Genomic DNA, 57540 nt, shown 5'->3' on the forward strand with positions numbered 1-57540 from the left:
ATCAACCGCGCTAACTTGGGTATGGAAGTAATGCACGAGCGCAACGCTCACAACTTCCCGCTTGACTTGGCTGCTGGCGAAGTCACTCCAGTAGCAATGGTTGCTCCTTCTATCAATGGCTAAATTTTAGTCCTCGATTGACAAAAAGCGCTCCTAGAAATAGGGGCGCTTTTTGTTTGGGGAAAATATTTTTCAGACAGTCATGGACGCATGGATCCGCCGGCGAAGACACCGCAACTACAAAAATAAACAGTTCGCGATCGCACTCCTATCAAAGAAACCGGCTTTTTTACCGAATCTACGGGCTGCAACCCATCTTTTCATAAAAAACCCGGTTTCTGACCACCCGTGCCTCCTGGACTAATATTGATAGGTGCGATCGCCCTTTAATCCAACATAAATAATCCCCATGATATTTGAAACAGAGAGATTAGTTTTGAAACCGATTGGGGAGAGCGACCTCAACACACTTCATAGAATTTTTATCGATGCCTATGTGAGGAGATATCTGTGCGACGGCGAAATCTGGTCGCTACAAAAGGTTGAAGAAATGCTTGCCGAAAACAAAAAGCTGTTTGCCCAAAAGCAATTCGGTATGTGGTTTATCGAAACTAAGAGCGATCGAGAAACTATTGGATTTGTTGGTTTGTGGTATTTTTTTGAAGAAGCACAGCCCCAGTTAGTTTACGCACTGCTGCCCAAAGCACTTAAAAAAGGTTACGCTACTGAAGCATCAACCAAAATATTGGATTATGGTTTTGATGAACTTGGCTTTAATTATCTTGTCGCAAGTTGCGATCGCCCAAACATTGAGTCGCAAAAAGTCGCAGAAAGACTCGGAATGAAACAAGTAGAAGAAAGAATTATGAATGGAAATCCGATATTATTCTTTAGAATTGATAAGTAGTAATTAGCAGTAAGGGCGCAATGCACAAATGGCTTTCGGTGGTGGGGATTGGCGAAGATGGACTTTCGGGGCTCGGCCCGATCGCCTCTACCCTCCTCTCTCGATCTCAAATCGTTGTTGGTGGCGCCCGTCACCTAGCAATGCTACCAACCGACGACACCCGCGAAAAATGGGTTTGGGCATCGCCTTTGCAAGCAACAGTTGACGACATCCTCCGTCGCCGGGGACAGTCTGTGTGCGTGCTAGCAAGCGGTGATCCGATGTGTCACGGCATCGGCGTCACGCTGTCGCGCCAAATTCCCATTTCGGAAATGACTGTGATTCCGGCTGTATCGGCTTTTAGTCTTGCTTGCGCCCGTTTGGGTTGGCCGCTGGCCCAAGTTGAGACTTTCAGTTTGACAAATCGCCCGATCGCATCGATCGCCCTTGCTTTGTCCCCCGGCGCGCGCCTGCTGGTGTTGAGTGCTGACAGGCACACCCCTGGTCTTGTGGCGACAATGTTAACACAGCGGGGGTTTGGCAGCAGTTTGATGACCGTGTTCGAGCGGATGGGATCGGAATCGGAACGGCGGATCGAGCGGGTAGCAGCAGCCTGGAATGAATCGGATTTGGCGGATTTGAACACGATCGCAATCGCAGTTGCAGCCGATCGCGAAGCTGTGATTTTCCCTCGTACCTCGGGTTTGCCGGATGCTGCTTATCGCCACGACGGACAACTTACCAAGCGGGAGGTTCGAGCCGTTACTCTGTCTACGTTAGCTCCGATTCCCGGAGAGTTGCTTTGGGATGTGGGTGCGGGCTGCGGATCGATCGCGATCGAATGGATGCGGAGTCATCCTCGGTGCAGGGCGATCGCGATCGAACGCGATCCGACTCGATTGCAATACATCGCTGAAAATGCCTCGACTTTCGGCGTTCCCGAACTCGAAATCGTTCCGGGAGAAGCGCCGGAAGCCCTGACAAATTTGCGTCAACCGAATGCTATTTTCATCGGCGGCGGTGTCACCACAGAAGCTGTGCTGGAAACTTGCTGGAATGCTTTAGGTGAAGGCGGCCGATTAGTTGTTAATGCGGTGACAGTTGAGAGCGAGTTTAAAGTTTTGCAATGGCACGATCGTTATGGCGGGGAACTAATTAGAATTGGGATTCAGCGAGTAGGGGCGATCGGTTCTTTTCAGGGTTGGAAACCGCTGGCACCAATTATGCAGTGGGCGGCAGTTAAAAGGTAAAAACGGTGAGAAAAATAGTATAATATCAAACATAAAGATATTATCCAGTAATTGCAAAGTAATCGTGACTGAAGAGAACCTATACCTCAAAAGATTCCTAGACCCCGTAAAACTTTGCAGACGGTACAAGCCCAAATTCGGGCTAGGCAATAGAGAGGAAGGATTGGATCTGCCACGGTTCTTATCAATCTACGGAGCCGATCCTTTTTACTCATGGATTGGTCTTGACTCAGATTTGATGTACGCTGCTCACAAAGCCGCTGGTGGCATGACTTCGGTTTATCGACAAATTGGGAAAGGTTGTGAGAATTTATTCAGACAAATAATAATCGATAGAGCAGGATACGAAGATCCCAAATATGCCCTGTGGTCTTACGTTGCGAAGACCAAAAACGACAAGGACAAAACTTTGTCGTTGGATGCTCGGCTAGAACTGAGCGAAATTCAAAATCTTGAGGTTAGAGGAAGAGTTATTCAGTGGATAGCGGACTACAGCAGTTCTCTTAATGTTCCTGCCCCAGCGAAGGGAGCCGTATTTGAAGTTCGGCAGGGATACAAAAGTAAAGACAGCAAGAGACAAAATGCTGACATAGATAATATTGCTGTTGCTTGGGCAAACGGCTACCTGCCAGTCTTTGCAATTTTTTCTTCTCAGATTGATGTCGATTTAGTACTACGCTATCGAAACAGCCGTGGAGGAATCCTGATTGGCACAACATCGGGCAGCAATCAAATTTCGCTGTTTGTTTTTTCCCAGGAAATTTTAGGCTATGATTTGGCAGATTTTTTTCGCCGAAACTCTGAGGTAATCAAAAGCGAAATTTACACCACATTGGCAGTTTTACTAAGTGCAGACTGATGTCATCTACTATTCACCAAAGATCTGACTATACTTTCAAAGCTAATCGCAATCTTGGGCGGCATGGGTGGCTTCGACTTACTCCGGCCTATGGCGTGAAACTTGTGGAAAAGCTTTTGGCTTTTGTTGAGAGAGAGTCAATTATTCTTGACCCTTTCTCTGGTACAGCTACCACAGGACTTGTTGCTGCTCAACAAGGAAACCAAGCATTCGCGTTTGATATCAACCCGTTTCTTATTTGGCTTGGGAACGCTAAATACAGAAACTATGATGAAGACTGCTTAATAGATGTTTTAAAAAAGGTACAACTAGCTTTAGAGGAATATAGAAGTTTAATATCTCAAGACAATTGGACACCACAAATATTTAACATTGAACGTTGGTGGTCTAGTTACACGCTAAAACTTCTTGCCTCATTGCGAATCGCTTTAGTAAACCAATTCGGAGAACCTGAAGATAATGAGGGTTATGATATCGTTTGGATTGCGTTCTGTCGTTTAATAATTGAAACTTCATCAGCAGCTTTTAATCATATTTCCATGTCATTTAATGACACAGTTATTTATCATAAAATTGAAGCCATAGAAGAGCTTTTTTGGGAGATTATAAAATTTATATCGAACTCTGCTGAAAATACTATTATGGGTACTGCTAAGGTGTTGAAAGTAGATGCTCGTAACATAGCTGGTTTAAGTAATATCAAAGTCGATAAAGTGATAACTTCCCCACCTTACCCAAATCGGATCAGCTATATTCGTGAACTTCGTCCATATATGTACTGGACAAAGTTTTTAAACGAAGCAAAAGAAGCAGGTGAGATGGATTGGTTAGCCATTGGTGGAACATGGGGCATTGCAACTAGCCGTCTCAACTCCTGGCAAATACAGGAAAAAAGCCTACCGAAGCAAATATTCTCAACTGTAGAAAACATAAGAATGTCTGGTGGGAAAAATGCACCTCTTTTGGCAACTTACGTCCTAAAATACTTTCATGATATGCACTTACATTTGAGTTCTCTTAGATCTATTTTGGCAGACCATGCGGAACTACACTACATTGTTGGCAATTCAACCTTTTTTGGCAATATGGTTGCTACAGAGGCGTTACTTTCTGAATCTATGCGCCTTCTGGGATACTCAAATATTCACTCTGAAATTATTAGGAAACGGAACTCTAACAAAGCATTGTATGAATATTGTATTTCCGCAACTTGGTCAGTACGTTAATGTAAGCTGATAAATTTGTCTATCGTTTGTTCAATGCAAAAAAAAAACTAAAAAATAGTATTAATTTAAACAAAAATAGGTTGGGTGTCCTAAAAGTTCAACCCAACCTATTAATTAAATGAGACTTAAGAGTTTAGCCTTGATTCACCACAGTCGGTTTTAAACTTTCCTGTGACTTCGATCGATCTAAACCATTTTGAACTTCCACAGATTCCTTAATCGGTTTCCGGGCCTCAATTAAAGTCAAAGCTTTGTTGACACTTTCAGGTAAAATCACTACCAAACTGCCGGCCGGCGCCTCATCTAAAGCCTTGTTAACGGCCGTTGTTTCGTCAAGAATCAACTCGTATTCAACTTGAGATTTCTTTGCGGTTCCTGCAGAAATCGCCTCTGCAATTCCCTGGCAAATTAACTGTGCCACAGCACCGGGTTCTCGCCCACGCCTGTCAATATCTTCTTTGACAATAATGCGATCGAACATCTCGGCCGAAAGTTTGCCCAGGGTGACAAAATCTTCATCTCGCCGGTCTCCGGGGGCGCCGACTACCCCGATCCGCAGTCCCGGCCAATTCAGCACGAAACTGCCCAAAGCTTTGTAGCTGTGGGGGTTGTGGGCGTAGTCCAGCAAAGCGTGATAGTTGCCCAATTTAAACAAATTCATCCTTCCGGGAGTTTGACCGACCGATGCTTGGAAGCTTGACAAAGCCGATCGAATATCTTCTATTTTCAATCCTTGGGCAAAAGCCGCCAAACAAGCTGCTAAAGCATTAGCAATCATAAACGGCGCCCGCCCGCCCATCGTCAGCGGCACGTTCACAGCCTGCTCAATTCTCAGCGTCCAATCGCCTTTCAAAATCGACAAATACCCATTTTCGTAAATCGCTGCCAGCCCGCCCGCAGCGGTATGTTTGGCAACCAGTTCGTTGTCCGGGTTCATCGAAAAATAGGCAATTTGAGCCTTGACACGCTGCGCCATTTTTGATACCAGCGGGTCGTCTGCATTTAAAACTGCATAGCCTTTGGGCATTACCGCCTCGACGAGGACGCTCTTGAGTTTGGCGAGCTGTTCCACGGTGTCGATGTCGCCAATTCCCAAGTGATCTGCCGCGACGTTCAAGACGACGCCCACATCGCACTGATCGAAGCCGAGGCCCGATCGCAAAATTCCGCCTCTAGCCGTTTCCAGCACCGCTACTTCCACCGTTGGGTCAGACAAAATCAATTGAGCACTCTGCGGCCCGGTATTGTCTCCGGTTTCTACCAAATAATCGCCGATGTAAGTGCCGTCGGTAGTCGTGTAGCCGGTAATCTGACCGGTCTGCTTGACAATGTGGGCAAGCAGGCGAGTGGTTGTAGTTTTGCCGTTGGTTCCCGTTACCGCTAAAATCGGCACCCGGCTGGTTGGAGGCGAGGGGAAAAGCATATCGAAGACGGCGCCGGCGACGTTGCGGGGTAAACCCTGACTCGGGGCGACGTGCATTCTGAAACCCGGTGCTGCGTTGACTTCGACGATGACGCCGTTGACATCGCGCAGTGGTTGGGAGATGTCGGGAGTTACTACGTCAATGCCGGCGATGTCCAAACCGATAATTTTGGCGACTCTGGAAAACAGCCAGACGTTTTCTGGGTGGATTTCGTCGGTGCGATCGACTGCAATTCCACCGGTACTCAAGTTTGCTGTCGCCCGCAAAAATACTCTTTCGCCGGCCGGCACTACGGAGTCCATCGCGTATCCTTGTTTTTGCAGCAAATCCAGGCACAATTTGTCGATCGTGATCCGGGTGAGCACGTTGTCGTGTCCGTCTCCTCGCTGCGGGTCGCGGTTTACTTCTTCAATAAGCTGTTCTACTGTAAACTTGCCGTTACCCACGACGTTAGCGGGGACTCGTTCTGCGACTGCTACGACTTGCCCGTTGACTACCAATACTCTGTGGTCGCGGCCGACGTAATAGCGCTCGACTATCACGCTTTTTGTTTTTGATGCCGCGCTGGCTAAGTCGTAAGCTTCTTCTGCTGCTTCCCAGGAATTGATGTCGATCGTAATGCCGCGGCCGTGGTTGCCGTCTAGGGGTTTGAGGACGATCGGATAACCGCCGACATCTTCGATCGCCGCTTGCAGTTCGTCCAAATAATGAATCACCGTTCCTCTGGGAACCGGCACGCCAGCGCTGGCGAGGATATTTTTGGTACCTTCCTTGTCGCAGGCAAGTTCTACCCCCAAAACTCCCGTGCGGTTGCTCAGAGTTGCCTGAATCCGCTTTTGGTGAACCCCATAGCCGAGTTGAATCATAAACCGGGCGTTCAAAGGCATCCAAGGAATGCCGCGAGCTTCTGCTTCCTTGATCAGTGTTTCCGTACTCGGCCCCAGGGCCGCCGACGCAGCAAATTCTCTAAGGTCTCTCAAATCTTGGATTAATTCTGCTGCTGGATAAGAACCAGTAGTGGCAATGCTCTGGCACATCCGCACGCCCGCCCGGGCGGCATAGCGACCTGCTTGTTCGTTTTGATACTCAATTACTACTTGGTAAATGCCTGGGGTCGCAGTCTCGCGGGTACGACCGAACCCGACCGGCATTCCTGCCATTTCCTGAAGTTCTAGGGCGACGTGTTCGATTACGTGTCCCAACATTGTGCCTTCTCTGACCCGTTGCAGGAATCCTCCCTGATGGCCTGGAGAACAGTGATGGTCGTTCAAACTCGGAAGTGCGGCGATCAACCCTTCGTAGAAGCCAGGAATTTCAGATGTGGTTTTATCTGCCCACTCCTCTAAATCCAAACGCATCAGGACGAGTTTGTGGCGTCGGATGCTCCAGTAGTTGGGGCCGCGTAAGGTCTGGATTTTAAGTATTTTCATGGTAGTTAGAGGGGTATGGGGCGCGAAATCTTATAGATAATTGGAGCATTTATTCAATTTCGATCTAGATTGCTCGCTCGACTGTTCGCAGCGAACAGTTTGGGAGTGAATTTCCAGTTATGGGCTACCCAATTGAAAATTCATGCCCCTGCGAGCAGCTAAAAACAAGTACAGATCCATGGCTAGCAAAAACTCAAAGCCCGAAGTTAGAATTTTCTGTGATTCTGCCTCCTGGCGTCAGCCCGTGGCTGCTTCGGAATCTATTCTATTGTTGTATCCATGATTCGGCCGGAATGCCGCCTAATTTCTGCCGAATCAATGACAAGAGATGTTCTGCGTTAGTTGGCTGTGCGGCATTCGGGGGGCCAGCCAGACTCGGAACAGGCTCCCGATGGCATTGGTTTGCCTAGGGGCATATTGTAGCAATCTCCGTGACACAGAACGTGCAAGCGCATATTGAACAGACTTAAGGGTTCTGTCGCTCCTACCAGAGACTCATTGGTATAAAAATTTTCCCTAGAATCAACAATAGTCACAGTGCCTTTACCGAGAACTTTCATAGTATCGTCTCCCTCAAACAAGGCGCAGGTGTCTTCGTCAATACCAATAGCGATGCGATCGGGATGGCAAGCCACAGCCGACAGCAAGCGAGCCATCCGGTTGCGGTTGTGAAAATGCTGGTCTACGATGAGCTCAGGAATAATGTTAAGTCCGTTTGCCATGTCTACTAAAGATCGGTTCGGTGACGCCCCACTCCCGCCGCCTGCAATCATGTGATATCCCATCACCGCAGCACCCGCGCTCGTACCGGCGAGGGTAATTTTGCCTTCGAGAGTTTCTTTGCGAATTTTCTCCATCAGCGGGGTGTCCGCCAGCAGCCCGCAGAGCCTCAGTTGGTCGCCGCCTGTGATGAATACGCCCGTACAATCTTCTAAGTAATCTTTCCAGACGGGGTTTTCGGCTTGTTCGCGTTCGCGGATGTCCACTACTTTGACGGCACTAACGCCCATTTCGTCAAATATGGTGCGGTAACGGTTGCTAATTCCTTCGGGATCTCGCGAAGCACACGGAATGATCGCCAGCCGAGCATTTGCACCCCCAGCACGGCAAAAAAAGGTGTTCAGAATCTCTCGCCCGTGAACTTTGTCTTCGGCTCCCCCGATGACCATAATCGAGGTTTTTGTGCGCTGGGGAATATTGTGTTCGAGGGCTTGAGATGTCAACTGCTGCATGGTGTGTCTTCCTCTGTTGGATGTGAAATTCAATTTTGCCGTTGCTGTGCGTACAATAGGGCTTTTTAAGAATAAATTTTTGTTTGTGCGAGTGACGTGCGATCGCCGATCGCGCTATCCCGCAATTGTTTGGCGGCGAGTTTGCTTGCAGTCGCTGTCATGAAAAACTGATTTATTGTTGTACAAAACGGGCCCGCCGACAAAGGAAGAGAATTCAACTTGCAAAAATTTTCAGAAATTATAAGAAATTATAAAGAATAAAGCAATTACTGAAAACTGAACTCCCCCTAAGGGTCAAACTAGAGATGATGTATCAATAAAATTCCAATAATTGTGCGCTTTGACGTAGTTACCTTATTTCCAGAATTTTTCCGGGCTCCCCTAGAGTCGGGACTGATGGGCAAAGCCTTAGCTAAAAAGATTGCTGAGGTGAATTTTGTCAATCCCCGCGATTTTACCACAGACAAGCACCAGCGAGTTGATGATGAGCCTTACGGAGGCGGAGTGGGGATGCTGATGAAACCGGAACCGATTTTTGCTGCGGTGGAGTCGCTGCCGGTTTTGCCGCGGCGGGAGGTGATTTTGCTGACTCCCCAGGGGGAACCGATGCAGCAGGGGATGTTTCGGGAGTTGGCGGCCGATCGCGATCAGTTGGTGTTGATTTGCGGTCATTATGAGGGTGTGGACGATCGAGTCTTGCATTTGGTAACTCGCGAGGTGTCTTTGGGGGATTTTGTACTCACGGGGGGCGAAATTCCGGCTTTGGCTTTGATTAATGGGGTTTTGCGATTGCTCCGGGGAACGGTGGCGAAGGAAGATTCCCTAAAGTTTGAGAGTTTTGAAGACGGACTTTTGGATTATCCGCAGTACACTCGACCGGCGGATTTTCGGGGATTGAAGGTGCCCGACGTGTTGCTGTCTGGTAATCACGCAGAAATTGCTCGCTGGCGCAAGCAACAGCAAATTGAAAGAACTCGATCGCGCCGGCTGGATTTGTACGATCGGTGGTTGGAGGACAGGGGAGAATAGGAGAAGGGAGAAAGGAGAAGTTATCCCATATGATTTATCGGGCAAACTCATAGCCCAATTTTAGCGGCAACGGCGATTGTTGTAACACTTCTGCTGATTGAAGCTTTCAAACCTTCAGCAGCTAAAAGCTGTTTTAGTCGAGCAGTCTCAGATTTAGTTCGGATAAAAACAGAACCAGGTCTCTTCTTTTTTAGCTTTATAGCTTCAGGTAAGGACAACGACATAGCCTCACGCAGAATTGTTGTTACAACTGTTGCACGTTGTTCTTTTTCCAATACAATCAAGTTCCAAGTCCCTTCTTTTGCTAGAATCTCTTCTCTTATTTCGTCAGGTATAGTATGAGTATCATCTAACTCGATTGCCTCCCCACAATGAGAGCAGCTATAAGATAGATGCCAAACAAGTTTTTTGCAAAGAGAGACTGACCAACCAACATCTGTATGTCTTGGTCACAATTCCCACACAGTCCGTAAATCATGACCATACTTTTTCACCTATCTCCCCGCAAATATGAAATAATTGTTTTTTGCTATACTTCCAAAACCTCAATTTTACATGAACATCCGCATCGGCAACGGCTACGACATTCACTGCTTAGTTCCAGAACGCCCCCTCATCCTCGGCGGCGTGCACATTCCCCACGAATTAGGCTTATTAGGACACAGCGACGCCGACGTACTTACCCACGCTATCATGGATGCCATGCTCGGAGCTCTCAGCTTAGGAGATATCGGGCTGTATTTCCCGCCAACTGACCCGAAATGGAAAGGTGCTGATAGTCTCGTACTGCTGGCACAAGTGAATCAGTTAATATTAGATAAAGGCTGGGAAATCGGCAATATTGATTCGGTGGTGGTGGCAGAACGTCCAAAGCTGAAACCGCATATTGAGCAAATGCGCGATCGGCTTTCTGCTGTCCTACAATTAAAACCCGACCAAATCGGCATCAAAGCTACTACAAACGAAAAATTAGGGCCTGTGGGGAGAGAAGAAGGAATTGCAGCCTATGCTGTAGTTTTGTTAGGGCTAAAATAGTTGTCAGATTCTAAGGATTTTCAACCCATTTAGGAGTCAAATCTATGCTCGCCGAAAACTTGGAAATCACCACACCGATTGAGGTTGATATCATTGCTCTAGATAAGGACGATCGGGTTGTCGTGCTAATCGAAGTCAAAATTATTCAAGCTCAAGAAACAGCACCAAAGCAGAGGATTGCTGATTACAGGATATCTTGGATGAAAGCTGTGTTAGCAAAGATATCCAAGCAACGCACCATAATTCCCTATGCTATGTTTGTTGACACCGAACAAATTCTGATTTTCAAATGGGACGGAGTAAAGTTATCTGGACCTGTTTGTTCTCTAAACACTGGTGAAATACTTTGCCATTATGAGCCTGAATTTGGCAACAAACGGATATTTAAGCGATACCTAACTAGACTGGTTGAAGCATGGCTGCGCGACTTAGCTTATAATTGGAAGTCTGAAATTCCAACCGCATCAGAACAGATAGCAAAAATCGGCTTGCTACCACTGCTAGCAGGTGGGACGACAAAATCTGGGGTAGAAATTGGTGGCAATTTTATATATCGAGACTAACTTTCTGATGAGCATTGCTACGGGACGCGACCCTGACGCTAACAACTTGTTGGTGAGTGTACCGACATCAGTCAGCATAGCCATACCAAGTATTTGCTGCATGGAATCACTTTCGGCTTTAGAAGACGAAATCAAGCGACGCAACCGTTTTTTAGGTGAAATGGAAAAACAAATTAGTCAGCTAAAGCGAGATAAAACTTCACCCTCTGCCCAGTCTCTTGTCTTCCACTTAGAGCAATCACTCAATGAAAATGAGGCTCTGATAAATGATATTAATGCGCGTCTTTTTGCAGCTCTTGATTTGTTAGCCACAAAGATAGAAATGATTCCCTTAACAGCAGGCACACTTCAAGCAAGTTTGAATTCAATTTTTATTGAAGAAGACCCGACAGACAATTTGATTCTACACTGCATTTTGAGTCACGCACACTTACATCCTAATGAAGTCAAGGTATTTTTGAGTAATAATACAAAAGAATTTGGTCTGGCCAAAGTTCGAGATGCTTTGCGGGAAGTAGGGATAACCAAGTATTTTTCGCGCACTGAAGACTTTATTGGTTGGTTACAATCTCAGTCATAGTTGCACGCAGGTGGTAAACTAAAAAATTATGAAAATTTCTATGATCATACATTCAAGACTGCGCTGGCTGGCGATTTTACTGGTGGCAATTGCCACTATAACTCTGTCTGCGTGCACTCCAGCCCGATCGAACTTAGTAAACAGGCTCATCGTTCCCACCCCCAGCGGCCCGGGCACCTTTAACTACCCGCTAAATCAATCTGCATACAGCGTCTTTGGCTATATGTACGAGGGATTGATTAACGAAAACGGCTTGACCTCGGAGTTAGAACCCGGTTTAGCCGAGTCCTGGGAAGTTTCTAAAGATGGCAAAAAGATTGTCTTCACCCTACGAGAGGGTTTGAAATGGTCGGACGGCGAACCGATGACTACTGATGACATTATCTTCAGCTATGAAAAGATTTATTTCAATGAGAAAATTCCTAGCGGCTTGAAAGATAATCTGAGGGTTGGCATGAGTCGCGAATACCCAAAAGTTAAAAAAATTGACAGCCGCCGCGTTGAATTTTCCGTTGCAGAACCCTTTGCTCCATTTGTTAGATATGCTGGGGGAATCCCGATTTTACCAGCTCATATTTTACAGGAAGCTGTCGAAAATACAGATGCAGACGGCAACCCTAAATTCCTGGCTACTTGGGGCACGGATACTGACCCTAAAAAAATTGTCGGAAATGGTCAGTACCGAATGCTGAGCTATACTCCAAATCAGCGCGTTGTTTTAGAACGAAATCCATATTTCTGGCGCAAAGATGCTGAGGAAAATGCCCAGCCTTACATCCAGCAAATTGTTTGGCAAATTATCGAAAATACTGACAATCAACTGCTGAATTTTCGCTCGGGCGATTTGGATACTCTGAACGTGGAGCCGGAAGTATTTCCACTGCTGAAACGGGAGGAAAAACGCGGCAAATATACGGTCTTCAACGGCGGCCCGGATACTGGCAGCGTCTTTATGTCTTTCAATCTGAATAAGGGGCGCAATGCTCAAAATCAGCCGTTTGTAGACCCAATTAAATCTCGGTGGTTCGCGAGTAAAGAATTTCGGCAGGCGATCGCCTACGGCATCAATCGATCCGCTATGACTAACAATATTTATCGCGGACTTGGCGCGCCGCTGCATTCCCCAATTCCGGCCCAAAGCCCGTTCTACCTGTCCCCAGAACAGGGATTGACAACTTACAGTTACGAGCCGCAAAAATCGAAAGAGTTACTGTTAAGTGCTGGTTTCAAGTATAATAGTAACGACGAATTGTTGGATGCTGAAGGCAACAAGGTGCGATTTACTTTATTGATGGCTGCGGGTAAAAAAGTTCGGGAACAAATGGCAACGCAAATTAAGCAAGACTTGGGCAAACTGGGAATGCAAATTGATACGCAGTTCCTGAGTTTTAACACTTATGTGGAAAAGCTGCGGTTGACGCGCAATTGGGATACTTACCTCGGCGGTTTTACGGGAGGTACTGAACCGCACAGCGGCTACAATATTTGGTCTGTTAACGGCACGCTGCACAGTTTCAACCAGGGCCCGCAAGCCGGAGAACCGCCGATTAAGGGCTGGAAAGTTGACGACTGGGAGCAGAAAATCGATGACCTTTACGTGAAAGCTTCCCAGGAGCTTGATGAGGCGAAGCGCAAGGAAATTTATGGCGAGACGCAGCGGATTATAGCCGAACAAGTGCCGTTTATCTATATGGTGAATCCGCTGACTTTTGAGGCGGTGCGCGATCGCGTTTCGGGAATTCGCTACAGTGCCCTCGGCGGTGCTTTCTGGAATTTGTACGAGTTGAAAATAACAGAATAGTCAGCAGTTATTAGTCATTAGTCAGTCATTAATTAATGGAACCTAAAATTTTACAGAACTTACTCGAATCTGTGGCTGCCGGCGATATTAGCCCGATCGCCGCTTTGAATAAATTAAAGCATTTTGACTTTGAACAAGTCGGCGATTTTGCCAAAATTGACCACCACCGTACTTTAAGAACGGGTTTTCCTGAAGTAATTTGGGGCCCGGGGAAAACGCCCGACCAAATTGTTGATATTATCGAGGCGATGCGCGGGCGAAATTCTGCGGTGATGGCGACACGAATCGAACCGGAAGTTTTCCAGCAATTGCAACAAAAAATACCCGATTTGTGCTACTACCAAAAAGCTCGAATTTGTGCAATTTCTCCTAATTCCCCAACTCCGCAGCATCCGGGTACTGTGACTATTATCAGTGCGGGAACGGCGGATTTGCCTGTAGCGGAAGAGGCGGCAATTACTGCGGAACTTTGCGGTTTTCAGGTGCGACGTTTGTGGGATGTCGGAGTTGCCGGCATTCACCGCTTGCTGAGCAACCGGCACGTTATTGCCGATGCTGATGTATTGATTGCGGTGGCGGGCATGGAAGGCGCTTTGGCGAGTGTGGTTGCGGGTTTGGCAGATTGTCCGGTGATTGCTGTGCCGACAAGTGTGGGTTACGGCGCGAGTTTTGGCGGGATTGCTCCTCTTTTAACTATGCTCAATTCTTGTGCGGCTGGTGTGGGTGTGGTGAATATTGATAATGGGTTTGGGGCGGCGATTTTGGCTTGTCAAATTCTGAGAACTGCTGGGAAAGTGGATAGAAGAAGAGAGGGGGAGAATGGGAGAGAGGGGGAATAGTTAGAAACCCCCTCGATCAGATAAGACTAAAGCCAACTGTCACACGACGATCGATTTTTAGGGTGCATCTTGCACCATTCTCAAGAACAGGCAAGATGCCTGTTCCACAAAGAGTGAGTTTTCTTGTGGGGTGGGCATCCTGCCCGCCCCTAAAAAACCTAATTGAAAATGGTGCAACATCTCAGGTGCGTCAGACTCCGTTATTGAAATATTATTGAAGATTTCCGGTAGTAGAGCACCTTACTATATATGCCAGTGGCCTCCAGGACAGCCAGACTCGGCGGTTGAAACCGCGTTTACACTTCCCTCTCGTCCCAGCAGAGGACGACTAAAAAATACAGGAGGTATTATTGAAGCCGGGTTTGATATTACTTGCTTGCCAGCCAAATCGGATAAGCAGAAGAATCCTCAGCTTTTAACTTTTGCGCCTGATAACTCTTGCTAGTCCAACTAGCTACTGTTTGCAGGCTTTCTGTCAAACAACTTTCGCTGCCAAACGCTTCAAATCCCAAAGTCCACCAGGCGCTGCCGTTAATATTCAACTGAGTAAGTTCCACGGTGCAACCTTGGGGAATTGGGGCTTCCACAGGCACAGACATCGGAACACCGGGGGCCGAAACTTGATAAAGACGCTGCGCTCGCTTTTTCTTGACTGCCACCCACTTTCCTGTCGCCAAAATATCCGCCGGTATCGGCGCCATCGTGTCCGCACAAACCCACTTCAGCCACTTTTCGGCTTTGCCTTCCCAGCGATTGGCGAACTGCATCGTCCCTAACTCTGCCTGACGCCACTTTACCTCCAAGGTTTTCCCACGCAGCTTCACTCCCAAGTAGTCGCAGTTAGGTACTAACAAATATATGTCTTCCCGCTCTTCGGGAGGCGAAAGATACGCGCCGAGACTCTCGCTTCCAAACCATTGATTGAGCGATTTTGGCAGTGCACCGCTATAAAACCACCGCATTTCCAGACTGGCCCGCATAAATTTTTCCTCCGTTCCACAATTTTCGTCAAACCCAGACTGGATTTGCCATACACCATCGACTTTTGTGCCTCTTCACTCTATCCTCCCCCCTCTGGGGCCCAGAGTCTACCCACAGTCATACCATTTTAGATTTTAGATTTTAGATTTTAGATTGGGGAAAGACTGATTTTATAAGGGTTTAGAGCTTGCCTACATTTGCATTTTTTTTTAAACTGGTGTCAGATCGAGGTATTTAAAAAAATTTCTCACAATCCTTTACATATCTTCACAAGTCTGTTACATTTATTTACAGTACACTAAAAACCATTTAGGAAAAAAAAGATGAGTAACAGAGGCTTAATGCTGGACGACCAAGGCAAAATGAACAATTTTGCGATCGAGCCGCAAGTATACGTCGATGACGAACCCCGCACCGGCTTCACTCCCTACGCCGAACGCTTAAACGGCCGCCTTGCCATGATTGGCTTTGTTTCTCTCTTGGCTTTAGAAGTTTCGACCAAGCACGGGCTGATTAGCTGGCTGACTCACCTGTAATGATTTTGTTAACAATTAAACTATATGGCTATGGATCGCTGGCGATACACAAACAGCGATCCATAGCTTAACTATTTTGAGGGGCAAGGTTTGGTGAGACAATTAAAATTAAATATTTTTGTTTTACCCTACTCGTAAAAAGAATGCTCAAACGAATTGCGGCAATACTTCTGGTGGTTCTAAGCCTCACTTTGACCGGTTGTGTGTCTAAAGTCACCGGACTCAAAAGCTACGTTGATACTGGCGACGGCTATCAATTTCTCTATCCTAACGGCTGGCTGCCGATCGCGGTTTCTAACGGGCCCGATGTGGTGTTGCGCGATTTGATTCAGCAAACCGAGAACGTCAGCGTGGTAATCAGCCCAGTTCCGAAGGACAAAACTCTGGCTGATTTGGGAACACCGACGGATGTGGGATACAAGCTCAGCAAAAGTGCGATCGCCCCGAGTGATTCGGGCCGCGAAGCTGAATTAGTCAATGCTGAATCTCGCGAATCGCGATCGAAAAACTATTACATTTTAGAATATGCCGTCAAGCTTCCAAACCAAGAACGCCACAACTTAGCGAGTGTAGCCGTCAGCCGCGGCAAACTTTTTACTCTTAACGTTTCCACTACCGAAGAACGCTGGCCCAAGGTAAAAGAAGCTTTTGAGAAAGTTGTTAAATCTTTCTCTGTTTATTAGGGAATTGGGAATTGGGCATGGGGCATGGGGCATTGTTAACTGTTGACTGTTGACTGTTCGCTGTTGACTGTTGACTGTTCGCTGGAAACCTCACCACAGTTAACTGACAACTGACAAGTGTCAACTGTCAACTGTCAACTGTCAACTGTCAACTGAACTTCTTAACTTATGAAAATTCCAACTTTTGTATTAGCTTCAGCTTCTCCAGCGCGCCGTCGCCTGCTAGAAAATGCCGGCATTCAAGCTGTGATTTGCCCCAGCGACTTTGATGAAGCGCAAATACAAATGAGGGATGCCAATAATTTAGTGCAGGTTTTAGCAGAGGGAAAAGCTGAGGCTGTAGCTAAGTTTTTACTGGCTAATTCTCACCCGCAAATCCCTAATCCCAAATCTTGTTTGGTTTTGGGATGCGATTCAATTTTGCTCATAGATGGCGAAATTCACGGCAAACCCAAGGATGCGGAAGAAGCAATCTCGCGCTGGCAGAAAATGCGCGGTAAGGTGGGCGAACTGTATACGGGTCATGCTTTAATTGATACTAGATTCGATGACTTTGGTGAGGCTAGGTCGCGATCGCTCATTCGCTGTCAAGTTACAAAAGTTCATTTTGCGGAAGTTACCTCGCGCCAAATAGCGGCTTACGTCGCTACCGGAGAGCCCCTCGCCTGTGCAGGCTGTTTTGCACTCGAAGGTAAAGGCGGCCTTTTTGTCGAAAAAATCGAAGGATGTCACACAAATGTGATTGGTTTGAGCTTACCTCTGCTGCGGCAAATGCTCACCGAAATGGGATATGATGTGGCGGATTTCTGGCAATCTTAAATATTGTTGAATTTATGTCAGGAATCGGGAGGCAGAGCCTCGCTTATATGCCTACCCAGGCAGAGCCTGGGAACGAGGATTGAGAGCCTTGTTGTTGTCGGATGGGCGTTTCGTTCCGCCCCTCCGTGCTATGCAGATTAGCCTAGCCCAGCAGTTGGTAATTATCCTAGAGCGATCGTCCCATCAGATACAGATATAAACTGAAGTTGATCCGGGGAAACATCCTTCACCAAACCCAAGATATTGCCGCTGCTAGCTTCCCGAATCACCGTCGCCTTAGTATCCAGCAATCTCAACTCCAGAGTTCGAGGCTGTCCCGGAGGAAAAGGGCCGTTGCTCTCGTAATCTCTGGCATCACCAATTGTCAAAAACCTTTCGCTCAAAACAATATCATTTCGCGTCAGTCCTCCCGCCAATCCAATTACATCACCTTGAGCCGGATTGTAATCGAGAATAAAATCAGCCGGCACTTCATCTACATCAAAATTGGCACTAGGAGGCGGTTGAAGCGAACCAATCTCCCCCGAAGTTGCTCCCACTTCTGTGCGGAGGACAAACATATCTGCGCCTTCACTTCCCCAAAGTCTATCAATTCCAGCATCACCGATTAGAGTATCATTCCCACTCTCTCCTACTAAAGCATCATTCCCTTTACCACCGCGAATAAAGTCATTAGCCGTGCCTCCATAAACGTAGTCATCACCTTGATCTCCGCTGACAAAATCGCTGCCGCATTCTCCATAAAGAATGTCAAAATCTTGGCCGCCGCGAATAGTATCGCTGCCGCAACCTCCGATTAAAGTATCTCTGCCACTGTTACCGTTCATCAGTTCCGCACCACCGGAACCTCTGACAAAATCGTTACCATCTAAAGCCCGCAAACCTCCGGGAGTATTCCGCAGAATTCCATTTGCTAATTGAAATGCGTCGTCATTGGAAGTTAAGTCAAAAAAGTTGGGGTCGCTGCCTGGATTTGGCAGTGGCGCTGTGAGCAATTTGATGTTTGGGGGATCGGCAATAATTGGGTCTGAATTTTCAGCTAATGCTCTAATTTCTCCGAGATTTGTTTCTAACATCTTAAGTTTCTCCTTTTTTGATTGACTTTGTTGATATTCTGATTTTAACAAAGGTTCCAATTAAGAAATCTGCGGGAATCTGGGGTTAAAACAATCAAATTATTGTCAAAATTGCCGGAGGTCTTTAGTCAACAAGCATAGCTTATTGACACCCATCTGCTCGTCCCCATCCGCAAATATTTTGAACTGTGTACCAATAATTCAGGGGATCGCGTACTCTATTACCCGTCAGCAGTCAGCGTGGGAAAACCCAGAGACTGCTAATTGTCATGAAACCTTGAGTTAAGTCCGGAATAATTAATATGCTAGACACTGCGATCGAATCTATTCAAGCCAGAGAAATCCTCGACTCCCGTGGCCGCCCCACCATTGAAGCTGAAGTTTACCTAGCCAACGGTGTTGTGGGGCTCGCACAAGTCCCCAGCGGTGCCTCTACAGGCTCTTTTGAAGCCCACGAACTCCGCGATGATGACAAAACCCGTTACGGCGGCAAAGGAGTCCTAAAAGCCGTTGCTAACGTCGAGCACAAAATTGCCCCCGCTTTGGCTAATCTCGATGCGATCGACCAAGCACTGGTAGACAAAACCATGATTGACTTGGACGGTTCCCCCAACAAATCCCACCTCGGCGCAAATGCCATTCTCGGAGTCTCCTTAGCCACAGCAAAGGCGGCCGCCGAGACTTTAGGACTCCCCCTTTACCGCTACTTGGGCGGGCCCTTGGCGAACGTTTTGCCAGTACCACTGATGAACGTGATCAACGGGGGATCTCACGCTAACAATAATGTGGACATTCAAGAATTTATGATTGTCCCTGTGGGTGCGCCCTCTTTTAAAGAAGCTTTACGCTGGGGTGCAGAGGTATTTGAATCCTTGAGTAAAGTCTTAAAAGCTGAGGGTTTGCTGACTGGTGTGGGTGATGAAGGCGGTTTTGCGCCTAATCTTAAATCCAATCAAGCAGCTTTGGATTTGTTGATTGCAGCTATTGAAAAAGCTGGCTACAAACCGGGTGAACAAGTTGCTTTGGCTTTGGATGTTGCTGCTAGCGAATTTTACAAAGATGGGCAGTATACTTACGACGGCGTGGCTCATTCGCCAGCAGAATTAATCGATTATTTGGATGGTTTGGTGAGTCAATATCCCATTGTTTCGATTGAAGATGGTTTGCACGAAGACGATTGGGACAGTTGGGTAGCACTGACGCAGAAAATGGGCAGCAAAGTTCAGTTGGTAGGTGACGATTTGTTTGTTACTAATCGCACGCGGCTGCAAAAAGGAATTGATTTGAAAGCTAGCAATTCGATTTTGATTAAGCTGAATCAAATTGGTTCTTTGACAGAGACTTTGGATACGATCGACCTGGGCAAACGGAACAGCTATCGATCGATCATCAGCCACCGTTCCGGTGAAACTGAAGATACCACCATTGCCGATTTAGCCGTAGCGACTCGCGCCGGTCAAATCAAGACTGGTTCTTTGTGTCGCAGCGAACGAGTTGCTAAATATAACCGTTTATTGCGGATTGAGGATGAATTGGGCGATCGGGCAATTTATGCTGGGTCGATCGGTTACGGGCCTAAATAACACTTGGTAATCGCTAATCCTCGTTCCCAGGCTCTGCCTGGGGAGGCAGATCCGGAGGCTCTGCCTCCAATTTTCCTCGGGTCTTCGAGGCTCTTCCTCTGGATATCGGTTCCCAGGCAGAGCCCGGGAACCAGTTAACCAGTTAAATCTGGATATTACCGCTCCTCAATTAAGGATAGAAAGCCAATTGTGGCAAACCCAAAGTTTCTTCCCAGCCCATCATCAAGTTCATGCACTGGATGCCTTGACCGGCTTGTCCCTTAATTAAATTGTCGATCGCCGAGAGCACAATCACTCTGTCAGTACGCGGATCGACTTCGATGCCGATATAACAAAGATTCGTGCCGCAAGCCCATTTTGTTTGCGGGTAAACTCCAGCCGGCAACACTTTTACCCAAGGACAATTGCGGTAAAAAGCGCTGAAAATCGTGATTAAATCTTCTCGCACCAAACCCGGATCGCGCAAAGTTGCGTAAACAGTCGCCAGAATTCCGCGCACCATCGGAATTAGGTGGGGAGTAAACTGAACTTTAATATCGTGTCCCGCTAAATCGCTGCAAATTTGCTCGATTTCTGGCGTGTGGCGGTGGCGGCCAACGCCGTAAGCGCCCAGAGAACCCTCTGCTTCAGCCAACAAGAGATTAACTTCGGCTTTGCGGCCCCCTCCCGAAGTACCGGATTTGGCGTCGATAATGGCTGTTTCTGGCACAATGAGACCTTGTTTGAGCAAAGGTGCCAGGGCCAATAAACTAGCAGTGACGTAGCAGCCGGCACAGCCTACTAACTGAGCGTCTTTAATTCGATCGCGATACAATTCTGGCAAACCGTAAACAGCCGTTGCAGCCACTGAGGAGTCCGATCGCTCGCCCCCGTACCAAGCTTTGTAAGTTTCCTGATTTTCAAATCTGTAGTCAGCCGATAAATCCAAGACTTTGCAGCCTTTTTCGAGCAGCGTCGGTGCCATTTTGCAAGCTAAACCGTTCGGCAGCGACAGAAACACAACTTCACATTTGGCCGCTATTTTGTCTAGGTCGATCGCCTCCACTGTCAAGTCAGTGCAGTTAGTCAAATGCGGATAAAGGCTGGAAAAAGGTTTTCCCGCACTGCTATCCCCGCCCAAATAAACTACTTCAGCCGCCGGGTGGTCCGCCAGCAGTCGCACAAGTTGCACGCCGCCGTACCCTGAAGCGCCGATAATTCCTACAGGCACACGTCCAACATCTCCCATTTTCCTTTATCCCCTCAGCCGTTGAAGTCAAAAACGCTTGAACTTTTGCTGCATTGTAGTACCAAACGCCAACTTTGGTGGCAAAGAATTGTATTGTTTTGTGTTGGAGGTGCATTTTTGTTAATTTTCGGCTGTTTAACCCCGCCCAAAAACGGATACAAAGCCCCGACTCCTTTGCTGGAGAACCCAAAATTTTAGACCAAAGTTCCATCTTCCAGATTCCAAGCTGCAAGTAAATCTAAAATCTAAAATCTAAAATCTAAAATCGACTGACCGATCGCCAAAACCATAAAATTAACAAACGGATGTGCGATCGTGGTATAAAAAAACTTACTTTAACCCATCCCCAAACCGGAGATTAACATTTTTCCCTTTTGCCTCTTGTCTCTTGCTTCTTTCCTCTTGCTTGTTCCCTCTTCCGTCTTCCCTCTTCCTTCTTCCTACCTATGGGCATAGTTGTAGAAAACGTATCAAAACAGTTTGGCAGTTTCCAAGCACTCGATCGAGTCAGCTTAGAAATTGAATCGGGTTCCCTAGTCGCATTGCTGGGCCCGTCTGGTTCCGGCAAGTCTACACTGCTGCGGCTGATTGCCGGTTTAGAAATGCCCGACTCTGGCAAAATCTGGCTAACAGGCCAAGATGCCACGAATACTAGCGTCCAAGACCGCAAAATTGGGTTCGTGTTTCAGCACTACGCGCTATTCAAGCACATGACAGTGCGAAAAAACATCGCTTTCGGGATGCAAATTCAGAAAACACCGCCCGCGAAAGTCAAATCGCGGGTAGAAGAATTGTTGAATTTAGTGCAATTGGCAGGATTGGGCGATAGATACCCGTCGCAACTTTCAGGAGGCCAGCGGCAGCGGGTGGCCCTCGCCAGAGCCCTGGCTGTGGAACCGAAAGTGTTACTGCTAGACGAACCTTTTGGAGCTCTCGATGCCAAAGTTCGCAAAGATTTGCGTGCTTGGTTGCGGCGACTGCACGACGAAGTTCACGTTACCACCGTCTTTGTGACGCACGATCAAGAAGAAGCGATGGAAGTTGCCGATCACATTACAGTAATGAATAAAGGTAAAATCGAACAAGTCGGCACACCGGCAGAAATTTACGACCATCCCGCTAGTGCTTTCGTAATGAGTTTTATCGGTCCAGTCAATGTATTGCCCAGCAGTTCAAGGATGTTTCAAGCCAACGGCTTTGACTCAGCCAACCCGGAGATTTTCTTGCGCCCTCACGACGTAGTAATTGAAACTACAGAAAATAGTGCAACAGTGCCTGCAAGAATCAGTCGCTTGATTCATTTGGGATGGGAAATACAGGTAGAATTAACCTTAGATGACGGTCAAGTAGTAAACGCTAATTTGACTAGAGAAAGATTCGATAGCTTGCTCTTGGAGCCCCAGCAAAGAGTGTTCGTAAAGCCGAAAGGTGCCAAGTCGTTTCCACTTTTTTATTCAATCTGATATCAATTCTGAAAACTAGAGATAAATTTAGATTGGATACGACATTTCAAGGGACACGGCACCGCGCCGTGTCCCTAATCTTTTATACTGACAAGTGTCCGCTGACTACTGCGCGCTAAGTTAGTCTTTAATTTTGCTGACAGCTTTTTTGACTTGTTGCTCAAAGGATGTAGCTTCTGTATTGGAAGGATTTTTCATTTTTTCAAGATCAGCGTCTCCCTGAACTTCGTTCGGTCCTTTGCTGGCTTTTTCTTGAGTTTCTTCCAAGGACATTGGTTTTTTCAGGACAATTTCTTGAGATTCTTTTTCAATCCCTAAAAGTTTGTCTTCACCTTTGGTGGGGCTGCTGGTAACGGCAAAAGCGGGGAAAGCATTAGAAACAAACATCAAGGCACAAAAACAAACAGCTATTAAAGTGCGAACTAAACGCTTAGCAGGGAAGTTAAAGCTGATAAAAGACATACAAAATTTCTCCGTTTTTAGTAGTTTTGATCGCTAAGATTGTTAACAGGCTGAAACTCACTCATATTCTGCACAATCTTTAACTCAAGTTTGAGAAAAGCAACCGTTGCTTTCTTTCAAATTGAGCTAACATATAATATTTAGCTGAAAAAGTGGGTATTTGAAATCCTTCTCAGGGAATATTTCTAGATGACAGGCGTCGGTTGCCCCAAGACATTTATGTAGAAGGCACTTGTGTAGAATCAAAAAAATTCTCTATAAGTGCCTTCGGAGGCGCCTCACATAGCGGTATCAATGTCAGTAACTGGTTCGATCGTGGGGTGGGGGCGGGTTTATTTAGCCTGGTTGCAATGTGAGAGGGCGCTTGAGTGAACCCGCAGAGCGGTTTGTTGAAAATGTTGCAAGATATGAGATGCGCCCGACTATCCACTGACTAATGACTAATAACTAATGGCTGCTGCTGTCGCACGGGAACTTGACATTTTGCTAGATAAGTTTTAATTTCTCCTACACTGAGTTGCCCGTAATGCAGCAGGGAAGCCAGCAGTGCAGCTTCTGCTTTGCCCTCAGTCACGGCTTCGTAGATGTGGTGGCAGTTGCCGGCGCCGCCGGAAGCAATGACGGGAATTTCGACAATTTCGGCAATGCTTCGAGTTAATTCCAAATCGTAACCGGCTTGAGTGCCGTCCGAGTCCATGCTTGTCACCAGAATTTCGCCCGCGCCGCGCTGTTCGGCTTCTTTGGCCCAGGCGATGGCATCTTTTCCGGTATTTTCTCGCCCTCCGCGCACGTACACGTCCCAACCAGGATTATCTGCGTCTTGCCGTTTGCGAGCGTCGATCGCCACTACAATGCACTGATTACCAAATCGATCGCTGGCTTTGTCAATTAAACTCGGATCGCGCACCGCCGCCGAATTAATACTCACCTTGTCTGCGCCCGCCCTCAATAAACTTTTAATTGTGTCTAAAGATTGGATACCGCCGCCCACCGTCAAAGGGATAAATACGCGATCGGCCGTTCGGTACACCACATCGATCATAATATTCCGGTCTTCGTGAGTCGCTGTAATGTCCAGAAACACCAACTCGTCAGCACCCGCATCATTGTAAACCTGAGCCATTTCTACCGGATCGCCAGCATCCTGAAGATTGACAAAATTGACACCTTTGACCACGCGACCGGCTTTCACATCCAGACAAGGTAAAATTCTTTTCGACAACATACAATTCTCTTCCAATTTAACTTACTCGGCGGGAAGTGCCCCGCTATAACTGTACTCTTCTTAGCGGTGGGATGAAAGCCAGGGTTGTTTTTTGCCGTCCAGCTTGTGGTCTTCACTCCTAGCTGGAGAACGAGTTGGACAGGCAAGAAATAACCAATCTCTCAGTTATCACAAGACGGTTACAATAAATAAAATTCGTTTTAAAAATTTGATAAATCATCATAACTGCCCCAACGATTGCCACAAACAAGCAGTCAAAAGCGAGATCTAGGGCATTTAGCACCTACTCTAGCATAGAGGATTTTTAATCTTAGTGGTTTCCTACCCTCCTTACCAACAGTTAATCTCAGAACAAAAAACCTTAATCCGTCCGATTCGGAGCCTGCTATAAAATTAAATTTATTCAAAACCTTTCTGCTGGGATAGACGTTGACACGCCACAGCTTCTTGCGGTTTTGCCAGATTTATTAAAAATCGCTGATGCTCATAATAATGGGGGGGATGTAAAGTACGCATTTTTCTAACAATTGTTTTTTACACTGCAATTATTAGCAAGGGTTTTACTTGGTAATCCTCACTACTGCTGGCAGTATAATAGTAAAATTAGACCCCTTACCAATCTCGCTTTCAACTAAGGTTTCGCCACCCATAATCCGAGACAATTTTCTAGTAATGGCTAACCCTAATCCAGTACCCCCATACTTTCGTGTAGTTGAAGCATCAGCCTGGGTGAATGGTTGGAACAATTTTCCCATTCGTTCTGGATCTATGCCAAGGCCAGTATCACTTATCTTAAATAAAATATACGGAATGGCTGATTCCTGTTCTTCCCCATCGGCTCTTCAAGATTTTCTATATTTATTTTATACATTAATAGTAATTTGCCATTTTTTTGTAAATTTGCTGGCGTTACTAAGCAGATTAAATAAGCAGGGTTCCCTTAAACCATTGCCTGGTAAGTTTTCTAGCTTGCTTGTTACCCCGCTAGCTCAGTTTTGCTTCATAAAGTGCTATTTACCAGATGCGATTGCCCTGTCACCCAAAACTGCATCATTTGAGTTCACTAAACCTATGCAGAGCATTCATCAACTTCTTTGAAGGACGGGCATCTTTCCCGAAGTTCTAGTCAACGCATGACAAGCAATCAATTCAGTACCCACAAAAAGTACAAATTGTTGGTGATAATTTCCTCACTTTTCTAGGAAAGCTAGAGATTGTTTTTGCTACAATCAACCACAATATCTCAAAATATAAACCGTAAGTAGCATAAAATATTTCGCAAACATTAAGGTTAAATTGTCACCATAAAGCTCGTATAGTGGCCATGGCTCACGAAAAAATGGCAAACACTCGTGAAAACTCCCAGGAAAAATTATCTCCCAAGTTGGTGCAGGAAAACCAAGCCATCGTTGTTGAAAAGGTGGCAGTTAATAACATGGTAAAAAATCATTGCCTAGCCAAAGGAATTAGGGATTGCGGATGGTCTAAATTGACCATAACGTTGAAATACAAGGCTGAAAGAGACGGTAAAACTTACCTAGACCTGGGTCGGTTTTTTGCGCCATAGAGTAAGAGTTGCCACGTAGGTCTGAATCAGGTGGATAGCCTGCCGTTGGAAGTGCGAAGCTGGACTTATTGCAACTGCCAAACTAAGCACGATAGAGATGTGAATTCTGCTATCATTATTGGCGATGAAGGGCTTGGATTATTAGCGTTATGAACTACCACTACTGCCCAGGGACGGAATGTAAGTTCGACGTTTGGAAGGAAATCTTCGATACGATCGGCTGTTCCGATTGAAATTGGAAGCCTACACCATAGGGAGCCGTGGTTGGTGTTGGTAGTTCACAGAACTCTCGATCTGCATACCAGCTCACACCCCCTACCCGCGCCTAGCTCTACCGTGTACAGAGAAGTTGCTCGCTGACCCATATTGTAGAAACCCTGTTTCCTAGAATCTTGATTTCTCGTTTTGCCGAATCAATAACTTAAAATTCAGGAAAATAAGCTTCCTTTCTGAGATTCATGCAAAACTTAGGTTTCAGGAATTGTGTAGAAAGATTTTGGACTTGTGGGTACAGGGTAGCTGGCTAGCCAGAGAGCCATTTTCCCACTTTTTTCTGGTCCATCAAAATAAATAAAAGTTGTCTCCGCTCCGGGGCAGGCAGTATTATCAGGTACAATCTTGGTAGACAGTATGTTTTTACTGGCTGCTTTTGTAGATCGAATCATAAATACCTTCGCTCGCTCGATCGAATTTATGGTTCTGAAATCCTGCAGGGGCTAGGTGCATCGATGATGGACTAAAAAATCTAAAATCTGAAGTCTCAACTCTCAAATCGGTTAATTTTGTGTCGTTTCTAGGACTGTTGTGACGAGTGCAACCCAATCCACATATGGTACTTCGCACAGAAGGCGGCAATCGCTACTTGCCGCTCGCCGGCAGCAATTGCTGGACAGTAGGGCGGAGCGATGACAATAATTTTGTACTGACAGATCGCTGGATTTCCCGTAATCACGCGATGTTACAGCAAATGGAGACAGGAGAGTTCTACCTGATCGACTTGGGCAGCCGCAATGGTTCCTTTGTCAACGGGCGGCGGGTCAGTATTCCTGTCACTCTCCGAAATGGCGATCGGATTATTTTCGGTCAAACCGAATTGGACTTCTACAACCCAACCGCGGGCCATCGGCACGATCCCATACACGATACAGACTCTGAAGATTTTACGGCGACTTTGACGGTGCGTAGCCTGATTAGCGTCATGGTAATGGACATCCGAGACTTTACAGTTTTGACTAGGCAGCTAGACGAAACCCTCCTCTCGGAAGTCATCGGCAATTGGTTCCGCAAAGCAGGACAGATCATTCGCGAACACGGCAGTTGGGTGGACAAATACATCGGTGATGCGATCATGGCAGTCTGGTTCCACAAAACCAGCGGTGTCAGCAGCGAGGAAATGATGCGGATTTGCCAAGCTTTGAGCGAACTGCACAAGGCAACAGACGAACTCAGCAGCCGTTACCCCCTACCTTTTCCTTTGCGAGTCGGGGCCGGAATCAATACCGGTTATGCAATGGTGGGAAATTCTGGCAGCAGCGACCGATCGGACTACACCGCCTTGGGAGATACTGTAAACGCAGCATTTCGCCTGGAGTCTTGCACCAAGCAACTTGGCAAGGATATCGCTGTGGGAGCAACGACCTACCAATACCTGACGCAATTGGGGGCCGAGGGCGCTTTCGAGCCACACACCGTGGCTTTGAAGGGTTACGACACTCCCAGCCTGACTTACGCTGGTACTTATGCTGACTTGAACGCTTTTCTCAAAACGAAAGGAAAGAGTTCTCGATAGCTAGAAAATTGCGTGCAGGGCAAAAATTAACCCTTTAAAATGGCAGTCCGAGTTTTTAATTTGGAGTGCCTTTTATAAACTGGCCTGGGATGCTTAAAAGTCAGTTAATATCATATATCGTCTGCGTTGTCAATACCAAAATGTAAAGTTTATAACAGCCCTCTACCTATTGCGGATTTATCTGAAAAACTGCATAAGCAAAATGGTAGTCTCTACATAAATGCTGTGTATGAAATTGGGAGACAAAACTTCATGAAACGATTGGGTCGTCTATTGGCAGTATTGGGCTTAGTGCTGGGCTGCTTTGCATGGGCTGGAGACCAAAGCGCGATCGCGGCGTCATTAAGCCGTATCGTCTTGCCATCATCCTCGCTCCTAGCTGTTGAAGCTCCGGCTAGAACCAATCGCGCCGATGAGAAGCTTGCCACAGAATACGGCAAAAAACTTGATTTGAACAACAGCGCCGTCCGGGACTTTCGGGAATTTCGAGGGTTGTATCCCACTTTAGCTCGACTAATTATTAAGAATGCTCCTTACGAAAATGTTGAGGACGTACTCAATATTTCAGACTTGACGGATGCTCAGAAAAAAGTGCTGCAAGCTAACATGGACAAATTCACCGTAACTGAGGTTGAATCAGTCTTTATTGAAGGAGACAACAGGTTGAATAATGGTCTCTACGACTAGGTAGCAGCGGGTCTCATTTGAAGGCAGAAGTCATTGGGCAGAAGGCATTCGGCAGAAAGAAAAGATTTTTTTTCTATAGGCTGATGACTTCTGCCTTTAATTTATGCAGACTTACTTTCAACCACCATTGGGCAAAAGCCTGCAAAAATTCCCTAGATTGAAATAAGCGGGTTCCCCAGATTCCTCTGTAGACTCAATTCTTTAATCTAAAATCTAAAATATAAACTCGATCGACTGACATTAGTTCAAGTCCCCAGATTCATCTGTAGACTCAATTCTAAAATCTAAAATCTAAAATCTAAAATCTAAAATTGACTGGCGGCAGACTTATGAGTGACAAATTTGACGTATTGGTAATAGGTGCTGGCGCGGCGGGTTTGTACACAGCACTTTGCCTGCCAGAGCATTTGCACGTGGGCTTGATCAATAAAAATACCCTACCTGTTTCTGCCAGCGATTGGGCTCAAGGAGGGATTGCCGCAGCGATCGCCCCTGAAGATTCGGCAGCACTGCACATTCAGGATACACTGGCTGCTGGAGCCGGTCTTTGCGATTTGGATGCGGTGAAATTTTTAGTTGAGGAAGCTTCAGCCTGCATTGACTCCCTAGTGAGAATGGGCGTTGCATTCGATCGCACCGGCCCAGATTTAGCCCTCACCCTAGAAGCAGCCCACTCCCGCCGCCGAGTTCTCCACGCCGCCGACACTACGGGCAAAGCCGTGATCGCTACGCTGACAGCAAAAGTATTGAACCGCAAAAACATTCAACTCGTATCTCCTGCCTTTGCTTTGAGTCTGTGGCTAGACGAAACCGGGCGCTGCCAGGGGATTAGCTCGATTTGCGGCTCACAAGTCAAGTGGCTGCAGGCCAAAGCCGTAGTGCTGGCGACAGGCGGCGGCGGGCAGGTTTTTGCTCAAACGACCAATCCGTCGGTAAGTACCGGGGACGGGGTGGCAATTGCGTGGCGCGCCGGGGCGCTGCTGCGAGACTTAGAATTTGTGCAGTTTCACCCGACGGCGCTGAGCACAGCGGGCGCGCCTCGGTTTCTCATTAGCGAGGCGGTGCGGGGAGAAGGAGCTCATTTGGTTGACAGTAAGGGATATCGCTTTGCTTTTGACTCTCACCCCAGCGGGGAACTCGCCCCTCGGGATGTTGTCAGCCGCGCTATTTTCCGCCACTTGCAAAAGACGGGGGAACCTCATGTTTGGCTGGATTTGCGGCCGATTGCGGTCGATCGACTGCGCTACAGGTTTCCCAATATTATTCAAGTGTGCGCTGATTGGGGAATTGATATTTTTTCCGAACCGGTGCCGGTGACGCCCGCAGCCCATTACTGGATGGGAGGGATTGTCGCTGACAAGTTTAACCAAACTTCGATTCCGGGTTTGTACGCGGTGGGAGAAACTGCGAGCACGGGGGTACACGGCGCTAATCGGTTGGCGAGCAATTCGCTGCTGGAATGTCTGGTTTTTGGGGCGCAGATGGGACTTTTGCAGCTAGAAGGTGGAACGCCCGAGGCATTGGCCGATCAGTTCGAGGCGGGGGAAATCTTGGAAAAATCGATTTCTGAAAAGGACATTGAGGCGATCGAAAAGTTGCGGGTCGAATTGCCGAACTTGGTGTGGCAGAGTGCGGGAATTTGCCGGGGACAACGGGATTTGGAAAGTGCGATCGTCCAACTTGAGATTTGGCGGCAAGAATTTGCTTCGTTGCCTTTGAGTCAAACGCTTGATAATTTACGGCCCGGACAAATTATTAATTTTTCCCCTGCTGACGCCGAGAATAGCTCGATTTTGCGAAATTGGGGAGAAGTGGGGAATTTATTGGATATCGGCTATTTAATTGTCAAAAGTGCTGCGTTTCGCACTGAAAGTCGCGGCGGTCATTACCGAGTGGACTATCCCCTCACCGATCCGGATTGGTGCAGCCATACTTTAATTAACCAATCGAATTGGTACAAATCTCCGCGAATAGAAGATTGAAAATTTATTGAAAATTTGGGGTCAGCGCGTCCCCGTACCGTCACTTTTGGGGTTCCCGTTCGGGGGTGGTTCGTATTGTTTTGGGTAATTGGGAAACCTAGAGGTTTGTGCAACTGTCCAAACTCTCGGGGTCGATGGCGTGGGACTCTCCCCCGTGCTACTGGCTTTTGTGAAATTGTTAGTTGAGTTGCTGGCAAGTCGAGCCGCATTTGCGGTGCCGACTATATTCACTTGCAGGCAGGCCGCCAGGGTTGCCGTTGTTGTGAGCTGAATCAAAGTACGCATAGTATTCACAGCCTTATTCAAATCACCGCAATAGATCCACGTCTGTACCACCTATTATATCTGTCAATTTCCGTATTTCCACTGATATCTTTACATTTACTTTAATTAACTTTCCTAAGCTTACATAAATTTTTTTACATTGAGGCTTTTTGGCGATTTAAATTTGGTTTCAGGTTGTGATTTATTTTAATAATTTGTTACATTTAGATAAGACAATAACTTGCTCTCATAAGTTTTATATTGGCTAAATCTATCTAATGACAGATGACAGCTTAGAGCATTTTAAATTATGTAATTTTAGATTTTAGATTTCCCTACTTTGGACATTTTTTTGAACGGTTTCAAAAAGCTTAGAGGGCTTACAGTTTCAGGAGCGAGCTATTTTTTTTAGTTAGCTGCACAGGGGACGCATGAAATAACATCTTCCTCACGACCCAATTAGGGTTTGAGATCTAGAAATTGCTCAAATTTTGCGTGAAATAATTGAGATTTTAGATAAAAAATTGAATAATTACAAATGACTTATCAATCTCGGGCTGGGGACTTTACCTACAGTTGCATTATGTTTTTAACGTGTCTTAATTAATAAAAGTGATATTGATTTTTACCGCGTTCTTTAGCACGATACATCGCAACATCGGCATTCTTAACTAAGATCTCTGGCTCTTGACCGTCAATGGGATATAAACTAATGCCAATACTTGTAGTTACAGAAACTGTATGTTCTTCTAAAATAAAAGGCTGCATGATGGCGTCGCAAATTTTTTCCGCTACTTTCGCAGCTTCCTCGCGACCTGGAATTGCGGGCAAAATGACTGTGAACTCGTCGCCGCCCAACCGCGAGATTGTATCGCTGCCGCGCAAGCATTTTTTGAGCCGACTGGCAACTGTTTTTAAGAGTAAATCACCCACATTGTGTCCGAGAGTGTCGTTGATTGACTTAAATCCATCTAAATCTAAAAAGAGTAAAGCTACCAATTCCTGAGTGCTGGAAGCTATTTCTAGAGACCGATGCAAGCATTCGTAGAACCTTTGGCGGTTGGGCAAACCGGTAAGAGCATCGTGATAAGCTTGGTGGCTGAGCTCAGCATTTTTTTGTTCTAGGGCTTTTGCCCGGAGTTGGCGCTCGGTAATATCTCTGATTGCTCCCACTAAAAATAGGTTGCCGGCAGCATCTTTATGCAGGGATCTTTTAGTCGCAATTAGATGCGTAATTCCGTGAGCGTCAGTAAAATATTCTTCATTTTCTCGCGGCTGATGAGTTTGCAATACTAATTCGTCTTGCTGCCAAAATATCTCGGCTTCGGCTTGGGGAAATAAATCGTAATCTGTGCGGCAGGTTAAAATTTCTAAAGGATAGCCAATAAACCGACAATATGCCTGATTCAAAACAACGCAGCGGTGATTTCGATCTTTGACAAAAATTGGGTCGGGAATGGTATCGATTAGCGATTGTAAAAATTCTTTAGACCGTTTTAATTCTTCTTGCAAGTGAGCCAGATAACCCACAACTGCGACACCAGAACCCACAAGACTGAGGATGGGAGGAATTAACGGCAGCCACCAACCTGCTAAGAATGCTAAGTATAAAGTGGCACTCAAACCTAAACAGATACTTAATAAACAGTAAGCCGATCGAGCAAGCGATCGCAAATTCCAACTCACATTTGCTCCCGCCCAAGACCAAAGTAAAATCCACAGCAACTCCGCAGCCTCTGGCAAGACATTGATACCCCCGCGCCCGTCGAGGGCCGCACTCAAAATTTGGCTCAAGAAATGAGCCTGAAGCTCGACTCCCGGTATTTGCTGGGGAGGACCAAACCAACCCGAGCTGTAAGCATTTTGGTAAAAGTCTCTGAGGCTGGGGGCAGTTGAGCCGATCAAGACAGCGCGCGATCGTACAAAATCAGCAGGTACTGTGCCAGAAAGCACATCGCTCATTGATGCAGTGCGAAAACTGCCTCGCGGGCCGCGTAGGTTGGTCAAAATTTGATAGCCGCGGCTGTCCGCTCGAACGTAAGCACCGTCATTCGGTTGAAAAGGCCGAAAAACCCCCTTGCCTAACTGCAAGTATTTAGGATTGGCTTTTGCGGATTGAGGGGAAATTCCTTCGCTTTTGAGGTAAAGCAAAGCCAGTCTGAGTGCAAAACTTTTATGAGTTTTGCCGTCTCCGGGCCAAGCGTAGAGCAAAGTTCGCCGCACTTTTGAGTCAGCGTCGATGACAACATTGTTGAAACCAATTCGATCGAGCTTGTCAAGTACCGGAGGTGGCCGAACTCCGAACCTGGTTTCGTCTGGCATCAACTCAATGCCAATTAAGTTGGGAATATTTTTAAAAGAGTTGACCAATTCCGCGTTACCCGGTTGAGTTGGCAAATCTCGGTAAACGTCGAGGCCGATCGCCCGCGGCTTGCCAGCGTGCAATTTTTGCAGCAATTGGGCCAATATAGCATCGGAAATTGGGTAGCCGTATTTTTGTAAGTCAGCTTCTTTAATTTCTATAATGACGATGCGCGAGTCAATTGGTTCGGCCGGCCGCCAGCGCACAAACTGGTCGAAAGCAGCCCATTCCCACACCTGAAAACATCCGAACCAGCGCATTACAATGACCGTACTAGCAACGGCACTCGCAGTAATCAATACTCGGCGTTCTCGTTCGACCCATTTTTTGATAGTTTTTAGCATATTTTGGGGATTTGGGCCTCGCCCTTTGAGCATCTAAACTACTACTACGTATAGGTTTTACATCTCCAGGGCGATCGGCTCAGTCGATTTTAGATTTTAGATTATCCAATTTTTTTGTTTTTCGGTGCGGGCGAGTCGATTTTAGATTTTAGATTTTAGATGTTAGATTATCCAATTTTTTGGTTTTTCGGTGCGATCGGGCTGCAAGAGGAGAAACCGGGTTTCGCAACCAAAATATGTCATTTCAACAATCATTCTGGAAGCAGAAACCCGGTTTCTTGCTTTTATGTAAAAGTTTTAGTAATTATTCACCGATCTAAATACTAGAAACCCACAACTTCTTTTAAACTTTTTTCGTTCTCACTAATTTTTACTATTTTTTTATTTATTATAGATGCCACATTTTAGATTGATTTCGCAGTACGAGCCAAGGATAAACTAAGTTAAAAACCCGGATATTTCCAGCGAATCAATCTAAAATCTGTCATCTATAATCTCAAACTTTTCTGTCAGTTTTGAAAGTTGCGCGGGCCGGTGTAACCAGATAAGTCAGAGAGTTTCTCCAAAGATTGGATTCCCGAATAAAACTGACCTTTAATTTCCCAAGTCGGGAAACCTTTAACATTCGCAGCAGCAGCTTGGCAAATTTCAGCGCGGGAATTTTGCCCCCTGGGATCGCATTCAACGTAATCGATTATGGCAGCACCTTCTTTACCAAAAAGCATTTTTTGGTCGTGGCAGTGGGGACACCAGTAAGCGCTGTATTGTTTAGCGCCAATTTGTCGGAGGTGGCGGGCCAAAGCAAGTTGTGCCGGGCCAGAGATTGTAGTGACGGGAGGAGGTGCAATACCGGGGGTAGAGACAGTAGAGACAGGTGCGCTGACGCTGTTATAAAGTCCCAAGGCGCCGATCGAACTCACCATTGCCACCAAAATGCCTGTAAACACCAACTGTCCGATATCTTCCCACTCGCGCCCGACTAGCACCAGCACAAACAGCGACAGCGAAAATAAGGCAGAAGTGATGCAGTAAATGCACAGTTCCTGAATTTCAAAAGCCATCACATACATCAAATAGCTGCTGAAAATTACCAGCGCAGCGGTGATGATAAATAGCGCTTGCCAAGTGTTTTTTTCTAGTTGAGAGTGCAGTCCTTTCTGGGTGTCGGGATTTACAGCTTTGGGAGCTAATGCCAGGATTGCTATGCTTAGGTAAGCCAGACAGCCTAACAAACTTAAAGGCACTGTGCCAAAGACTGTAGCGTAGGGACTGTTGAGAACTTTGTCGCAGCCGCTGGTGGGACAAATAACCGAGCCAGTCGTGAATTTAGCGATCGTGAGATAGGCCGTTTCTACGACGCCTATGGCTGCGATCGCTGCCATCACAGTCCGAGACCAGCGATGAATCCAAGGGGTTGAACGTCGGCGAATCATTTTTTGATTTGGTAATTTGGGAATTGTTGACTGTTGACTGTTGACTGTTGACTGTTGACTGTTAATTGTTAACTAATGACTGATGACTGATAACTGATAACTGATGACTGATGACTACTGACTACTGCCAACTGCCAACAGTCAACAATTCCCATTTTACGTTTTACTTGTGACTTTGCCCGGTTCCGGTGTTGGCCCTCTTGAGCCATTAGCATCTCTATTTTCCTGTTCGCGCTCTTTCTGTGACAAGCTGCGGCGGGCGGCTTCTACAAACTGACTGACGCGGATCGGATCGATAGGCTGCTCGATGCGGCCGTTTCGTTTCAGGGAACTCGATACGATTACGCCGTCAGCGGCCTGCATGAGGGTGGAAATGTTTTCCCACGAGGCGCCGCTGCCGATGAAAACTGGAATTCCCGCCGCTGCTGCACTCGCGAGTTCTAAGTCTTCGAGATTGGGAGGGCTACCTGTTGTCCAGCCCGAAAGGATTACGGCGTCGGCTAAAGCTCGCCCGATCGTCTCTTGGACGGCTGTGGTCAAGTTGGGGCTGCCTAGGGGTCGCCCGTGCTTGACTAACACGTCTGCTAATATTTTGACATCGCTGCCCAATTCCCGGCGGTAGCGCAGTAGCTGGTGAGCTTGGCCTTCAATTAAGCCTTGGTCTGTAGCCATGATGCCGTTGAGGACGTTGACGCGGATGAATTGAGCTCCTGTGCAGGAGGCGATGGCGATCGCGCTGTGGGCGTCGTTTCGCAGCACGTTAACGCCGATCGGCAGCGTCACGAGATTTGTTAGCCTCTCAACTACCAGAGTCATGGCACTTACCACAGCCGGATCTACGCTGTCTTTGGCAAAAGGAGCGTCGAAAAAGTTCTCGACTATGATACCGTTTGCGCCACCAGAAGCCAGCGCTGTAGCCTCTTGCTCGGCTCTTCCGATAATAGCTTTGAGGTTTCCGCCCCAGCGGGGAGAAGTTGGCAAAGGCTGTAAATGTACGACACCGATTATGGGATTCGGCGTTTTGAATATTTGTTTTAAGTCCACGGATTTTCCTGAAACCACCAAGTTCACTGACGGCTGACGGCGGATTTTGACGGTATATTCTAGAATTCTATATCCACGAGGGCGATCCGGTTGACTTAATGGGCTTGCCAAGTTGCTCAAAGCCCGACGGCATAACATTTTAGATTTTAGATTTTAGATTTTAGATTTTACAAGGACGACCTACTTACTTCACTCCAAGAGGGATACTTGCTTAAAGACAGGAGTCCTAGAAAGCAAAAAAAGTTTAGATTTTAGGGAGATTTCCCAGATTCATCTGTGGAGTCAATGCTTTAATCTTTAATCTAAAATCGACTGACTACAATCGGGGTTGAGAGCTTGACTGCAGTTGCATTCTTTTTTATACCTTGGTGTCGGCAGGGGTTTATCCTTCTCTATCGAGGTTAAGTGGTGAAAGTTGTTCTCATAATTTTGGCTGTCACCGCAGGATTGGGGGTGGCAATCGAAGTGCTCCTGCGGGTGCTGCTGGGTTTTGGTAATCCCTTGATTTATATTGCCGATGCCGAGTGTGGCTATTTGTTGGCGCCCAACCAGAAGGTGCGTCGCTTGGGCAACCGGATTGAGATTAACGAGTATTCGATGCGTAGCGGAGCGATCGCCCCTACACCCCCTCCAGAAACTCTGCGTGTTTTGCTGTTGGGAGATTCTGTCGCCAACGGCGGTTGGTGGACACATCAGACAGATACGATCTCGGAAATTATGGCTCGAAATTTGAGACTGCTAGTACAGAATCTGGCGAACACTACACAATTAGGTTCACAAGTCAACTATTCAAATTTTGAAGTTCTCAACGCCTCAGCCAATTCTTGGGGGCCGAGGAATCAACTTGCCTACGCCAAGCGCTTCGGTGTTTTTGGGGCAAAGGCTTTGGTTTTGCTGCTCAATACGGACGATTTGTTTGCATCGGCTCCCTGTGATCTGGTTGTGGGGCGCGATCGATCTTACCCGGATCACAAACCCCGAGCGGCTACGCTAGAGTTATTGAGCCGCTACCTGCTACCTGCAGTGCCGACTCGCCAATGGGCAGCACCCGGAGCCACAAGCGACGATGTAGTAGGCTGCAACTTAGAGGCTATTCGCCAAATCCAGAAAATAGCTGTATCCGCCAACGTCGAGTTTTTGCTAGCCGTCACGCCCAAGCGGGGCGAACTCGGCGGCCCGGGCCCTCGCGACTGGGAAGTCAATGCTAGAGCGCGTCTCGCCGAACTCGTAGAAACAGAGAAAATTACTTACATAGATTTTCTTCCCATTTTCAATTGTGCGACCGAATTTCCAACTTTGTATCGAGACAGCATTCACCTGAGTCCTCAAGGAAATCAGCTAGTTAGCAAAACCATCAGTCGTCAAATAGTCGGTCTTTTTTGGCATAAATCGTGACTTCACCTAAAGACGGATAGTTGCCCACGACTTCTGTTGTCGAGAGCAAAAAAGTTGAAACCTTAGTTCAAGCCCCCAGATTCATCTGCAGAGTCAATCTAAGATCTAAAATCGCTCGACCGATCGCAACTCGACGCTCGCACTCGCCGAACTTCTCACGCCGAATAGTCCAATCTCAAATCGACTGACATCGAATCCGGTTGCATGGGAACAGTTACCCTCTTCAACGAACAACAAACCCAAACTGTAAAAGCACCCGGAAACGACACGATTTGTCTCGATTTAGCTAACTTGCAAAGTAGACTCTAGCTCTTTCGGATACCAAGCTTGACCGTCGAGAGCCATTTGCTCAATCAAACTCGCAAGCCGCAGAGCTTTGAGAGCTTGTTCTCCTCCCACAGAAGGTTGATTTCCACCTCGCACGCAATTAATAAAATGCTCCAATTCTGCGTGGAGCGGTTCAATATTGCTGGTGTAAACTTTCTCGATCAACCCATCTTGACGGTAAAGCACCTGACCGTAATCCGTCACGTAATTGGCGGTTGTTTGTCGGTGAATCAAGATTTCGTTGTTGAGAAAATCTGCCTCTGTCAGAGAATTCTTGCAGTGAGCCACGATTGAACGGAGTTTGCGGTGCGTCACCTTACTGGCAGTCAGGGTGGCCACAATGCCGTTAGCAAAGTTCAACGTCGCTGTCACGTAGTCTAAATAACCTGAATCTGAGGCCCTGCTGCCGCTGGCCGTCAGCTTCACCACTTGGGAATCTGCCAATTCCAAAAGCAAGTCGATGTCGTGGATCATTAAATCCAAAACTACCGATACGTCGTTAGCCCGCTGGGAATAGGGACTCATCCGGTGAGCTTCCAATGCCAGTAACTCTTCAGTTTTCAGCACTTTGCCGAGTTCCTGAAAAGCTGGATTGAAGCGCTCGATGTGACCCACTTGTAAAATCCGGTGGGCTTCAGCAGCCGCGTTGACCAAAGATTCGGCTTCGGCAATGCTAGCCGCGATCGGCTTTTCAATTAAAACGTGAACACCCGCTTGGAGACAAGACATCCCCACAGGGTGATGCAGGCGAGTTGGAACGGCGACGCAAACTGCATCTACGTGGGCGAGCAAATCTCGGTAGTCTTCAAAGAAGCGAACCCGGTATTTGCTTGCTACATCTATTCCCCGCTCTACATTTATGTCTGCAACACCCACGAGTTCGATATCTTTTAGCAAGCTCAGAACTCGCGTGTGATGCTGGCCCATATTGCCAACCCCAATCACCCCAATGCGGAGGGGTTCGGGTTGACTTCGCTGGGCGAAAACGTTTGCGTATCCCAATGACATCCTATCTAGCACTCCTGGATTCTCCTCCACCACCACAGGAATCAAGCCCCTTGGCTTCCCTCAGCTACTCACAGCCATCCAGATAGTACCACAGTCAAACTATTTGTGAAGAATTTCTAAGTTAAGTTGCGATTGTCGCATCAGGTAATTAAGCAGTAGCTCCTCATACACAAGGGCAGAATACAGCGGTAAAATGTCTGGAAATTGCGTATTGACAATATTTATTAAATGTGTATACAGAGCGGGACGATCGTCCGCAGCATCGCCACAACACAAACCCCTCGGAATATTTGGCGATTACGATAAAACATTTTTCTAGTTTGTGTTCAAAAGTAATAGTGAAAGTCATAAATTATACAAATACAACAGACGACGCATCCGTATTAGTTCGGTTATTTACATTCGGCAATCTTTGACTTCAAAAAAATTTACTTTAAGAATGCGGATAATTACGGGCGATCGCTCACTTAAATAAACTAGACTTACGTAAAGTTTAATAAAAAATAATGAGTCACAAACAAATACCCAGATTAGGAAGTGCGATCGCTAGCACAATTTTAAGTGTGTTTTCAGCGGTGTCATTGGTAGGAGTAGACAAAGCACAAGCCGCCATACTCAACTACACTTTCGATGTGGAAGATGTTCCAGCTAGCGGTTTTTTTAAGGTGGATAACTCCTCGCTTACAGGAATAGGAGATGAATCAATTGCCGTTTCCGAGGGAAGAGCATACAATTTAATTCTTGGCTCTTCTTTTGAAGGAAGCAAAGAATACTACAATTTGGCAGGGTTTACAGCTTCATTTTATCAAGGGGATTTTCTCGGACTGAATGGTTATGGCTACGACACAGGGATCAGTGAATATATCAGTCCTCCAGACGAACCAGGAGGGCCTTATTTCTTCAGGCGGGAGGGCAGGGCAAGTTGGTCTATGGGTATTAACGGGGTGTATCCTCTGTTCTGGGGTTATACGGAGGTATATATTACGTCCAGTTATAGTGAGCCATACTTCGACGGGAGAAGGATCTATTACGATACCCCTGTTTCTTACACTCTAGTTAATACCGAACCCGAACCTGTTCCCGAGCCTCTCACCGCTGGGGCGGCAGCTCTAGCATTGGCAGGTTTAAGCTGGTTAAAACACAAGAAAAAAATGGCAGCTTGAAGTGCGATCGCACCTCAACAATTAAGCACTCAGAAGTCACTTTTCCAAGAATATTCGAGTTGCAAAATTTTGCTCTCGATTGGGAGATAGAGCTCTGGCTTTCAAAATCGCGGCTACCAAAAAGGCATAGGACAAAACTCCCACCAAGGCCAGCAAAAGTACGCTGACGGCTCCCGACGCATTCCACAAAGCGTGAAGTGCCGAAGCGCTGAAATAACCTACGCCCAAAATAGGCCAGCGCTTCCTGGGTTTAAGTGCGCTCAAACCGATAAAATATCCCAAATAGCCGCTGTAAGCCATGTGTCCGGCGGCGGAACCCAAAATGCGGGGAATTAGCAACTGCAATCCTACTAATTGTCCGGCCTCCGCCCCTGCTTGCAGGGTGACATTTTGGATGACATTGGGAACGTACTGTCCCAGAGTTTCTAACAGTGTAAAGCCGACTGCCGAAGCACTTCCTAACAGAATTCCGTCTAAAGGTTCCCAAACGCCGATTCGATCGCGCCACGGATTTCGCAGCCAATTTCCCAGCAGCATCGCTCCCAAAACGGGCAGGGCTTTCAGCAATTCTTCCATCAGACCCGCCCCGAAAAACATTCTGTTCAAAAAAGGCAAAAAACTGATTGTTTCGCCTGCAGTTGGCAGGCGGCCGGGCAAAATTTCTCTAAATACGAATATAAATCCAATTAATAAGGGGCTGATCACAATCAGGACTGTAGCTAACGCCGAACCAAGCAATACCCACCAAGGCTTGTGTTTGCCGCACAGTTGATAGATAAAGTAGTAAGCCGCACCGGCGAGGTAAGCTGACAGCAGCAAATTGAATGCTGCGGAATTTCCAACTGCGACAAACATCGACACGACAACAATAACTGTGGCAATACCTGGATATAAGTAAGCTTTTTGGCTTAATTGTTTGCCAGTGGAGGCGATCGGGAATAATTGAGTTAAAGTGAGAACGTCTTTTTCGCTACCAGCAAAATTGCCCCTTTGTGGTGCTCTTAATCCGGGTTTATTTTGGTAAGGGGTTACGGGAGATTCAAATATAAATTCAGGGCCGTCAAGGCCGAGACTGATGCGATCGCCTGTTTCTAAAGTTTGGCAGCCAGAGAGCTTTTTCCCGTTGATATAAGTTCCGTTAGCGCTGTTGAGGTCGCAAATTTCCCATCTCGTCACAGTACCCTGAGTTAGGGGACGGATCGTGGCGTGGCGACGGGAAACCATGCCGTGATTGATCGACTCTAAAGCTATTTGACAATTGCGATCGCGTCCGATGACCAATTCCCCATCTTCACAAAGTTGGTACTTGGATGCTGGCGTTCCCGCAGCGTCTTTGGCTGGCACTTGTCGCAGAAATCCGATTTCATTAGTCATGAGTTATGAGTCATCAGTCATCAGTCATTAGTCATGAGTTATGAGTGCGCGAGGTGTTAGCTGATGTTATTTTTGGGCAGTCTTTACTCCACAGTGATTAGTGATGAGTTCGCGAGCTGTTAGCTGATGTTATTTATCCGCTATTTTTCTGCCACAGTTATTAGTTGTTAGGTGCTAACTAATGACTAATAGACATCTCCAAAAATTCTTGTGGGGATTAAGGGTTAGGCATCCTGCCTGCCCAAAACCTACTTTTCTGGAGATGTCTAATGACTAAAAACTCATGACTAAAAACTCTGCTTATAGATTTGCCCTGGCATCCTGAACGGCTGCATAGAAAAATATGCCCGTTAGCGGTACGCTCAGGGCGAGGATGATGCCCGTGACTAAATTGCCAAGTTGAGCTTCTCCCGATGACAGCTCAAAGATGGAGCCGACTGCCGCGATCGCAGTGATGCACGAAAGAGCTAAGAGTAAACCACTTTTCGGAGTTCCTGCCATCATACTGATTTTACTGCCTTGGGCGAAAATTTATGCTTGACTAATGCTTCATTTAGTGCCAGCTTGTTTTCTACTCTGTCTACAAACAGCACTCCGTTGAGGTGATCCATTTCGTGCTGAATTGCCCTCGACAGTAACTCTGTTGCTATCAGGGTTTGTGGGCGACCGTATTCGTCGCGGTAGGATACTTCAATGACTTCTGGGCGTTTGACTTCTAAATAAACTCCCGGAATGCTCAAACACCCTTCTTGCAAGATGCAGATATCGCCGCTGCTACTTTTGATGGTGGGATTGATCAAAACGATTGGGGGTGTTGCGGGGTTTTCCGGGTCGCAGTCGAGGACGATTACTTGTTTGTGGACTCCGACTTGGGGGGCGGCCAAACCAATACCGTCGGCGCTGTACATGGTTTGCAGCATTTCTCGGACTAGCTGCCGAATTTCTGCATCAACGCTTTTGACGCGCTTTGCTGGCTGCCGCAGGACGCGATCGCCTAATGTGTGTATTGTTAGGGGCGGTTTTTCTAACTTTTTCTTTTCAATCAAGACCTGAGCCGTCATAGAACCTCGCGGGATGTTTGGAAACCCCCAACGAAAGCTGTTGGGGGATGAAATTGGAACCAATACTATTATTTTCAATATTAATCTAATTTTAAGTAGCCATGACTGGAAACGCACCAAACCAACGACCGATTATTTCTCTGAGGCTTTCGCCTGTTTTAGTGGCAGTAGAGCTTTTCGGTGCGATCGCGATTTTGCTGGCTGTTTTGCTCATCGTCAAGTTTTGGGCCGTTTTGCCCGATCGAATTCCGATTCATTTCAGCTTAGGGGGGCTGCCTGATGCTTGGGGCGACAAGGTGACGATTTGGCTCGTGCCGGCGGTTGCTGCCATTATTTTTGCGGTTTTAACTGCGGTTTCGCGCTATCCCCATACTTTTAATTATCCGGTACGGATTACTTCTGAGAACGCTCACCGGCAATATCGGTTGGGCAGAGGCCTTTTGGCTTGGCTGAAGGCGGAGATTTGCTGGCTGTTGGCGTTTGTGGTGCGACAGCAAATTCTTGTCGCTTTGGGCAATGCTCAAAGGTTTAGTGTGGAGTTAGTTTTGGGGATAATTGTTTTGATATTTGGGACGGTTGGCGTGTATTTGCTCAAGGCTTATTCTGCTCGCTAGATGTAGGGAAAAAAACTTACCTATACCAAAAAAAAACATTTTTCGATTGCTTTTATTTAACCGATGTTAATAATATATAACATCTCACTAATCGAGAGAACTCGTTTGTGATGAGGAATAAATTACTCAAATTTTTTTGAGAAGTTTAGTTCTCACTATAAACATTTTTGATGGCGGATAATTGACGGGGAATGATAGGAATCACAGGCGACAAGTTTGTGCTATGATGGTAAACGCCGATCGACTAACCCATCAGATATGTTTGCTGATTGTTCATCGGCAATACTCGCAACCGTCGATTTTTCAAATCAGGTTCTAAGCCTAGTTATTCCATGGGAATCACGCCCCGCAAAACAGCAGAAACGCCTTCGGGTAACTCTAAACAATCAAATCTGCCTTATCTCCCCTCTACAATAATTTGAGCGCCTGCAAAAATTCGACCTTTTTTGATTCCCGCTGATGTTTCTACATCTCTTTCTCCTACTTGTCTTAAACCTAGTTGGCTAATAATAGGAGCTGGCAAGGAAAGCAGAGTCGCTCCGGTATCGACAACAACGTTATCGAGGATAACAGAGCGAACTTCCTCAGCAGCAATGAATCCCCGTTCAGCCATAAATAGATCTATGAAATTCGTGACGGTGATTGTAGTGATTACTTGACCCATTTGTTTTTCTGGCAGATTGGGGAGTACCAGGGTCATAATATGTGACCTCTTTGAGTATAATTAGTGGATATTTCTATTGTAATGCTATCTAGAATCCTGCGAAAGTTAGTTAAAATCGTTTTAGTAATCGGCCAAAATTAGAACTTGCCTCAACGCATGACACCAGAAAACAACTCTTCTCAACCCAATCGCCCTGAATCTAACGTGACTGTAGAAAGTCTCAACGGTGCGAGCCCTACTGCGCCACCAGAATCAGGGACAATCGTCGCTACTGCTGAACCGAAAAAACCGATACCGCCGCCTCCAACTCGCAAGGTTTTATTGCCGCAGCAGCCGGAACAAACGACTACTGAGAAGTCTGGGTCCGTGGTGACGCTGGGGTTGATCGCAGCGATGATTTTTGGGCTGGCCAATGACAATATTTGGCTGGGCTTAATTGGCGCCATCGGTGCGATCGGCATATCGCTGCGGCTGATGTGGCCGAGTTGGGGCAAAATCTGGGCGCAGGTAATTCCGCCGACTTGGCGCACTCTGATCGTCGCCTGCTTCGGGCTTTTAGCTGGGATTGTTGGCTTGCTGATGCTCAGCGGTAGTAATACTGAACCGGGAAGCCGCAACATCCAAATCAACTGGGACGCCATCGGCGCTCTCGGCGAGCTGATCGGCGCTTTGGGCCAAATTTTGATCGCAATTTTGGGCGTTTACGTGGCTTGGCGGCAGTACGTGATCTCGAAAGATTTGACGATTCAGCAAAACAGAATTACGCAGCAGCAAACGATCGATGCTTATTTTCAAGGGGTTTCGGACTTAGCGCTTGACGAACAAGGGTTTTTGGAAGACTGGCCGCAGGAAAGGGCGATCGCAGAAGGCCGCACGGCTGCAATTATGAGCAGTGTAGATGCTGAAGGTAAAGCTAAAATTCTGCGGTTTTTGTCGCAGTCTAGATTGGTTACTCCTCTGAAGCGCGATCGGCTTTTAGGCCGCCCCATCCTTGACGGTGACGGCGGCTACGCTGAAGATAGAGATCACGGTATCCGTGTTATCGATCTCAATGTCATGTTAGCGGGTGCTGACCTGGCTGGCACTGATTTGCGGTGGACGGATTTGAGCGAAGCCAACCTCGTCCGCGCCAATCTCAGCAAGTGCGATTTAGTGAAAGCCAACCTCTCCCGCGCTGTCTTGTACGACGCCAATCTTGCTCGCGCCGACATGAGAGGCGCCGCATTATTCTACGGCTCGGCAGAAACTGCATCTCCCCGCAGCCGTACCGAATTTCCCAACTATCAAACGGGTGAACATACCGGCGCTGTGGTTGAACATGCTGATTTCACCGGTGTCAAGCGGCTGTCGGACGAGCAGCGCTATTACTGCTGCGCTTGGTGTGGCTCTAAGTCGAGAGAGACTATTCCCGGTGGCTGCGAAGGAATTCCCAATAAACTCGGACGTTAAAATTAGCAGTACGCCTGTACTTACGTATATATTTGGCTAGCGCTCGGCAGCGGACTATACTTTAATTTTAAATCTACAGTCTTGCGCTGTTTTAGCCATGGCAAATACGGATTTAGGGCTAGAAGTAATTCCGCGCCTGGAGCGCTCCAAAAGCAGGGACGGGTTAATTTTTGTAATTGCTATGTGGTTTCTGAGCCGATCGATAATTGCGCTCGGGATGCAGCTAATTACTCCTTTAGTCTGCAAAAACCCGCCCCTGTATGATCCCCGGCCACCTCGGGATTTTGTAAGCGGCTTCCTTCCCAAAAGTGGCTGGGAACAGTTTTCGCACTGCGACGGTAAATGGTACCTCGAAATCGCTAATTTAGGCTACAGCTATGCAGAGGACGAGCAGCAGCATTCTGTAGCTTTTTATCCCCTATTTCCTTTGCTGATACGCGGGTTGACGACTCTTGGAATGCAAGTGGAATTAGCAGGGGCACTAATGAATAGTTGGGCGTTCTTGGGGGCATTATTGGTGGTTGCAAGCTGTTAGTAAAGTTGCGATGGCTTTGGGCGGTGGCTATTTGTTGTCGTAGTTGCGAAAAAGGCTGAGCATTACAGTCGTCTGTTTCGGTTTTTGCTCTTTAGCACTACTAATAAACTCCGGTGCTCTGCAATCGGTTTACCCATAACAGCAAGAAGGCTCACACTGTACCTGTACCCAGGGAGCGTGCCCTTGATGAATTGCGCGTGAGGCTTCCGGTGAGCGTCAGCCGAACCGTTGACGACAGTCCTCTGACCAATGCGATAGCGAGGTTCTCTGACAGGTCGGAAACGAGCAAAATATTTGTTGTGAGTTGACATATTTTTAATTTCTGTTACCATGAATATGTAAACACGGTAAGGTCGATGCCATGTACAGAGCAGTGAAAGTCAGAATTTATCCTACCGACGAGCAGGAATCCTACTTGGCTCAATGTTTTGGCAATACTCGATGGTTGTGGAATTATCTGCTCAATGCCACTACTACCGCGTATAAAGAAACTGCCAAAGGTCTTTCTAAAGCTGCGATGGACAAGTTGCTTCCTGGTTTGAAAAAGGAATATGAATGGTTAGGACTGGCTTATAGTCAGGTCTTACAACGAGTAACATTCAATCTTTCAAGCGCGTTTGTAAACTTTTTTGAGGGACGCGCTAAATTTCCTAGATTCAAATCTAAACATGGTAAGCAATCGATTCAATATCCCCAAAATGTGAAACTAATACCACAGGATTCTGTAATCAAGTTTCCTGGTAATTTGGGGTTAATGAGAACCGTGTTTCACCAAGACCTTCCTGATGGTAAATTCACGACTGTAACAATATCAAGAAACGCAGATGGTAGGTATTATGCTTCTATTCTTTTTAACCAAGAACATACGCCCGTAGTCGCAATTAGAGAAGCTATCGGTGTTGATTTGGGGTTGAAAAACTTTGCTATAACTTCAGATGGTTCAAAATACAACCTACCTAAGAAGCAATTGGCCAAGCTAGAAAGGAATAGAAAACGCAAACAAAAGAAATTAGCCCAAAAGACGGATAAAACATCTAACAAGCGTCGCAAGGCTAAACTTTTAGTTGCCAAAGTATCTAGCAAAATAGCTAGAGTAAGAGAAGACTTCCTACACAAGCTATCTCGCAAAATAGCCTACGAAAACCAAGTTATTTGTGTAGAAGATTTGGCAGTTAAGAATCTGGTTAAAAATCCCAACTTGGCAAAAGCAATATCAGACCAAGGATGGGGAATTTTTCTAACTATGCTCAAGTACAAAGCCGAAAGATTTGGTCACACCTACCAAGAAATAGGGCGGTTTTTCCCATCTTCTCAACTTTGTAGCGAGACTCTACTACCCATCCCAATACTGCAAAAAGGATATGATTCATTGGGTGTAAGACTTGTAGATTGTCCTCACTGTCAAAAGCGGCATGATAGAGACATCAACGCTGCAATAAATATTAAAAACGAAGGCTTGCGAGTTTTGGCGTTAGGAACTAGCGCTTCTGCCCTTGGAGGGGATGTAAGACCAAAGCCATCAGGACGTAAAAAATCCATGAAGGCTGAGGCAATCCCCGTTGAATTGGGAAGCCCACACCCTATCTGTACTCAGATGGGTGTTGGGTAGTTCACTCTATTTCCCAAGCTGCCTGAAAAAAGTCTCTTTCGCACAGCATAGCGTAGCGATAGGTTGCTTCTACTTCCGGCCCAGCTTCTGCGTAGCGATCGACCAAACTTTCCAGCCGTTTTGCTAAAATCTCAAAATCAGGGCTGTTATAGGTAGAAATCCAGTCGCTAAAGGCGTGTTCCGGTATATGAGGTTTAGCTAGCTGCTGTCCCAAAAAAGCATACAACCGCAAGCAAGGAGTCATCGCGGCTACTGTCAAACCGACACCGCTTCCCCAGGCTGTCGCTAATAAAAAATCTGTGTAGCGGCGGGTAGCGATTCCCGGTTTAGCCTCTTGCAAGTTTACCCCCCATTTGCCTGCATATCCTTGATGCAACCGAAGTTCTTCTAAAACACCGCTGCCGAGATTGTGGAGGATTTCAAACCCCTCCCAGTCGGGTGCTTTTGCCGCAGCGATACTGTAAGCGCGAGCGAAGGCTCCCAGAAAAAATGCGTCTTGTGCAACGTAATATGCAAAACTATTTTGGGGGAGGCTGCCGTCAGCAAGGCCTCTGACAAAGGGATGTTGCAGACAAGCTTCGCTTAAGTCTTGATTTGCTTGCCACAGATAATTGGAATTTGTCATGCAATTTTGAATCAATGGGTTATGATTGTAATTTTTATAGTCTGACTAAACATCTATGATAACAGATATTTTTGTTGGGCGTGCGTCAGTCTTATGGTGTCTTTTATTTTTCGTATTTAAGAAAATAGATAAGTTTTGGTAGGCTGCTATTTTTTCTGCTGCTGTTGTCTGGCTCAAAGAGCGAAATTACGTGCCGAATCTCTGTCGTGAAGCAGCCAGCGTGTTTGGGGAAAAAGAAACTTTTGATTGAAGGGTTGAAAAGCTGATTTTTAAACAAAAACTGCAATGAACGATACACCTAAGTATTCTTTGGTAATTCCTATCTATAACGAAGAAGAAAATCTCGCTGAATTGTATCGGCGAATTAGTGCCGTGATGGATCGGCTAGACGGCCCAGTAGAATTAATTTTAATTAATGATGGTAGCCGCGATCGCTCTCTCGAACTTTTGCGAGAATTGCACGAAAAAGATTCGCGAATTTGCTACCTTAGTTTTGCTCGCAATTTCGGCCATCAAATAGCTGTAACTGCTGGTTTAAACTTTTCTACTGGTAAAGTTGTAGTCATCATGGACGGCGATTTGCAAGACCCGCCAGAGCTAATTATAGATATGGTAGAACAGTGGCGGCAGGGCTATCAAGTTGTTTACGCTCAGCGCACTCACCGCCGTCAAGAGGGTTGGTTTAAGCGGTTGCCCGCTTATATGTATTATCGCATTTTGCGGAATCTTGCTGATGTTGATATTCCCATAGATACGGGAGATTTTTGTTTGATGGATAGGTGCGTGGTGGACGTACTCAATGCGATGCCTGAACGCAACCGCTACATTCGGGGACTGCGCGCTTGGATTGGTTTTAAACAAACGGCGGTTAAGTTTGAACGCGATCCGCGTTTTGCTGGCGATGTTAAGTATACGTTCAGTAAATCTTTTGCTTTGGCGATGAACGGTTTAGTGTCTTTTTCAAAAGTTCCTTTGCAACTGTCGATTTATTTGGGTTTGTTTTCGGCTTTCGTGTCTGTTTTGATGGCTTTTTTGGTTTTGTATTGGCGTCTTTTCTCTGCGGGTTCGGCATTAACTGGTTTGACAATTGTGATTATGGCGGTTTTCTTTTTGGGTGCGGTGCAGTTGGTTAGTATTGGGATTTTGGGCCAGTATATAGGGCGTATTTACGAGGAGGTGAAGGGCCGGCCGCTTTATACTTTGGCAGAAGTGGCTGGTTTTGGCGATCGACACCGATCGCCAAAATAATTTTAGCCAACAACTGTTAACTCATCGTGCGTAAATTATCTAATTTATGAGATCATTTAAGATCGTAAAATCTTCTCAAGACTCATGTTTAAACTTTACGAGTATTCCTCCTCGGGCAATTGCTATAAAGTTCGCTTGCTCTTAACTCAGCTCAATATGGCGTTCGATCGCACAGAAATTGATATTCTCCAAGGAAAAAGCCGCACACCTGAATTTTTGGTCAAAAATCCCAATGGTCGCATTCCGGTGTTAGAAATCGCACCGGGTAAATTTCTGTTTGAATCGAATGCGATTATGTTTTACTTGAGCGAAGAAACTGAGTTTTTCCCCACGGATAAATTTGAACGCGCTCAAGTCATGCAGTGGTTGTTTTTTGAACAGTACAGTCACGAACCTTTTATTGCTACTTCTCGTTTTTGGTATATGACAGGGAAAGCAGAAGAATATCAGGAAGCACTCCAACAAAAACAAGCACCGGGTTATGCTGCTTTGGGGGTGATGGAACAGCATTTAGCAGAAAATGAGTTTTTTGCGGGCGATCGCTATACTATTGCTGACATCGGTTTATTTGCTTACACTCACGTTGCTGACGAAGGTGGATTTGATTTAACCAGATTCCCCGCAATTCAAACTTGGATCGATCGCGTTAAGAATCAGGCTCGATATATTAGCATAACCCAATGAAATTTAATTTAAATGAGGCTAAAAATACTATACGTCTATAAGATTACCGTCACATTTCTCAGTTGTCTAAAGTAATAAGTGATGCGCCTTGACGACTAAAATTTTACGGGGCTGTAAAACACTCGTTAAGCGTATTGCTCGGTGGAAAGAAAACTAGCTCGACGTTGAGTTACTCGGGCTGCTCTTCCTCTGTGTCGGCAATGGCTCGTTTCGTGGCAAAGCCGTTGAGAATGATGCCTCGAATCAGCGATACTTCGGCATCCAGGCTTGTGGCGCGCTCTTCGTATTTTGCTGCCGCACTTTGTAAATTGTAATTTCCCATTTGCTCCGACAATTGACGCAAAAACGTGACCTTTTCCTCCATTATTTGAGTCCGCCTGTCGAAGTTCCAATAACGATAATGTCGTGTCCCGGCATAAATTCCTTTTTTAAGTGAGTGATTGAAAACCGGCCAACGTTATCTATATTTTTTGAATTTTTTAGCACAACTTGGCTGAGGTTTAGCAGCAGTAACACAATGGTAGTTAAGACTAAAACCTGTATTTTACAGTGCTTTGACTTCTAAATATTTTTGCTAGTACGCATAAGTATATAGGGTAAGGCAGAGCTGGAATCCATTGAAATATTGTTCAAGTCAACTTAACAAAAGCCCTTATCGACCAAAAGATTTCTCTTGCTAAACATAAGTCTCTCAGCAACTAGGCCAACTAACAGGGAAATTTAGGCAACTTAATGATGAAGCTTGTCCCCTTGCCCTCTGCACTTTCAACTTCCAGTTTCCCTTTATGCGCCTCAGTAATATTTTTTGCTAAAAATAATCCTAATCCCCAGCCGGTTTGCTCCTCGGCAGAAATGGTTCGACGAAATTGTTGAAATAGGATGGATTGAGCGTCAAGGGCGATCGGATCGCCTTCATTATGGATAGTAAGGCTGATCTGGGTTTCAGTTTGCTGGAGTGTGAGTGTAATCGGCGTACTAGCACTACCATATTTCACAGCGTTAATTGCTAAATTTTCAATCACCCGCCGTATTTCTTTACGGCTGCAAAAAGCCCAGATATCAGGGTCAGAAACCACAACAAACCGCTCTCCATAGGCGAAACTCAAATCTTCTACCACCTCTTGGACTAGCATCTCAAAATCGCATTCTTCAAGTTCAATCTTTAAGCTCTGCCCTGCCCGCAGCCGGCTCGCATCAAGCAGATTTTGAATCATCGAATCCAGCCGATTGATCGCACCGAGCATCCTCGCGGCCACATCCATGTGGGTATCTCCTCGTTCCAGCCGCCGCAGAGTCAGTTGAGTTCCCATTTTTACGACATTGATGGGATTTCTGAGGTCGTGAGTTAGCGTCACCATAAATAGTTCTTGAATATCTCGCAGCGTTTCGGAGAATTGAGTGGCCGCGTCATTAACGGCTTGCTCAATGGAGCCGATAATAATGTCTCGATCCCGCACTCCTAAAGGTGCTTCTTCTTCTAAAACTTGAAATATTACTTGACGGAGGAGGTGATACTCGAAAATGAGTTGAGTGATAGAGTAGTCAGCATACCCCGCCCGTTCATGCCCATGCAGCTTGCCAATCCGGGTGCTTTCTACCTCGTCGGCTGTGATTCGGGCAGGTGTCCTGTCAATTCTGTTTGAGAGTTCATCTACCAGTTGGTTTAAGTACAGAGGTAGGGAATTTTGCAAGACAAGAGAATTTTGATGCGTTGATGCACCAACTTCCTCACGCGCCCGCTTCTCCCACATCCCCATAATTTTTTCAGAATTTTGTTTAAGACGGTCAGACGCTTCGTTGGACATCGTTTCTGATTTTCTTGAGGACTGGTTGTTGAGACAAGATTTTCTCCCTTATTTATAAGGCCGCGCAAGCAATCTTGCAAGTATAGAGGCAGCCTCAGCCTTTAACAGGTTAGCAAGTAACAGGTCTAAATCTCCTCCTGAAACAGGCTTGAATATCAGTTCCCATTGCGGTAATTTGTACCGACAGGGCTTGAATTGATTTTGCACCCGCTAGTTCTGCTTCCTCATTCTCGGCATTCTGACTCACCAATAAATTTGATGCCAAAATCCTAGATAAAGACGATCCAAATGGTGATGCCATCGCTTCTCGTAGAGAATTCAGTCCCCCAATTAGGTCAACATTTAGATGCCAAAGATTACATCTGTTCGAGTTCTATTCCTGTGGTTTCCTGCTGCCAATTTGATTGCACTTAGACACACACTTTTTTGATGCTGGGCAACTAACTTACCTTCTCCCACCATGTCCGTAGTTTCGGCGTTTGAGGGGTAATCACTTCAAAATCTGGAGTTTGGGAAATGTAGATAAAGATGGGAATCACGTAGAAATTAGCAATGCTCGCTTCGCTGCCGACCAGATAGGGGCTACCCGCAGCTAGCGACTCGATCGCCTCTATAGCAGTTTGTGCAGGCGCGATCGCATTTTTGGCTGTAGCCTCATCTGTTTGGCCGCCCTGACTCGGCACAATCAGTCGCTCAATCACAATAGTTCCCATGGCAGGGCGATAGAAATAGCTATAAATAATCGCCCAGATTTGACGCATCCTAGCTGGGAACAATGAATCGGAAAAGCTCAATTTGCGAATTGCTTTAGGGAAGGGGCACGGAAATGGAAGATCAGCTTCAATAGTGGTATAAAAGTAATGATGGCGATGGAGCTCGCCGAAACCGCCCTTCGTTATTAATAATCTTCATAACGTTTAAAAGGCTGATGGCTCCTACTGTTCCGACTTGTGGCGGAAGGGTAGGATAGTGCGGATGCCTCGATCGATCTTTCCCCTACAAGTCACCTTCATCGATTCAGCTTCAAGGTGGCGTGATGTTAGAAAGTATTATCTGGATTTTATTAATGGGCTTTTTTGTCGGGCAGATTGCTCGACGGCTGAAAGCTCCAGCACTCGTAGGTATGGTGCTGGTGGGCATTTTATTAGGCCCGCAACTGGGCAATGTCATTAGCCCAGAGGTTTTGGGCGCTGCGAATTCCCTTCGCACCATTGCCGTGATGGTGATTTTGATGAAGGCGGGGTTAGGACTCGATCGCGAAAAGCTATCCCAACAGGGAACCGTGGCGCTGCGATTAGGCTTTCTGCCTGCGGCTTGCGAGGCTATCTCTATTGCTGTCGCCGCGATGTGGCTACTTGAGTTTGATTTTTTGACGGGGCTACTGCTAGGCTGCATCATTGGCGCGGAATCTCCAGCAGTAATTGTTCCCGGAATGCTGCGGTTAAAAAGTCTAGGTTGGGGAGTAAAAAAAGGAATTCCCGATGCGATTCTGACTGGAAGTGCCTTGTCAGATGTATTGCTTTTGCTGGTGTTTAGCCTACTGCTAGCATTTCTGTCCCAAGGGAAAGCTACAGCCATTACCTTACTAGGAATCACCCTCAGCCCTCTGCAATTGCTGCCATTTCAAATCCTCATCCAAATTACCTTGGGGGTGCTGTTGGGATGGGTTACTGCTCGAATTTTGGTGTCACTATTAGTCAAGCAAAACTGGACTCAAACTGCGGTTCAGGACTCCCTAGTGGCTGCTGGCTTTGCCCTAGGGCTGGTAGTATCAGCCGAACATATTCCGGTTTTCTCTGGCTATTTGGCTGTCATGGCGGCGGGGTTTTTCCTGATTGAGTTCGATGCGCCTTTAGCACGAAGATTGCGGGGTGGCTTTGACAGTTTGTGGACGATCGCGGAAATTATTTTGTTTGTGCTGCTGGGAGCCAGTATTCAACTTAATGTCTTAGGCAATACCTTGGTGGTTGGTCTGTTGGTGTTGGCGATCGGGACTCTGATTGGGCGATCGCTCGGTTGGTATCTTTCCACTTTAGGTAGTAATTGGACTGGGAAAGAACGGCTGTTTTTGCTAGCAGGAAATTCCGCTAAGGCAACGGTACAGGCGGCGATAGGGGCGATTCCCCTAGCTCAGGGCATTGCTGGTGGCGAGACGATTTTGGCGATCGCAGCTCTCTCAATTTTAGTAACCGCTCCCTTGGGTGCTTGGGCAATTCCTACCTTTGCCCCCAAACTATTAGAAAAAGGCGAAGTTGACCCGACCAAAGTAGCTATTTCCGGTCGTCCAGTTTTTCTCGCAGCAGTAGACGCTTCTCCCCTAACAACAGATGTTTTAACTAAGACCGCAGACTTAGCTCGGCGCAGTGATGGAGATGTGATTGTTTTGTATGTAGATAATCTGGGAGATAAAAGCACCAACTTACAATTACAACAACAAGCACAACGAATATTATCAGATATTCGCTATGAGTTCCTGAGTCTTTCGGGTACAGTTCCAGAGGAGATTATCCGCGTGGCGCAAGCTCGGCAAGTGACATATATTGCGATCGGAAAACGAGGGCATCAACCTTGGGAAGAAGTGCTAGTCGGTTCGGTTTCTCAAGCCGTCTTAGAAACCAGTCCTATTCCTGTCATCTTGGTGGAATCTAGTTACAAGTAATCCCAAATATGGGTTTTATCTCCCCTTGATACTCTTCTCCCCTCTCTGCGTCCTCTGCGCCCTCTGCGGTTCATAATCAGGCAATAATTAACGCAGATTTAGGCTCGATCGCAACGAGCCTAAATTTATCCAAAAGAATCATTCCTTATGAAAAGTCTCCCTCAACTTGAGCAGTTCACAGTCATTCTGCAACTCAGCAAGTGGTTCATTATTTCTTGTATCGTTGGTATGCTTTCCGGTCTTGGTTCCGCCGCTCTCCTCGCATCTTTAGAATGGGCAACCAATTGGCGAGAATCTCATTTATGGGCGATCGCCTTACTACCCCTAGGTGGATTCTTCAGCGGTTGGATTTATCATAAATATGGCAAAAAAGTAGAAGCCGGAAATAATCTTTTACTCGAAGAGATTCATCATCCCCAAAGCATTATTCCCTTACGAATGGCTCCTATGGTGCTGTTAGGGACAGATTTAACCCATTTATTTGGAGGTTCAGCAGGTCGGGAAGGGACAGCCCTACAAATTGCGGCATCCCTTGCCGATCAGTTGACTAAAATATTCGACTTTAAACCCAGGGATCGCCGAACTTTATTAATGGCGGGGATTAGTGGAGGATTTGCTTCGGTTTTTGGAACTCCCTTAGCTGGAACTATTTTTGGTTTAGAGGTTTTAGCGATTGGTACGATTAACCACAATGCTCTTTTTCCCTGTTTAGTTGCAGCAGTGGTGGGCGATCGCATTACCTTAAATCTGGGGTTGCATCACACCGCATACCGCCACGCTCAGCTTGTACCAATGATAACTCCAATGGGGCTAGTTTATGCAATTATAGCTGGCATAATTTTCGGCATTGTAGCGATGATTTTTGCGAAACTAACTCATCAAATTAGCCACTTCTTTAAAGCCCAGATATCCTACCCTCCTTTACGTCCGGCAATCGGCGGTGTTATTGTCGCCTTGACTGTTTGGGCGAGCGGCTCAACTAAGTATATCGGTCTTGGTATTCCTACCATTGTCGATGCGTTTTACTCTCAGTTACCGCCTTGGGATTTTGCGGCAAAAATAGGTTTAACGGCGTTGACATTAGGGGCTGGTTTTAAGGGCGGTGAAGTTACTCCTCTATTTTTTATTGGCGCCACCTTAGGCAATGCTTTGTCATTAATCTTGGGATTACCAGCACCTTTATTGGCAGGAATGGGATTTGTGGGAGTCTTTGGTGGCGCTGCCAATACACCGATCGCTGCAACTTTAATGGGAATTGAACTTTTTGGACCCGAATCTGGGGTGTTTGTGGCGATCGCTTGTGTGATGAGCTACCTTTTTTCAGGTGATGCTGGCATCTATAGCTCACAGCGTCTTGGCGCTGGAAAATACCATTTTATGCCCACAAAAAAAGGGCAAAACTAGGAAACTTCCGCCCAGGAAATCGCTCCCAAATCCGAATAATATGTTAAAATAATCAATTAATTTCATGACTTACATTAATAGCAGAAACTATTGATTTTTGGAGCGCAGTCACGTCAGCGCGATCGATGATTTTTCTCTATCAAGTTCATCGCCCCAATGAATTATTTGATTGTTACGCAGCAAGATACCACTACTTGACATCTTTGCGGTCTAACTCGTCCCCAATGCCTTCCTGGCTGCCACGTTCAATCATATCTGCCTGAGACCTTAATGCGGTTTAGTCTAGTGTCCGGTGAGTAAAGAAAGCAATCGCCCAAAAAAATCCTTGTTTAGGTAAAATGACAGCGATCGCCTATTTCCTCTCCATAGTTTCTCCCAGTTAATTTAGGCAGACCAAGATTCGCGAAAGTCAGCATAGAGGGTCAATCCACCATCAATATAGAGCGTTTGTCCCGTAATGTAAGCCGCTTCATCTGATGCCAGAAATGCCGCTGCTGCAGCCATTTCCTCCGATGTGCCTGCCCGCCCCATGGGGATATGGCTTTCAACCACTGCCTTTTGTTCTGGATTGTCAGTCCAGCTTTCATTAATCGGTGTAATTGTTGCACCGGGCGCAATAGCATTGACGCGGATGCCTCGGTTTGCGTATTCCAACGCTAGGGTTTTAGTCAGATTTCCCATGCCGCCTTTACTGATGGAATAGCTGATATACATCGGGCGGGGAATGATTTCATGCACACTCGAAATATTGATAATCACCCCAGAGCGCTGCTGCTCTAACAGATGCTTAATGGTTTCCCGCGCACAGAGATATGCACCTCGCAAATTAACGGCAATTACGCGATCGAATTCATCGGTTGGCACTTCATGGGAGGCGCTTTCTGTTTGAATCCCAGCATTATTAATCAGGATATCCAGACTACCAAATTTATCAATGACACTATTCACCATACGAAGGATGTCGTCTTCTTTGGAGACATCTCCCTGAACTAATAGCGTTTCAACCCCGCATTCCGATGCTTGTCCACAGGCTTTTTGCAGAGCTATTTCTTCAGTATCTTCTGCCTCTTCTAAGCTTTTGCGATAGTTAACGGCAATGTTGCAACCTTCTTGAGCAAGACGAATGGCGATCGCCTGCCCAATGCCTGAACTCGCTCCAGTAATGAGTGCGTTTTTTCCCTTTAAACCTTTCATAATTGCTCTCCCAGAGATTTAAAACAAAATATCTTAATCGAAACCTCAAGCCAACTAGCTTCCACATCAACCAGAAGGTTCTTCTGTCTTTTCCCCACGTATTTCATCAATATCCAGGATGCCGATCACCACGCCCGCGATCGGGAGCGACAGAAAAACTCCGACCAATCCAGCGACTCGCGCCCCCACTAATAGCGCAAAGAACATAATGACTGGATTTATATTAATGGAGCCTTGCATAATACGGGGCATGAGTAAGTTTTCTTCAACCTGCTGTAAAACAATGCAACCCACTAAAACTTTCAAACTGAGCAGAATTCCTTGAGGCAGAATAATCAGGCAGATGAGGCTAATCCCAATCGTTGCGCCAATACCGGGAATCAGGTCAAATGCGCCTGCGACAGCAGCCCTAACCAGTGCATAGGAATATCCAGAAAAATAAACACCACAAAGGTAGAGAGGGCGAAGAAGATTCATAACAGCAACCGATTCCAAAAGAAACCCATAAAGTTCTTTTGAATTGCCCTGGTCAAATTATCGCGTAAGCCGGGTGGAAACAGCCTCACGATCAGATTCCATAGTCGTCTACCATCTAGCAGCATAAAGAAGCCAACCACCGCAATCACAATCACATCTAGCAAATTGAATAACAGATTTTGCAGTGTGGAAAAACCCATGCCAATGGTGCCCAGGACTTGTTGGCGCAGTTGTGCCTCAAAGGTGCTGAAATCGACCGTAATATTGCGCTTTAGCAGAAAGCATTGATGTGTTTCCAACAGTGCAATCGCCTAGACTAAAAATTGAGGAGCCTGTTCTAATAAATGCTGTGCTTGGGAAAGGGTAGCTAATCCTTACTTTGCCCTTAACCCACCTAGAAGCTAAAAGGCCAGTAAAAACACCAGCACTACCCCTACCCAACGAGGGATGAAATGAGATACAAATGTGACGGGAGGGTTCAGCAGAAAGGCGAGAATAGCTGCAAAAATAAAAACAATCAGAACCCTTTCAAAATATGCTAACGCCTGCACGATCGCCCAGCC

55 protein-coding genes, 3 pseudogenes and 1 riboswitch (1 of these 59 only partly in view) are annotated in these 57540 nt (G+C 46.5%); of the genes and pseudogenes, 31 read left to right on the plus strand and 27 right to left on the minus strand.

Annotated features, from left to right (window positions below):
• From QUA47_RS17400 to QUA47_RS17420, 5 genes and pseudogenes are all read left to right on the plus strand, one after another.
• Window positions 1-123: pseudogene (locus tag QUA47_RS17400) on the plus strand (photosystem II q(b) protein); the annotation flags it as partial.
• A 286-nt stretch (window positions 124-409) separates the two neighbouring features.
• Window positions 410-907, plus strand: coding sequence for a GNAT family N-acetyltransferase (locus QUA47_RS17405; protein ID WP_333431649.1), 498 nt, complete (start codon window positions 410-412; stop codon window positions 905-907).
• Window positions 908-927: 20 nt separating this feature from the next.
• Entirely contained in the window at window positions 928-2136 is a 1209-nt protein-coding gene (cbiE, locus tag QUA47_RS17410) for a precorrin-6y C5,15-methyltransferase (decarboxylating) subunit CbiE (RefSeq protein WP_333431650.1), read from the plus strand.
• 163 nt (window positions 2137-2299) lie between these two features.
• Entirely contained in the window at window positions 2300-2995 is a 696-nt protein-coding gene (locus QUA47_RS17415) for a hypothetical protein (RefSeq protein ID WP_333431651.1), read from the plus strand.
• Window positions 2995-4221: a DNA adenine methylase gene (locus tag QUA47_RS17420; protein ID WP_333431652.1), complete on the plus strand. Its 1227-nt coding sequence runs from the start codon at window positions 2995-2997 to the stop codon at window positions 4219-4221. Before QUA47_RS17415 ends, QUA47_RS17420 begins: the two co-directional genes overlap by 1 nt.
• A 133-nt stretch (window positions 4222-4354) precedes the next feature.
• Here QUA47_RS17420 and cphA read toward each other — a convergent pair whose 3' ends face one another.
• On the minus strand, window positions 4355-7075 hold the full coding sequence (gene cphA, locus QUA47_RS17425; protein ID WP_333431653.1) for a cyanophycin synthetase: 2721 nt from the start codon (window positions 7073-7075) through the stop codon (window positions 4355-4357).
• 338 nt (window positions 7076-7413) lie between these two features.
• Complete coding sequence (locus tag QUA47_RS17430) at window positions 7414-8307, minus strand: cyanophycinase (protein ID WP_006635870.1); 894 nt, start codon at window positions 8305-8307, stop codon at window positions 7414-7416.
• Between the two features lie 333 nt (window positions 8308-8640).
• On the opposite strand from QUA47_RS17430, the gene trmD reads away from it, so the two are divergent.
• The gene (gene trmD / locus QUA47_RS17435) at window positions 8641-9336 is read left to right on the plus strand and encodes a tRNA (guanosine(37)-N1)-methyltransferase TrmD (RefSeq protein ID WP_333286710.1); all 696 of its coding nucleotides are present in this window, start codon (window positions 8641-8643) and stop codon (window positions 9334-9336) included.
• A gap of 47 nt (window positions 9337-9383) precedes the next feature.
• On the opposite strand, the gene QUA47_RS17440 is transcribed toward trmD, so the two are convergent.
• Window positions 9384-9611 carry a hypothetical protein gene (locus QUA47_RS17440; protein ID WP_333404806.1) on the minus strand — a complete coding sequence of 76 codons (228 nt, stop codon included), beginning with the start codon at window positions 9609-9611 and terminating at the stop codon, window positions 9384-9386.
• A gap of 280 nt (window positions 9612-9891) precedes the next feature.
• On the opposite strand from QUA47_RS17440, the gene ispF reads away from it, so the two are divergent.
• Genes ispF through larB form a run of 5 tightly spaced genes read left to right on the plus strand, consistent with a single transcriptional unit; the run spans window position 9892 to window position 14154 of the window.
• Complete coding sequence (gene ispF / locus QUA47_RS17445) at window positions 9892-10371, plus strand: 2-C-methyl-D-erythritol 2,4-cyclodiphosphate synthase (RefSeq protein WP_333404804.1); 480 nt, start codon at window positions 9892-9894, stop codon at window positions 10369-10371.
• Window positions 10372-10415: 44 nt separating this feature from the next.
• Window positions 10416-10934 carry a hypothetical protein gene (locus QUA47_RS17450; RefSeq protein WP_333404802.1) on the plus strand — a complete coding sequence of 173 codons (519 nt, stop codon included), beginning with the start codon at window positions 10416-10418 and terminating at the stop codon, window positions 10932-10934.
• A gap of 7 nt (window positions 10935-10941) precedes the next feature.
• Window positions 10942-11514 (plus strand): PIN domain-containing protein, encoded by a 573-nt coding sequence (locus tag QUA47_RS17455; protein WP_333431684.1) that lies wholly within the window; start codon window positions 10942-10944, stop codon window positions 11512-11514.
• A gap of 40 nt (window positions 11515-11554) precedes the next feature.
• Entirely contained in the window at window positions 11555-13315 is a 1761-nt protein-coding gene (locus tag QUA47_RS17460) for an ABC transporter substrate-binding protein (protein ID WP_445302523.1), read from the plus strand.
• A 35-nt stretch (window positions 13316-13350) separates the two neighbouring features.
• The gene (larB, locus tag QUA47_RS17465; RefSeq protein ID WP_333431655.1) at window positions 13351-14154 is read left to right on the plus strand and encodes a nickel pincer cofactor biosynthesis protein LarB; all 804 of its coding nucleotides are present in this window, start codon (window positions 13351-13353) and stop codon (window positions 14152-14154) included.
• A 368-nt stretch (window positions 14155-14522) separates the two neighbouring features.
• Here larB and QUA47_RS17470 read toward each other — a convergent pair whose 3' ends face one another.
• The gene (locus QUA47_RS17470; RefSeq protein ID WP_333431656.1) at window positions 14523-15134 is read right to left on the minus strand and encodes a hypothetical protein; all 612 of its coding nucleotides are present in this window, start codon (window positions 15132-15134) and stop codon (window positions 14523-14525) included.
• Window positions 15135-15458: 324 nt separating this feature from the next.
• On the opposite strand from QUA47_RS17470, the gene QUA47_RS17475 reads away from it, so the two are divergent.
• The 3 genes from QUA47_RS17475 to QUA47_RS17485 all read left to right on the plus strand — a co-directional run bounded on the left by QUA47_RS17475 (window position 15459) and on the right by QUA47_RS17485 (window position 17173).
• Window positions 15459-15671 (plus strand): high light inducible protein, encoded by a 213-nt coding sequence (locus QUA47_RS17475; protein WP_190659021.1) that lies wholly within the window; start codon window positions 15459-15461, stop codon window positions 15669-15671.
• A 143-nt stretch (window positions 15672-15814) separates the two neighbouring features.
• Window positions 15815-16354 carry a photosystem II reaction center PsbP gene (psbP, locus tag QUA47_RS17480; protein WP_190735456.1) on the plus strand — a complete coding sequence of 180 codons (540 nt, stop codon included), beginning with the start codon at window positions 15815-15817 and terminating at the stop codon, window positions 16352-16354.
• A gap of 168 nt (window positions 16355-16522) precedes the next feature.
• Entirely contained in the window at window positions 16523-17173 is a 651-nt protein-coding gene (locus QUA47_RS17485; protein ID WP_333431657.1) for a nucleoside triphosphate pyrophosphatase, read from the plus strand.
• 161 nt (window positions 17174-17334) lie between these two features.
• Here QUA47_RS17485 and QUA47_RS17490 read toward each other — a convergent pair whose 3' ends face one another.
• A complete protein-coding gene (locus QUA47_RS17490) occupies window positions 17335-18249 on the minus strand; it encodes a calcium-binding protein (protein WP_333431658.1) in 915 nt (304 codons plus the stop codon).
• Window positions 18250-18551: 302 nt separating this feature from the next.
• On the opposite strand from QUA47_RS17490, the gene eno reads away from it, so the two are divergent.
• Entirely contained in the window at window positions 18552-19832 is a 1281-nt protein-coding gene (eno, locus tag QUA47_RS17495; protein WP_445243792.1) for a phosphopyruvate hydratase, read from the plus strand.
• A 169-nt stretch (window positions 19833-20001) separates the two neighbouring features.
• On the opposite strand, the gene argC is transcribed toward eno, so the two are convergent.
• On the minus strand, window positions 20002-21060 hold the full coding sequence (gene argC / locus QUA47_RS17500; protein WP_190659031.1) for an N-acetyl-gamma-glutamyl-phosphate reductase: 1059 nt from the start codon (window positions 21058-21060) through the stop codon (window positions 20002-20004).
• A gap of 446 nt (window positions 21061-21506) precedes the next feature.
• On the opposite strand from argC, the gene QUA47_RS17505 reads away from it, so the two are divergent.
• Window positions 21507-22523, plus strand: coding sequence for a sulfate/molybdate ABC transporter ATP-binding protein (locus QUA47_RS17505; RefSeq protein WP_333431659.1), 1017 nt, complete (start codon window positions 21507-21509; stop codon window positions 22521-22523).
• A 120-nt stretch (window positions 22524-22643) separates the two neighbouring features.
• Here the strand turns inward: QUA47_RS17505 and QUA47_RS17510 are convergent, their stop codons facing one another.
• The 3 genes from QUA47_RS17510 to QUA47_RS17520 form a co-directional block, all read right to left on the minus strand.
• Window positions 22644-22985 carry a low temperature-induced protein gene (locus QUA47_RS17510; protein WP_333215100.1) on the minus strand — a complete coding sequence of 114 codons (342 nt, stop codon included), beginning with the start codon at window positions 22983-22985 and terminating at the stop codon, window positions 22644-22646.
• 433 nt (window positions 22986-23418) lie between these two features.
• Entirely contained in the window at window positions 23419-24210 is a 792-nt protein-coding gene (gene hisF, locus QUA47_RS17515; RefSeq protein ID WP_006635853.1) for an imidazole glycerol phosphate synthase subunit HisF, read from the minus strand.
• A 560-nt stretch (window positions 24211-24770) separates the two neighbouring features.
• Window positions 24771-25022, minus strand: coding sequence for an ATP-binding protein (locus tag QUA47_RS17520; RefSeq protein ID WP_333431685.1), 252 nt, complete (start codon window positions 25020-25022; stop codon window positions 24771-24773).
• A gap of 512 nt (window positions 25023-25534) precedes the next feature.
• Between QUA47_RS17520 and QUA47_RS17525 the strand changes: the two genes are divergently transcribed.
• The 5 genes and pseudogenes from QUA47_RS17525 (at window position 25535) to nadB (ending at window position 30235) form a co-directional block, all read left to right on the plus strand.
• Window positions 25535-25777 (plus strand): hypothetical protein, encoded by a 243-nt coding sequence (locus tag QUA47_RS17525; RefSeq protein ID WP_333431660.1) that lies wholly within the window; start codon window positions 25535-25537, stop codon window positions 25775-25777.
• Between the two features lie 12 nt (window positions 25778-25789).
• Window positions 25790-25930: pseudogene (locus QUA47_RS31030) on the plus strand (RNA-guided endonuclease TnpB family protein); the annotation flags it as partial.
• A gap of 676 nt (window positions 25931-26606) precedes the next feature.
• A complete protein-coding gene (locus QUA47_RS17530) occupies window positions 26607-27566 on the plus strand; it encodes an adenylate/guanylate cyclase domain-containing protein (protein WP_333431661.1) in 960 nt (319 codons plus the stop codon).
• Between the two features lie 252 nt (window positions 27567-27818).
• Complete coding sequence (psbU, locus tag QUA47_RS17535; RefSeq protein WP_333404786.1) at window positions 27819-28253, plus strand: photosystem II complex extrinsic protein PsbU; 435 nt, start codon at window positions 27819-27821, stop codon at window positions 28251-28253.
• 329 nt (window positions 28254-28582) lie between these two features.
• Window positions 28583-30235, plus strand: coding sequence for an L-aspartate oxidase (gene nadB / locus QUA47_RS17540; RefSeq protein ID WP_333431662.1), 1653 nt, complete (start codon window positions 28583-28585; stop codon window positions 30233-30235).
• Window positions 30236-30256: 21 nt separating this feature from the next.
• Here nadB and QUA47_RS17545 read toward each other — a convergent pair whose 3' ends face one another.
• From QUA47_RS17545 to btpA, 4 genes are all read right to left on the minus strand, one after another.
• Entirely contained in the window at window positions 30257-30529 is a 273-nt protein-coding gene (locus tag QUA47_RS17545) for a hypothetical protein (RefSeq protein WP_333431663.1), read from the minus strand.
• A 573-nt stretch (window positions 30530-31102) separates the two neighbouring features.
• Window positions 31103-33205: a CHASE2 domain-containing protein gene (locus QUA47_RS17550; protein WP_333431664.1), complete on the minus strand. Its 2103-nt coding sequence runs from the start codon at window positions 33203-33205 to the stop codon at window positions 31103-31105.
• Window positions 33206-33714: 509 nt separating this feature from the next.
• The gene (locus QUA47_RS17555; protein ID WP_333431665.1) at window positions 33715-34638 is read right to left on the minus strand and encodes a vitamin K epoxide reductase family protein; all 924 of its coding nucleotides are present in this window, start codon (window positions 34636-34638) and stop codon (window positions 33715-33717) included.
• A 156-nt stretch (window positions 34639-34794) separates the two neighbouring features.
• A complete protein-coding gene (btpA, locus tag QUA47_RS17560; RefSeq protein ID WP_138921119.1) occupies window positions 34795-35682 on the minus strand; it encodes a photosystem I biogenesis protein BtpA in 888 nt (295 codons plus the stop codon).
• Between the two features lie 408 nt (window positions 35683-36090).
• On the opposite strand from btpA, the gene QUA47_RS17565 reads away from it, so the two are divergent.
• The gene (locus QUA47_RS17565; RefSeq protein ID WP_333431666.1) at window positions 36091-37077 is read left to right on the plus strand and encodes an SGNH/GDSL hydrolase family protein; all 987 of its coding nucleotides are present in this window, start codon (window positions 36091-36093) and stop codon (window positions 37075-37077) included.
• 282 nt (window positions 37078-37359) lie between these two features.
• Here QUA47_RS17565 and QUA47_RS17570 read toward each other — a convergent pair whose 3' ends face one another.
• Window positions 37360-38412: a Gfo/Idh/MocA family protein gene (locus QUA47_RS17570; RefSeq protein ID WP_006635844.1), complete on the minus strand. Its 1053-nt coding sequence runs from the start codon at window positions 38410-38412 to the stop codon at window positions 37360-37362.
• Between the two features lie 506 nt (window positions 38413-38918).
• On the opposite strand from QUA47_RS17570, the gene QUA47_RS17575 reads away from it, so the two are divergent.
• Window positions 38919-39575 carry a hypothetical protein gene (locus QUA47_RS17575; RefSeq protein WP_333431667.1) on the plus strand — a complete coding sequence of 219 codons (657 nt, stop codon included), beginning with the start codon at window positions 38919-38921 and terminating at the stop codon, window positions 39573-39575.
• 36 nt (window positions 39576-39611) lie between these two features.
• On the opposite strand, the gene QUA47_RS17580 is transcribed toward QUA47_RS17575, so the two are convergent.
• The 3 genes from QUA47_RS17580 to def all read right to left on the minus strand — a co-directional run bounded on the left by QUA47_RS17580 (window position 39612) and on the right by def (window position 42010).
• Complete coding sequence (locus QUA47_RS17580) at window positions 39612-40949, minus strand: PrsW family glutamic-type intramembrane protease (protein WP_333431668.1); 1338 nt, start codon at window positions 40947-40949, stop codon at window positions 39612-39614.
• Window positions 40950-41249: 300 nt separating this feature from the next.
• Window positions 41250-41450 carry a hypothetical protein gene (locus tag QUA47_RS17585; RefSeq protein WP_199292547.1) on the minus strand — a complete coding sequence of 67 codons (201 nt, stop codon included), beginning with the start codon at window positions 41448-41450 and terminating at the stop codon, window positions 41250-41252.
• Window positions 41450-42010, minus strand: coding sequence for a peptide deformylase (def, locus tag QUA47_RS17590; RefSeq protein ID WP_190659061.1), 561 nt, complete (start codon window positions 42008-42010; stop codon window positions 41450-41452). Before def ends, QUA47_RS17585 begins: the two co-directional genes overlap by 1 nt.
• A gap of 101 nt (window positions 42011-42111) precedes the next feature.
• Here def and QUA47_RS17595 point away from each other — a divergent pair, with 101 nt between their 5' ends.
• Window positions 42112-42624, plus strand: coding sequence for a DUF1648 domain-containing protein (locus QUA47_RS17595; RefSeq protein WP_333431669.1), 513 nt, complete (start codon window positions 42112-42114; stop codon window positions 42622-42624).
• A gap of 244 nt (window positions 42625-42868) precedes the next feature.
• Here QUA47_RS17595 and QUA47_RS17600 read toward each other — a convergent pair.
• A pseudogene (locus QUA47_RS17600) lies at window positions 42869-43324 on the minus strand (aspartyl protease).
• 120 nt (window positions 43325-43444) lie between these two features.
• Here QUA47_RS17600 and QUA47_RS17605 point away from each other — a divergent pair.
• The 3 genes from QUA47_RS17605 (at window position 43445) to QUA47_RS17615 (ending at window position 46881) form a co-directional block, all read left to right on the plus strand.
• Window positions 43445-44737, plus strand: coding sequence for a pentapeptide repeat-containing protein (locus QUA47_RS17605; protein WP_190659067.1), 1293 nt, complete (start codon window positions 43445-43447; stop codon window positions 44735-44737).
• A gap of 97 nt (window positions 44738-44834) precedes the next feature.
• Window positions 44835-45272 carry a hypothetical protein gene (locus QUA47_RS17610; protein ID WP_333431670.1) on the plus strand — a complete coding sequence of 146 codons (438 nt, stop codon included), beginning with the start codon at window positions 44835-44837 and terminating at the stop codon, window positions 45270-45272.
• 361 nt (window positions 45273-45633) lie between these two features.
• On the plus strand, window positions 45634-46881 hold the full coding sequence (locus QUA47_RS17615) for a transposase (protein ID WP_333431671.1): 1248 nt from the start codon (window positions 45634-45636) through the stop codon (window positions 46879-46881).
• Between the two features lies 1 nt (window position 46882).
• Here the strand turns inward: QUA47_RS17615 and QUA47_RS17620 are convergent, their stop codons facing one another.
• Window positions 46883-47506 carry a TenA family protein gene (locus tag QUA47_RS17620; protein ID WP_333431672.1) on the minus strand — a complete coding sequence of 208 codons (624 nt, stop codon included), beginning with the start codon at window positions 47504-47506 and terminating at the stop codon, window positions 46883-46885.
• Between the two features lie 285 nt (window positions 47507-47791).
• Between QUA47_RS17620 and QUA47_RS17625 the strand changes: the two genes are divergently transcribed.
• Both QUA47_RS17625 and QUA47_RS17630 read left to right on the plus strand, forming a co-directional pair.
• Window positions 47792-48754, plus strand: a complete 963-nt coding sequence (locus tag QUA47_RS17625; protein WP_333431673.1) for a glycosyltransferase family 2 protein — start codon at window positions 47792-47794, stop codon at window positions 48752-48754.
• 84 nt (window positions 48755-48838) lie between these two features.
• The gene (locus QUA47_RS17630) at window positions 48839-49438 is read left to right on the plus strand and encodes a glutathione S-transferase family protein (protein ID WP_333431674.1); all 600 of its coding nucleotides are present in this window, start codon (window positions 48839-48841) and stop codon (window positions 49436-49438) included.
• Window positions 49439-49607: 169 nt separating this feature from the next.
• Here QUA47_RS17630 and QUA47_RS17635 read toward each other — a convergent pair whose 3' ends face one another.
• From QUA47_RS17635 to QUA47_RS17650, 4 genes are all read right to left on the minus strand, one after another.
• Window positions 49608-49802: a hypothetical protein gene (locus QUA47_RS17635; RefSeq protein WP_333431675.1), complete on the minus strand. Its 195-nt coding sequence runs from the start codon at window positions 49800-49802 to the stop codon at window positions 49608-49610.
• Window positions 49803-50145: 343 nt separating this feature from the next.
• Window positions 50146-51243 (minus strand): HAMP domain-containing sensor histidine kinase, encoded by a 1098-nt coding sequence (locus QUA47_RS17640; RefSeq protein WP_333431676.1) that lies wholly within the window; start codon window positions 51241-51243, stop codon window positions 50146-50148.
• A 109-nt stretch (window positions 51244-51352) separates the two neighbouring features.
• Window positions 51353-51544 carry a hypothetical protein gene (locus tag QUA47_RS17645; protein ID WP_333404762.1) on the minus strand — a complete coding sequence of 64 codons (192 nt, stop codon included), beginning with the start codon at window positions 51542-51544 and terminating at the stop codon, window positions 51353-51355.
• A 139-nt stretch (window positions 51545-51683) separates the two neighbouring features.
• Complete coding sequence (locus QUA47_RS17650) at window positions 51684-52004, minus strand: glutathione binding-like protein (protein WP_333431677.1); 321 nt, start codon at window positions 52002-52004, stop codon at window positions 51684-51686.
• Window positions 52005-52099: 95 nt separating this feature from the next.
• Window positions 52100-52188, plus strand: a riboswitch (Fluoride riboswitch).
• A 91-nt stretch (window positions 52189-52279) separates the two neighbouring features.
• Between QUA47_RS17650 and QUA47_RS17655 the strand changes: the two genes are divergently transcribed.
• On the plus strand, window positions 52280-53902 hold the full coding sequence (locus tag QUA47_RS17655; RefSeq protein ID WP_333431678.1) for a cation:proton antiporter: 1623 nt from the start codon (window positions 52280-52282) through the stop codon (window positions 53900-53902).
• A 147-nt stretch (window positions 53903-54049) separates the two neighbouring features.
• A complete protein-coding gene (locus QUA47_RS17660; protein WP_333431679.1) occupies window positions 54050-55306 on the plus strand; it encodes a voltage-gated chloride channel family protein in 1257 nt (418 codons plus the stop codon).
• Between the two features lie 384 nt (window positions 55307-55690).
• On the opposite strand, the gene QUA47_RS17665 is transcribed toward QUA47_RS17660, so the two are convergent.
• The 4 genes from QUA47_RS17665 to QUA47_RS17680 all read right to left on the minus strand — a co-directional run.
• Window positions 55691-56500, minus strand: a complete 810-nt coding sequence (locus QUA47_RS17665; RefSeq protein WP_190733131.1) for a glucose 1-dehydrogenase — start codon at window positions 56498-56500, stop codon at window positions 55691-55693.
• A 66-nt stretch (window positions 56501-56566) separates the two neighbouring features.
• Window positions 56567-56977, minus strand: coding sequence for an AI-2E family transporter (locus tag QUA47_RS17670; RefSeq protein ID WP_333431680.1), 411 nt, complete (start codon window positions 56975-56977; stop codon window positions 56567-56569).
• Window positions 56974-57276, minus strand: a complete 303-nt coding sequence (locus QUA47_RS17675) for a hypothetical protein (RefSeq protein WP_333431681.1) — start codon at window positions 57274-57276, stop codon at window positions 56974-56976. The genes QUA47_RS17670 and QUA47_RS17675 overlap by 4 nt, the downstream gene beginning before the upstream one ends.
• A gap of 102 nt (window positions 57277-57378) precedes the next feature.
• Window positions 57379-57540 carry the 3' portion of a hypothetical protein gene (locus QUA47_RS17680; protein ID WP_333286782.1) on the minus strand. Its footprint extends 87 nt past the window's final position, so the window shows 162 of its 249 coding nt (coding positions 88-249); its start codon lies beyond the right edge, outside the window; it ends in the stop codon at window positions 57379-57381.

The organism is Microcoleus sp. MON2_D5 (assembly GCF_036701905.1).
GTDB lineage: Bacteria > Cyanobacteriota > Cyanobacteriia > Cyanobacteriales > Microcoleaceae > Microcoleus.

Bases quoted from the DNA above. Each gene is read 5' to 3' on its own strand.
- hisF (WP_006635853.1), bottom strand. From the start codon at position 24,210: ATGTTGTCGAAAAGAATTTTACCTTGTCTGGATGTGAAAGCCGGTCGC.
- def (WP_190659061.1), bottom strand. From the start codon at position 42,010: ATGACGGCTCAGGTCTTGATTGAAAAGAAAAAGTTAGAAAAACCGCCC.
- QUA47_RS17575 (WP_333431667.1), top strand. From the start codon at position 38,919: ATGAGTCACAAACAAATACCCAGATTAGGAAGTGCGATCGCTAGCACA.
- cbiE (WP_333431650.1), top strand. From the start codon at position 928: ATGCACAAATGGCTTTCGGTGGTGGGGATTGGCGAAGATGGACTTTCG.
- cphA (WP_333431653.1), bottom strand. From the start codon at position 7,075: ATGAAAATACTTAAAATCCAGACCTTACGCGGCCCCAACTACTGGAGC.
- QUA47_RS17505 (WP_333431659.1), top strand. From the start codon at position 21,507: ATGGGCATAGTTGTAGAAAACGTATCAAAACAGTTTGGCAGTTTCCAA.
- QUA47_RS17525 (WP_333431660.1), top strand. From the start codon at position 25,535: ATGGCTCACGAAAAAATGGCAAACACTCGTGAAAACTCCCAGGAAAAA.
- argC (WP_190659031.1), bottom strand. From the start codon at position 21,060: ATGGGAGATGTTGGACGTGTGCCTGTAGGAATTATCGGCGCTTCAGGG.
- QUA47_RS17670 (WP_333431680.1), bottom strand. From the start codon at position 56,977: ATGAATCTTCTTCGCCCTCTCTACCTTTGTGGTGTTTATTTTTCTGGA.
- QUA47_RS17475 (WP_190659021.1), top strand. From the start codon at position 15,459: ATGAGTAACAGAGGCTTAATGCTGGACGACCAAGGCAAAATGAACAAT.
- QUA47_RS17530 (WP_333431661.1), top strand. From the start codon at position 26,607: ATGGTACTTCGCACAGAAGGCGGCAATCGCTACTTGCCGCTCGCCGGC.
- QUA47_RS17485 (WP_333431657.1), top strand. From the start codon at position 16,523: ATGAAAATTCCAACTTTTGTATTAGCTTCAGCTTCTCCAGCGCGCCGT.
- QUA47_RS17635 (WP_333431675.1), bottom strand. From the start codon at position 49,802: ATGGAGGAAAAGGTCACGTTTTTGCGTCAATTGTCGGAGCAAATGGGA.
- QUA47_RS17510 (WP_333215100.1), bottom strand. From the start codon at position 22,985: ATGTCTTTTATCAGCTTTAACTTCCCTGCTAAGCGTTTAGTTCGCACT.
- psbP (WP_190735456.1), top strand. From the start codon at position 15,815: ATGCTCAAACGAATTGCGGCAATACTTCTGGTGGTTCTAAGCCTCACT.
- QUA47_RS17665 (WP_190733131.1), bottom strand. From the start codon at position 56,500: ATGAAAGGTTTAAAGGGAAAAAACGCACTCATTACTGGAGCGAGTTCA.
- eno (WP_445243792.1), top strand. From the start codon at position 18,552: ATGCTAGACACTGCGATCGAATCTATTCAAGCCAGAGAAATCCTCGAC.
- QUA47_RS17610 (WP_333431670.1), top strand. From the start codon at position 44,835: ATGGCAAATACGGATTTAGGGCTAGAAGTAATTCCGCGCCTGGAGCGC.
- QUA47_RS17630 (WP_333431674.1), top strand. From the start codon at position 48,839: ATGTTTAAACTTTACGAGTATTCCTCCTCGGGCAATTGCTATAAAGTT.
- QUA47_RS17550 (WP_333431664.1), bottom strand. From the start codon at position 33,205: ATGCTAAAAACTATCAAAAAATGGGTCGAACGAGAACGCCGAGTATTG.
- QUA47_RS17405 (WP_333431649.1), top strand. From the start codon at position 410: ATGATATTTGAAACAGAGAGATTAGTTTTGAAACCGATTGGGGAGAGC.
- larB (WP_333431655.1), top strand. From the start codon at position 13,351: ATGGAACCTAAAATTTTACAGAACTTACTCGAATCTGTGGCTGCCGGC.
- QUA47_RS17455 (WP_333431684.1), top strand. From the start codon at position 10,942: ATGAGCATTGCTACGGGACGCGACCCTGACGCTAACAACTTGTTGGTG.
- QUA47_RS17625 (WP_333431673.1), top strand. From the start codon at position 47,792: ATGAACGATACACCTAAGTATTCTTTGGTAATTCCTATCTATAACGAA.
- QUA47_RS17640 (WP_333431676.1), bottom strand. From the start codon at position 51,243: ATGTCCAACGAAGCGTCTGACCGTCTTAAACAAAATTCTGAAAAAATT.
- QUA47_RS17615 (WP_333431671.1), top strand. From the start codon at position 45,634: ATGTACAGAGCAGTGAAAGTCAGAATTTATCCTACCGACGAGCAGGAA.
- QUA47_RS17555 (WP_333431665.1), bottom strand. From the start codon at position 34,638: ATGATTCGCCGACGTTCAACCCCTTGGATTCATCGCTGGTCTCGGACT.
- nadB (WP_333431662.1), top strand. From the start codon at position 28,583: ATGAGTGACAAATTTGACGTATTGGTAATAGGTGCTGGCGCGGCGGGT.
- QUA47_RS17460 (WP_445302523.1), top strand. From the start codon at position 11,555: ATGATCATACATTCAAGACTGCGCTGGCTGGCGATTTTACTGGTGGCA.
- QUA47_RS17490 (WP_333431658.1), bottom strand. From the start codon at position 18,249: ATGTTAGAAACAAATCTCGGAGAAATTAGAGCATTAGCTGAAAATTCA.
- QUA47_RS17580 (WP_333431668.1), bottom strand. From the start codon at position 40,949: ATGACTAATGAAATCGGATTTCTGCGACAAGTGCCAGCCAAAGACGCT.
- QUA47_RS17470 (WP_333431656.1), bottom strand. From the start codon at position 15,134: ATGCGGGCCAGTCTGGAAATGCGGTGGTTTTATAGCGGTGCACTGCCA.
- QUA47_RS17650 (WP_333431677.1), bottom strand. From the start codon at position 52,004: ATGCGTCAAATCTGGGCGATTATTTATAGCTATTTCTATCGCCCTGCC.
- QUA47_RS17585 (WP_199292547.1), bottom strand. From the start codon at position 41,450: ATGGCAGGAACTCCGAAAAGTGGTTTACTCTTAGCTCTTTCGTGCATC.
- QUA47_RS17430 (WP_006635870.1), bottom strand. From the start codon at position 8,307: ATGCAGCAGTTGACATCTCAAGCCCTCGAACACAATATTCCCCAGCGC.
- QUA47_RS17620 (WP_333431672.1), bottom strand. From the start codon at position 47,506: ATGACAAATTCCAATTATCTGTGGCAAGCAAATCAAGACTTAAGCGAA.
- QUA47_RS17660 (WP_333431679.1), top strand. From the start codon at position 54,050: ATGAAAAGTCTCCCTCAACTTGAGCAGTTCACAGTCATTCTGCAACTC.
- ispF (WP_333404804.1), top strand. From the start codon at position 9,892: ATGAACATCCGCATCGGCAACGGCTACGACATTCACTGCTTAGTTCCA.
- QUA47_RS17655 (WP_333431678.1), top strand. From the start codon at position 52,280: ATGTTAGAAAGTATTATCTGGATTTTATTAATGGGCTTTTTTGTCGGG.
- QUA47_RS17605 (WP_190659067.1), top strand. From the start codon at position 43,445: ATGACACCAGAAAACAACTCTTCTCAACCCAATCGCCCTGAATCTAAC.
- QUA47_RS17570 (WP_006635844.1), bottom strand. From the start codon at position 38,412: ATGTCATTGGGATACGCAAACGTTTTCGCCCAGCGAAGTCAACCCGAA.
- QUA47_RS17420 (WP_333431652.1), top strand. From the start codon at position 2,995: ATGTCATCTACTATTCACCAAAGATCTGACTATACTTTCAAAGCTAAT.
- QUA47_RS17595 (WP_333431669.1), top strand. From the start codon at position 42,112: ATGACTGGAAACGCACCAAACCAACGACCGATTATTTCTCTGAGGCTT.
- QUA47_RS17645 (WP_333404762.1), bottom strand. From the start codon at position 51,544: ATGGCATCACCATTTGGATCGTCTTTATCTAGGATTTTGGCATCAAAT.
- QUA47_RS17450 (WP_333404802.1), top strand. From the start codon at position 10,416: ATGCTCGCCGAAAACTTGGAAATCACCACACCGATTGAGGTTGATATC.
- psbU (WP_333404786.1), top strand. From the start codon at position 27,819: ATGAAACGATTGGGTCGTCTATTGGCAGTATTGGGCTTAGTGCTGGGC.